Origin of the sequence: Anaerovibrio lipolyticus (assembly GCF_021531495.1) — a bacterium.
GTDB lineage: Bacteria > Bacillota > Negativicutes > Selenomonadales > Selenomonadaceae > Anaerovibrio.
On record NZ_JADYTY010000014.1, the window covers coordinates 1 to 55,976 of the forward strand.

Here is a 55,976-nt window from a genome sequence, read left to right on the forward strand (position 1 = left end):
TGCCTGAGCCTATATCTGGAAAACGTGGACGGCCTAAAAAATATGGAGACAAGCTTTCTCTTGATTCCATCAATGATTTTCATGGTGAGGGAAAAGAAGAAGCATTTTTTTATCCGCTGAAATTGTATAAACTTAGTTGGCCTATTGAAACCAATTACTATGAGCATAAAACATTCTGGTCTATCGATAAATATATGGTGCGCAAACATATCAGGATTGAACGTCTCTTAAACATGATAAATATTGCTCATAGTATGACAAAAATACTGCCGTATATAGATAATATGTTTTATGAATATAGGCATATGAGTGCACAGGAATTTAGACATAAGTTAAATGAGCTGATAAACAAGGAAATATTTTTTGGCAGTTTGGCTGATTATGCCCAAACTGCCAAAAATTCCGATATCATCATGGAGTTCTTGGCAGCTATGGGCCGGAATCAGGGTTATGCAGCATAAAAGTTGTAAAGTGCTGTCTCTTTAACAATTCCACATAAAAACTCAAAATCCTGCCTGATCGCAATTATTATTCCACTAATGCAAAAGGCATGGCAATTTTTCAATTACCATGCCCCAATAGCACATACATATTTTGCTTAAAAAATTATGATTTTTTACGATATTTTTGGTTTTTGCTATTCGGTTTATCTGGAATGGTACGTTCAATCAAATTCTGCTCCAAGGCAGGGTTAAGATAGTTCTTACGGAATGTAGGTCTGTGAGAAAGCCCTAATCTTGCCATTATTTCTGCAGCCGAAAGGGTATCCTCACCAATGACACTTATAATTCTATCTATCTGGTTTTTATCTTGGTCGGTGACTTGGTCGCTATCTTGATCGGTGCTGCGACCAACAACTGCAACCTCATTTAAGCTATCCCGAATGATTTCCATCATAAGCTCCACAAAACCGGAACTGTCTGCCTTTCTATCTGCAATCCCCAGAGCATCGTAATATTCCTTCTGCCGAGATTGGATTAATTCTTCAATAGGGAGCCAAAAGAACATTTCCTTCCATTTGCCTAAAAGCAGACTATGCCACATCCGTCCCATGCGGCCGTTACCATCCGCAAATGGGTGGATAAACTCAAACTCATAGTGGAAAACAGCACTTTTAACAAGAGGATGAATCTTAGATGCCTTATACCATGCAAAAAGATTATGAATATGTTCTGGCACAAATTCCGCCGGAGGAGCCATGTGAACCAAGGTCTTACCAGCAAAAATACCTACTCCCCTAGAGCGGAATCTGCCGTTTTCTGGCACCAATCCCTGCATCATCAGCTTATGAGCTTTGAGCAAGTCCTTAACTGATAATGGATTCAAACGGAGCATTAACTCGTATGCCTCATATGCATTCTGTACTTCTTTAATTTCGTTAGGATTACCTAGAACCCGCTTGCCCTCCAAAATAGCCGTTACCTGCTCCAATGATAAGGAATTATGTTCAATGGCTAGAGAGGAGTGAATCGTGCGAATACGATTACCACGTCGCAAATGAGGACTTATAGTTCCTTCCTGCAAAACAGTAATCCTGCCTACCTGTTCACTGATTTCGGCAATCAGATATGTAATTTTATCCGTCATATGAAACGGAGGTGTGTAATTGCTCATCAAGCTATCTCCATCTAAAAATTTCCATTCCCTCTGAAAAAGTAAAATTTAATTTTTATATGGAAATTCTGAACCAGTCCTCCATTATATTCCCCCCGGGGCCGTTGACAAGGCCACCGGTTTTACTTTTCATTTTCTTCAAGACAGCCCGATAGATGCCATCCTCCACACTTTCTGGCACCAATGACTCCCAATTTTGTGGATCATAGCTTCTCTGGTTCACATTATTGTCTGGACGGCCTGTTACCTCCAGCTCGCAGAGGAACTGTACCTGCTCCTTATCTGGCCGCAAGTAATAATGCTCCAAATAATATTTAGCAGGATAGCTATACTTTGTATCTGCCCCATCCGCTATAGGCTCCAAACGAATCCATACATCAACGATATACTCATCACGGCTATTAGGACAAAGAATCCATTTGGCACTTTTTTTATCCATATAGTAAACGAAGCTATCATCGGCCATGAGTTTAAAATATCTATCTGCTATCTGATTATTTTCCTCCTCTTGCTCATAAGCCGGCTGAGCATGGTTAAATTTGTCTGCCAACCTATTATAGGATGCTGTATTATTTCGCTCTCCAGCAGCGGCACTGCCTGCCACCATCAGCAAGCAAATCAGCATAATACTGAATACCTTTGACATAATCTCACTCCTCTTCTTTTTTACCATATCTGGTCTAAAAATACCTTTACAATGGATTCTTATCCGGTGTACCTGCCTTACGGGGATAGGCCTTAGGGGTGTTCTTCAACTTTTGGATATAAAGCACCGCTCTTTTATCTTCTAAAGATGGCAAATGAACAGGCACCGCCCGGCAATCCTTACCACCTAATAGCTTTACAGCCCGCTGTCCCTCCTGAGACTCCTGAGCATATTTCATTCCCTTGAGAGCTACAAAATAGCCACCAACCCTTACGAAAGGCATACAATATTCCGCCAATACCTGCAAACGAGCTACCGCCCTTGATACAGCCACATCAAATTTCTCTCGCAGAGCTTTATTTCTCGCCCCTTCCTCGGCTCGTGCATGAATACATTGTACCTCAGAAAGTTCTAAACTATCTACTACCTCCTGCAAGAATTTGATTCTTTTATTCAGGGAATCCAGCAAAGTCAGTTTCAAATCCGGCCGAAATATTTTCAAGGGAATACCGGGAAATCCTGCCCCTGTCCCTACATCAATAACAGAGGCTCCCTCGGGGAAAACCTTTTCATCCAAACAGCTAAGGGAATCTATCATGTGCTTGATAGCTACTTCCTTAGGCTCTGTAATAGCCGTCAGATTAATTTTTTCATTCCATTCCAGCAGCAGCTCATAGTAAAGAGTAAACTGCTCCACCATTCTTTCTGTAAGACAAAGGCCATAGGCCTCTGCTGCCTCCTGAAGATAATCCCGAAACTCCATCAGCTCTCCCCCTTCTGTCGTCTTTGCTGCTCCAAATAAATCATTAACACAGATATATCTGCTGGAGATACGCCGGAAATACGGCCTGCCTGTCCCAAGGAAATTGGCCGGATATCCTTTAGCTTTTCTCTGGCCTCATCCCTTAGATTAGGCACATTATCATAATCCAACTCCTCCGGTATGGACTTACTTTCCAGCTTTTCCATTCTAGCAACCTGCTCTAACTGCTTCTGGATATAGCCATCATAGGTAATGGTTATTTCTACCTGCTTTTTCACCTCATCTGCCAAAATAGGCAAGGCGAAAACCGGCTGAATGGCATCGTAGCTTACATCAGGCCGCCGCAGCAAATCATACAGGCTCTGACTGTTCTTAATTTCTGCAATGCCTGCCTCAGATAGCTTGGCCAGCATATCCTGACTAGGATTAATAATAGTATTTTTCAAAAGCTCCAAGGCCTCATCAATAGCCTGCTTCTTAGCCTGAAATCTTTCCCATCTATCATCCTGTACCAAACCCAGCTGACGGCCGATAGGTGTCAATCTCATATCTGCATTATCCTGCCGCAGCAGCAGACGATACTCCGCCCGGGAGGTCATAATTCTATAAGGCTCACTGGTGCCCTTGGTAACCAAATCATCAATTAATACCCCAATATAAGCCTGAGAACGTTTCAACACCAATGGCTTTTTTCCCTGCAGCTTCATAGCAGCATTAATGCCGGCAATCAAGCCCTGAGCCGCAGCTTCCTCATAGCCTGAGGTACCATTGGACTGGCCAGCAGAGAAAAATCCCTGAATATTTTTAAATTCCAAGGTAGGCTTTAGCTGTAAAGGATCAATGCAATCGTACTCTATAGCATAACCAGGCCGCATCATTTTGGCCTGCTCCAACCCTGGAATAGTGTGCAGGAAGTCTATCTGCACATCCATAGGCAGACTGGTGGACATACCCTGAACATAAACCTCATTGGTATGCAATCCCTCTGGCTCCAAAAACAGCTGATGCCGCTCTTTATCTGGGAATCTTACCAGCTTGGTTTCAATGGAAGGACAGTATCTAGGCCCTACGCCCTTAATAAGACCATTAGCCATAGGAGCTCTATCTATATTATCCATAATAATCTTATGAGTAGCAGCATTGGTATAGGTAAGATAGCATGGCACCTGCTCTCTTGTTTCAGTGTCACTCATAAAGGAGAAATTTCGTGCCTCCTCATCCCCTGGCTGAATCTGCATTTTGCTATAATCAAGGGAGCGGCTATCTACTCTGGCTGGTGTACCGGTTTTAAAACGCATCAGCTTTATGCCAGCCTGTAGCAGGGATTCCGAAAATTTCTCTGCGGAACGCTGGCCATTTGGCCCTCCCACATGGGTATGCTGGCCAATAATAATAGAACCCTTAAGATAGGTGCCCGTAGCCATTATAGCCGCCCGGCAGGTGTAGTACTCATCATTTTCGGTACGGACAGCCTTCACACAACCATCCTCCACAATCAGCTCATCAATCAGCAGCTGCTTGACATCAAGATTATCCTGATTCTCGCAAACTTCTTTCATGCGGAACTGATAATGCTTTTTGTCTGCCTGAGCTCTTAGAGCATGAACTGCCGGCCCCTTGCCTGTATTCAGCATTCTAAACTGGATACAGGTTTCATCTGCATTAATACCCATCTGACCACCAAGAGCATCCAGCTCCCTAACCAAATGTCCCTTGCCTGGGCCTCCTACAGAAGGATTGCAGGGCATCATAGCAATATTGTCCATGCTTAGAGTAGCCAGCATGGTATTACAGCCCAATCTGGCTGCTGCCAGAGCAGCCTCCACCCCGGCATGACCGGCACCAATAACTATTACATCATAGCTGCCAGCAATAAATATATCATCTTTCATTACAATATCTCCAGTATTTCTACAGCCAATTTATTTACCTATGCAAAAACGGCTGAAAATCTCGTCAATAATATCCTCATCTAAAGTTTCCCCTGTAATCTCCCCCAGCTTTTCCCAGGCAGACCGCAGATCTATTACTACAAAATCCTCACTCATGCCACTCATAAGAGTCATGTGGGTTTGATCCAGCAGTACCATAGCCTGCCTCAGAATATCTGCCTGTCTGGCATCATTTACCATTACAGATTCACGGCAGTTGATTTTGCCAGCAAAAACCAGATTTTTTATGGCCTCCTCCAGCTCCTTCAAGCCTTGGCCCTGCTTGGCAGAAAGATTAATAACTTGGTAGACATCTTCAACCTCTTTTTTAGCTGCCTCCTGGCGGATTTCCTCTGCTGTAAGAATATTTTCCTCCAGCGACCTATCTACCTTGTTATTAATAATAATAATCTTACCGCTGCACTGGCTCAGGAGATGCCATATCGGATCATCGGCTTCCGTCAAAGGCTGGCTGCCATCTATTACCGCCAATACCAGCTCCGCCTCACGAGCATAGCTGTATGCCTTTTCCACCCCGATTTTTTCCACCAGATTATCCGTATCCCGAATACCGGCTGTATCAGCCAGCTTCAAGGGAATACCCCCAATATTCATATATTCTTCAATACTGTCCCTGGTAGTACCTGGCACATCCGTAACAATAGCCCGCTCCTGTCCCAGCATGAGATTCAATAGGCTGGATTTGCCTGCGTTTGGCCTGCCAATAATAGCTGTTTGCAAACCATCCCGCAGAATCTGGCCTGTTTCAGCGGAAGCCAACAAATCCTCTACAGCTCCATGAAGCTGCTCCACCTTCATTTCTGCCTCCTCCAGAGCTACATCCTCAATATCATCCTCTGGAAAATCTATGGATGCCTCCAAATGAGCAATTACCCCTAAAATCTCCTGCCGCATTTCTCCAATGCGCTCTGACAGCTTTCCTTGGAGATTATTAGCAGCAGCCTCTCTGGCCATAGTAGTTCTAGCCTGAATCATATCCATTACAGACTGAGCCTGTGTCAAATCCAGCCGTCCATTCAAGAAAGCCCGCTTGGTAAATTCCCCTGGCTCTGCTGGCTTGGCTCCTAGCCTATAGGTCATCGCCAAAAGCTCCTTCAAAACCACAGGTCCCCCATGACATTGCAGCTCCACTACATCCTCACAGGTATAGGAATGAGGCGCCTTCATAACAATACAAATAGCCTCATCCAGAAAATCTCCATTTTCCTTATATATATAGCCAAAAACTGCCCTTCTGGCCTCATAGTCTGATATTTTGCCTCCTGCTGCCGGCTTAAAGCATTCCTGAGCAATGTCCACAGCCTTTTCTCCGCTTAGGCGTACAATGCCGATGCCACCTTGTCCTACAGGAGTTGCTATGGCACTTATGGTATATTCCTGCTGCATACTATCTTCCTCACATACTATCTACTACACAAAAAAAGAGCCGCCTCAATCAGATTATACCATTACGCAACAATATCGCAATAGATAATTAGATTGCAGACAGCCCTTTCACAGCTATCAGCTATAGAATTAATCTTCTTCCTGCTCTACAGGGGCAAAGAAAAAATCCCTGTCCCGACGCTCGCGACGGCCTCCCCGCTTCAGCTCAATAACCACCTTGCGGTAAGGCTCCTCACCGGAGCTATAAGTAGAAATCCGATAGTTATTCTGCAGAGCCATGTGAATAATCTTCCGTTCATGACGGTTCATAGGCTCCAACACAATTCTCTCACCTGTGCGGCGTACCTTGTCAGCCAGGCGCATAGCCAGACGACGGAGGGTATCCTCACGGCGGCTTCTATAGTTTTCAATATCCAGAATAATACGAACCTTGTCCTCTACAAGGCCCTTATTGGCAGCCAGATTTGCCAGATACTGAAGGGAATCCAGAGTCTGACCATGCTTGCCTATGAGAATGCCAAGGTTTTCACCAATCAGGTTCATAACCACTCCATCCTTGGTATCCATAGGATCAATCCTTACCTCCAGCTTCATGGCCTCAAAAATGCTAGCTAGGAACTCCTCTGCCTTTTCAGCTGGAGTCAGCTCCCGCAGCCGGGCCAAAATTCTAGCTGGTTTATTGCCAATCAGTCCCAGAAAGCCCTTGGATGGCTCCTCCAGAACCTCAAATTCCACCATATTTTCTGCAACCTGAAGCTCCTCCAGGGCAGCTCTTTTGGCATCATCAATTGTTTTGCCAGTCTTTTCAATCTCTACAGCCATCAATCTTACCTCGCCTTATTTTTTTCCGTTATCAGCATTTTCTACATTGGCTGCCTGAGACTTTTCGCCTCTAAACATATACCACTGCTGAATAATCTGGCAAATATTCATGGTTACCCAGTAAACCACCAGACCAGAAGGGAAACTCAAGGAAATCCAACCGATGAACAATGGCATCATATAGCTCATCAGCTTCATCTGCTGGTTGTCACCGCCATTATTGGTCATGGTCTGCTTCTGCTGAATATAGGTAGTCAGGGCAGACAGAACAGGCAGTACATAGGTAGGATCTGTTTCAGACAAGCTGGTCAACCACAGGAAATTAGGATCTCCTGTATAGTTATATCCATAGAGAGTATAATATACTCCCATGAGAATAGGCATCTGAATCAGTAATGGCAGACAGCCGGCCAGAGGATTTACTCCGGATTCCTTATACAATTCTGCCATCTTCTGCTGCAAAAGCTGAGGATTATTTTTATAATCCTTCTGAAGCTTCTTCAATGCAGGCTGCAGCTCCTGCATTGCCTTCATAGAACGAACCTGCTTAGCGGTTAATGGATAAAGCAATACCTTAACCAAAATAGTCATTAAAATAATGGCAATACCATAGTTGGCAATGCCCGCCATAGCTGTAATGTCATAAAACCCTTCGAAAATGAAGCGGAAAACACTAGTCAATGGCTCAAAGAGGTTCATCATAAATTCCAAAACAACACGTCCTTCGTTGGTGACAACAGACCTATTGCCTGCTGTTCAGTGTTTCTACACTACGGCACAGGATCATACCCGCCCTCATGGAAGGGATGACAACGCATAATACGCTTGAAGGCCAACCAGCCCCCCCTGCCTGCTCCGTACTTTTTAATAGCTTCCACCGCATACTCCGAGCAGGTGGGAATATAACGGCAGCATGGTGGTTTCAAGGGCGAAATATACCTGCGATATACCTCTATCAGGAAAAGCAACACTCTTTTCAACTGAAATCATCCCTTCAATACCTTCGCTTTTCTACCTAAATTGAGAAAAGCCTTTTCGATAACATCGTACTTTTCGGTGGTAGCTGCCTTGCGGCCAACCAGCAACAGAGTATAACCCTCTTTAATCTTAAACTGGTTTAGCCTGTAGCATTCACGCATAAGACGTTTGACTCTGTTACGCGTAACTGCATTGCCAAGCTTTTTGCCTGCGGCAAAGCCTACCCTGTCCTCCAGCCCGCTTGCTGTAAAGACATACATTACCAGATACCTGTTAGCATAAGATTTTCCGAAGCGGTGAATCTTCTGAAAATCGCTTTTGCGGCGCAGAATACGACCCTTCGGCAAATTGTACATGACAAAAACTCCATTTCAGCAATCCCTCAGGCAGCCATTAGATAAATTTACCAACAGCTGCCCTAGAGAAGAAACTTTCACAATAATAAAAATAGGTCACCGAGGTGACCTAATATTATGCTGAAATCTTCTTTCTGCCTCTCGCGCGGCGACGAGCCAATACCTGACGGCCACCCTTAGTCTTCATGCGCTCACGGAAACCATGAGTCTTCTTCTTCCAATGATTGTTAGGCTGAAAAGTCTGCTTCAAAGTAGTGCACCTCCTTATATATTTACGGGCAAATCACCCGGTCAAACCCAATTCAAACATTATACATTGAATCTAAACTACCAAAAATTATAGACTAAGCCACCCCCTGTGTCAAGGATTTTTCCCTTACCATTGTGGATAAATCTAAAATACCGTAGGATAAATTTTGCAGCTTTCCTTATTTTTACACATTTTTCTGTTGATAACTCCTCGTGTTTTTGATAGAATATTATAGGTCTTTTATGAGACTTATTCACAACCTGTGAATATAATTCATGACAAATATAATAATGAAAGAAAGGTGCAATTTTTACTGGCTCCTTTCTTCTTTTTCCCATTTATCCACAAATTTATTCACAGTTGTGGATAAATTTATTTATCAGTGGATAATTTTTTTGTGAGGTCGTTAACATATGGTAGAAAAACAGCTGGAAGAATTTTGGCAGGCTGCTTTGGTGGAGGTAGCCATCAATCTTGCTCCCGGAGCAATTGACAGATGGCTAAAGCCCCTGACGCCTGTGTCCTTTGAAAATAATACTTTGACTCTTAGCACGGACAATTCGGTGATTGTCAAATTTTTTGAGGATAAATACAAGGATTTTACCCTTGATGCCTGCCGTGAAGCCTGCCATAAGCTGGATTTTATGCAGAATCTTGAGGGGGATATTAACATTCAGATTGAATATCATCCCGTAGAGACGCCACCTCCTCCAACTCATGTCCACCATGACGAGGTACATGAGGACAGTCCCCAGGGACATTTGGATTTTGATACTCCACAGCCAGAATTTACTGGCCGCTCGGAAACCTTTTCCAAGGTGGCTCCTGGAGATGCATCATCCCTGAATCCAAAATATGTTTTTGACAATTTTGTTACTGGTAATTTTAACCGTATTGCCCATGCGGCAGCTCTGGCTGTAGCCAAGGAGCCAGGCAAAACCTACAATCCACTTTTTATGTATGGTGGCGTTGGCTTGGGCAAAACTCATTTGATGCATGCCATTGGCCATGAGGTTCTCAAAAACGATCCTACCAAAAGAGTTCTTTATATTACCTGTGAAAAATTCACCAATGAGCTGATTAATGCCATTCGTGATAACTCCACTGAAGCTTTCCGTCAGAAATATCGCCACATTGATTTACTTATGGTAGATGATGTACAGTTTTTGACTAAAAAAATTCAGACACAGGAAGAATTCTTCCACACATTCAATGCCCTTTATCAATCCAACAAGGCCATTGTCCTGTCCTCAGATCGTCCACCTCATGAGATTCAAACCTTGGAGGAACGTCTCAAATCCCGTTTCGCCAGCGGACTTTTGGCAGATATTCAGGCGCCAGATTTGGAAACCCGTATCGCTATTCTAAAGAAAAAGGCTATGCTGGAGCATCTGGATGTACCTCAGGAGGCTTTGATTTATATTGCCGGCCGCATTGATAACAATATTCGAGAGCTGGAGGGAGCCCTGACCAGAGTTGTTGCCTATGCTTCCTTAAACGGCAGCCGGATTACTACTGAACTGGTGGCAGAATCTCTAAAAAATATTTTCCCTGATAATACTACCAAGGAAATCACCTTGGAAATAATCAGAGAAGTAGTTGTTACCCACTTCAAGATTAGCATTGAAGATTTGAATTCCGGTAAGCGCAATAAGAGTCTGGCCCTGCCACGACAGATTGCCATGTATCTCTGCCGAGAGCTGACAGATACTTCCCTGCCTCAGATTGGCGAATTCTTTGGGGGCCGGGATCATACCACTGTCCTCCATGCCTATAAAAAAATAGCCAAGGACAGAACCTCCAATATTCAATTAGATAAAACCGTTCAGGAGCTTATTAAGAGCATCGAAAAGATGTAAGTTTCACTATCTACACAACCATGTGGATAACAGGTGATTTTTCCTGTATACGGATTGTGTATAAAATTAGGGGAAGGATTATCCTGTGCATAATGTGGATAACCTTCCCTCTTTTAATAAAATTCATTAACAGCTTATACACAAGAACCTTGTGATAACTATCAGTTTTAGCATAGCTTATCCACTTTTCCACAGCCCCTACTAATACGGCTACTAAAACTTAAAAAAAATAAACGAGTAATAATAACTAAAGGATGTGCATATCATGAAATTTAAATGTAAAAAAACCGATATAGTCCAGGCTTTATCCATTGTAATGAAGGCAGTATCTCCAAAGCCTCAAACTCCAATCCTCTCTGGTATCTACATTAAGGCAGAAAACAATCAGATTGTTCTTCAAGCTACAGATTATCAGCTGGGCATTATTTGCAATATCCCTGCAGAAGTGAATATTGCAGGAAGTGCAGTTCTTGCTGGACGGTATGCTCAGGAGATTATTCGTCGTCTGCCTGGTGAGGAAGTTGACATTGAATACAGCGCTGAGGAAAAGATGATTTACATCAAATCCAATCGTTCCCGTTTCTCCATTCTTAGTATGGAAGCAGAGGATTATCCTACTGTAACTAAATTTGAGGGACAGCACAATTTCCAGATTTCTGATGTTACCCTGAGGGATTTGATTGTTTATACCAGCTTTGCCTGCTCTGCTGATGAAGCTCGTCCTGTATTTACTGGCTGTCTCATGGATTTGCAGGAGGAAAAGGTAACTATGGTAGCTACCAATACCCATCGTATGGCTATCAAATCTGACAGACTGGAGGATTTCCACGGCAATCAGAGAATGATTATTCCTGGCAAGCTGCTAAATGAGCTTTCCAAGGTATTGCAGTCCGATATGCCAAGAACTGTCAACATTAGCTGCAGCAATACCCAGATTTCCTTTGAGGTGGATAATGTTTATATTTCCTCTCGTCTTATTGATGGCAAATATCCTGATTATGCCAGAGCTGTGCCTTTGGATTTCAAGACTAATATAACCATGCAGACTGAGGAAATCAGAGGTATTATTGATCGCGTAGCTCTTATTTCCCGTACTAATGACTACAATGTAGTTACCTTGGAATTTTCCAATGGCATGGTAAAGATTTCCTCTATGAATCCAGAAATTGGTAATGGTGAGGAATATGGTACAGCTGTAATTGATGGTGAGGACATTAGAATTGCCTTTAATGCAGATTATCTAAATGATGCCTTGAAGCTTATAAAGGAGCAGGAATTTACCCTGTCCATGAATGGTCCTCTTAGCTCTGCAGCTATTAGAACCGCCAGTGATCCATATTTCACCTATATTGTTACCCCTGTAAGAAGCTAAAGGCTAAGGAGAAAGTTTATGGAAAAGATTACAATTCATACAGAAAATATTCAGTTGGATCAGCTGTTAAAATGGGCCGGTATTGTGGAATCCGGCGGTCAGGTGAAGCTGATGTTGGAAGACGAAATCATCAAGGTAAATGGCAATATTGAAACAGCTCGCCGCCGTCGTCTCCATGAGGGGGATATTGTAGAAATAGAAGGTATAGGCTCCTGGCAGGTAGCTGTAGAGCAGAGCGAGGCATAAATTATGAGGGTGAACAGCCTGAAGCTGGTGAACTATCGAAACTATCAGGAACTGGAGCTGGCTTTTCAGCCAGCTCTTAACATCTTTATAGGTTGTAACGCCCAAGGCAAGACTAATATTCTGGAGGCTGTGTATTATGCAGCCTGCGGCAGTTCTTTTCGTGGCAATAGTGATGGGGAGCTGATTAAATGGAATGCTGACGGTGGCAGTATTTCCCTTGGATTCAGCCGGCTGGAGGTAGCAAATCAGCTGGATTTTGCCTTTCGTCGGGACAAGCGCCGGACTATTGTTTATAATGGACAGAAAATTCCTTTGCGGGAGCTTATAGGAGCCTTTAATGTGGTGCTTTTTGCCCCAGATGATTTACTTTTAATAAAGGGAGCTCCCGCTGGGCGACGAAAATTCCTGGATATGGAGATTTCTCAAGCTAGTCCTGCCTATTATCGTGAGCTTATTACCTATAACAGATTGTTGCAGCAGCGCAATTCTCTTTTAAAGGAAATTCGTGAGGGAAAAAGCAAGGCTGGTATGCTGGAATTTTGGAATCCCCAGCTGGCAGCCAGTGCTGCCAAAATAACCGCCAAACGATTGGAAGCAGTGCAAAAATTCAATATGCTGGCTAATTTGATGCAGCGTCGGATTTCTGGCAATGAGGAAAATCTCAGCCTTAGCTATCAGATTAAGGGCATGGAAAATGGCCAGCTAGCGGAAAATATGGAAATATGGTATAATGAAATGCTACATGGTTTAAATAACGAGGAAATTTATCGAGGAGTTACCTGTGTAGGTCCCCATAGAGATGATATTATTGTTTCCGTTAATGGCATAAATCTGAAAAGCTTTGGCTCTCAGGGACAACAGCGTACTGCTGTATTATCCATGAAGCTTTCAGAGCTGGAGTTTATTCGTTCCGAAACGGGAGAGTATCCGGTTCTTCTGCTGGATGATGTGATGAGTGAGCTGGATGCTGGCAGGCGGCAGCAGCTTTTGAACTTTATTGAGCGGGAAGGAATCCAGACTTTGATAACGGCTACAGACGAAGCATATTTTCAGCAGGCCCCTCTCAAAACCTATTTCCAGGTGGAGGCAGGCCAGGTCAAGGTAGTAAATAAGGTGTGATAGAATGGCTGAATCCAATTCCCGCAGTAATGGCCTGTTGGAACGGGTAGGAAATATCTTTCCTGAAATGCTGAAAAGCATGAAGTTGGGCAATGAATTTAAGCGGCGCATGGTTATTTATAATTGGCAGGAGATTGTAGGCAGGGATATTGCTGCCCATGCCAAGCCAGTAAAGCTGGAATTTAAGAGGCTGTTTATTCGTACTACTCATCCTGCCTGGGCGGAGCAGTTGAAATATATGGAGTACCAGCTTAAGGCCAAAATAAATAAATATGCTGGTGAGAAGCTTGTACAGGAGCTGGTTTTTACCAATTTACAGCCACCACAGGTTCAGGCTGTTGCTCATGTAGAGTCTAAAAAGCCGGATGTGGGCAGGGAGCTGCAAAAAATCAGGCTATCTCAGCAGGAGCTGGCGGAGCTGCACAGAGATTGCAGTCATGTAGCAAACAAGGATCTAGCTGCCAGCTTTGAAAAGCTGGGGCAGAACTTCCTTCGTTTGAGAAAATATCGCCAGCAAATCGGCTGGCAGCTGTGCCAGCAGGAAAATTGCCAATCTCAGTGTCCACCGGGAGAAAAATATTGTCAAAGCTGTCAGAGAAAGCTGCGTCAGGCCAGAGAACTGCGGTTGCAGAAGCTGCTTTATGATATGCCCTGGTGTAAATATGGTGATATTATTCAGGAAGAAAACTGTACGGAGCAGGAATTTAAGGCTATCCGCAGCAATCTTATTCAGCGGTTGGCAGCCAGAGTAAGCTATGGTGATACCACCAGTGTGGATGCTATTACCTTGGTTATGCTTTATCGCTCCATTCCACCGGAACAGCTAAATGAGCAGGTTATTCAAAAGACCTTGTATGCCCTGCGCTATGATTTGCGCTATGTGCCAGGTATGACAGGGAAGAAGGATAAGCAGCCAAAGGAGAAGGAAAAGTGATACCTGTATTTATTGGCGGCAATATGTCCATAGACAGCAATACTCTTGTGGGGATTGTTGACTATAGCTATTTTGCTCAGGGAGAAAATAAAGTACTTCTGGAAAAGCTGGCTCAGGAAAAAAGATTGGTAAATCTGGCAGCAGAAAGCAGTCCAAGAGCCTTGGTAATTACTACAGATAAGGCCTATATTTCGGCCATTGCCCCTTTAACTTTAAAAAAACGTACAGATCGTATGGGTAAGGGAATATATGAATTTTATAGTGTGGAGGAAAGCTAGAATATGTCCATGGAAAATACAGAAAATTTAGATGTAAAGCCAGAGGAAAACAAGGAGCAGGTAGCCTTGGATTTTGGCAATATGGCACCTGATGAAATTCAGGAGTTGAAGGAGGAGCCAGATACTACCGGCGTAAGAATTAATCTGGAAGATGTGGGCAACGAGGTATCTGCTGTAGATGGTGAATACGGTGCCGATCAGATTCAGGTTCTGGAGGGACTGGAGGCTGTCCGCAAGCGTCCTGGTATGTACATTGGCAGCACTTCAGAGCGTGGCCTCCACCATTTGGTATATGAGGTAGTAGACAACTCTATTGATGAGGCTTTGGCAGGCTATTGTACTGATGTTAATGTTACCATTCATCAGGATAACAGCATTACCGTTACTGATAATGGCCGTGGTATTCCTGTAGATATTCATGAAACTGGCAAGCCAGCTGTAGAGGTAGTATTAACTGTGCTTCATGCCGGCGGTAAATTTGGCGGTGATGGCTACAAGGTTTCTGGTGGTCTGCATGGTGTAGGTGTCTCTGTTGTAAATGCCCTTAGTGAATATATGGATGTAAAGGTAAAGCGTGACGGCAAGATTCATGCCATTTCCTTTAAACGGGGCGTAACCACTTCTCCTATGAAGATTATTGGTGATACAGAGGAAACTGGTACTAGTGTACACTTCCTGCCTGATAAGGAAATTTTTACTGTTACTGAATATAGCTTTGATACCTTGAAGCATCGTCTCCGGGAGCTGGCTTTTCTGAACAAGGAGATTACTATCCATCTTCATGATGAGCGCAGCGGCAAAAATGAAACTTTCCATTACGATGGAGGTATTCGTTCTTTTGTCCAGCATCTCAACAAGAAGAAGGAAGTTCTGAATCCAGAGCCTATTTATTTTAATGGCACCAAGGATGATATTGTGGTGGAGATTGCCCTTCAGTACAATGACAGCTATCAGGAAAATATTTATAGCTTTGTTAATAATATTAACACTGAGGAGGGCGGTACTCATCTGGCAGGTTTTAAGATTGCCCTGACCAGAGCTGGGAACGATTATGCCCGCAAGAATAATATTATCAAGAATAATCAGGGAAATCTCAGTGGTGAGGATATTCGTGAGGGCTTGACCTGTGTTATCAGCTTGAAGATTCGTGAGCCTCAGTTTGAGGGCCAGACCAAAACCAAGCTGGGTAACTCTGAGGTGCGAGGCATTGTAGATTCCATTGTTTCTGAGGGCCTTAATGAGTATTTTGAGGAACATCCTGACATTACCAAGAAGATTCTGGACAAGGCTGTTATGGCTTCCAGAGCCAGAGAGGCTGCCCGCAAGGCTAGAGAGCTGACTCGCCGTAAGAATGCCTTGGAGGTAAGCAGCCTGCCAGGTAAGCTGGCAGATTGCTCGGTTAAGGATCCAGAGCATTGCGAGATTTTCATCGTAGAGGGTGATTCCGCAGGTGGTTCTGCTAAGCAGGGCCGGGATCGTCGTTTCCAGGCTATTTTGCCAATCCGAGGCAAGATTCTCAATGTAGAAAAGGCTCGGCTGGATAAAATCTATGCCAACGCAGAAATCCGTACTATGATTACTGCTTTCGGCAGCGGTATCAGTGATGAATTTGATTTATCCAAGCTGCGTTACAACAAGATTGTTATTATGACAGATGCGGATGTGGATGGTGCTCATATTAGAACCCTGCTTCTGACCTTCTTCTATCGCTATATGAAGCCATTGGTAGAGCATGGCCATGTTTATATTGCTCAGCCACCTCTCTATCAGATTCGCAAAGGCAAGAAGCATTGGTACACCTATAGCGATGATGAGCTAAGCAGCAAGCTGGATGAGGTAGGCAGAGATGGTGCTACTATTCAGCGCTACAAAGGTCTTGGTGAGATGAATCCAGAGCAGCTGTGGGATACTACTATGAACCCAGAGGGCAGAACTATGCTGCAGGTAAGCATGGAGGATGCTGAAGCTGCTGATGAGCTCTTTACCATCCTTATGGGTGACAAGGTAGAGCCACGCCGTCAGTTTATTGAGGAGCATGCCAAGCTGGTTCGCAATCTGGATATTTAAGTTTTAACATATTGCTGTTTTGTTTTAGAAAACTTTGATTTTTAGACTTTTTTCAGAAATCAATGGTATATTTAAAGCATGGGTAGTTAGAAGTTGAAATTTAAGGAGAAATGATATTATGAACACGCTAAAGACTACTGTTCTCATGGCTTTGCTTATGGGTATTATGATAGCCGTAGGCGGAGCTTTCGGAGGCCGCGGGGGAGCTATGCTGATGCTGATTATATCCCTGGGCTTCAATTTTGTAACCTACTGGTTTAGTGACAGCATTGTGCTGAAGATGTATGATGCCAGAGAGGTAGATGGAAATAGTGCACCGGAGCTGTATGGCTTGGTAGAAAGACTGGCAGCCAATGCAGAGCTGCCTATGCCAAGGGTATATATTGTTAACAGTGGTGCCCCTAATGCTTTTGCAACAGGACGTAATCCATCCCATGCAGCTGTGGCTGTTACCACTGGTTTGATGAATACCCTGGATTATGAGGAAATCGGCGGTGTACTGGCTCATGAGCTTTCTCATGTAAAGCATCGGGATACTCTTATTTCCTGTGTGGCTGCTGCTATGGCAGGTGTTATTTCTACCATTGCTAATATTGCTCAGTGGGCGGCTATCTTTGGTGTAGGTCGTTCTGATGATGATGATAATGGCGGCTTCCTGGGCATGATTGTGACCATTGTTATTGCCCCTATTGCTGCGGCCTTGATTCAGATGGCTATATCCCGTTCCAGAGAATATGATGCAGATAAGGCTGGCGGCCAAATCTGTGGTAATCCAAATGCCTTGGCTAATGCCTTGGAAAAGATAGAGTATTATTCCCTGCACGGTCCAACCTTGGCAAATAGTACCACTTCTACGGCTCATATGTGCATTATCAATCCTTTGGCTGGCAGCAAGCAGACTTTTATAAATCTGTTTAGCACTCATCCACCAACACAGGAGAGAATTGCCAGACTGCGGCAGCAGGCCCTGGCTATGGGAAAATAAAATAAAATAAAATAAAATAAAATAAAAAACTGGAAGCGACGGCTTCCAGTTTTTTGATGGATTTTTACTTTTTAGATATATAGTTTAGCTTCTGAATGGTTTCTGCGGTAGCATTCACTGACAGTCCCATAATCGCCATAAGTTGATTAAAGGCAGTATCGATATCAGTGGTGTTCTTGATAATATAATCTGCGGATTTCCAGAAATTAAATTCGTTGTTGGATTCTGCATATTCAAGATGGTATTTCATATCTGTATTGTTAAGACCTAGACGCAGCATTCTATCCACAAGACTGACATAATCTGTCATAAGGTACACAGTTTTGAGATTTGCAGTCATGAGTTTAGCCAGCTGCTTGACACCATTTTGATCAAGAAGGGTTACACTGACTCGGTTGCTCTTGATGGAATCCAGCATATCCTGTTTTTTTATGCCGTAATAATCTCCCTTATAAGCTACCTTGACCATCCAATCCCCTTGGGCAAAGGCAGATTTACTAACAAAGTTAACCAGCCGCTTGTCTTTTTTTAGGCGCATAGCATCACTGGTGCTATAAACGGGAATATAATGAACACCTAAGTCCATGAGTTTGGAAATCAAAGTATTTTTGCCGGAAGCATATGGTCCTACCAATGCAAATATTTGGTTTGCCATAGGAATCACCTGCCTTACATAAATTTACGTTGCAAAGTATATATTTTATTTTAACACAGATTGAGGTAAATTTGAACAGAAAAAATTTGAAATACAAAAGGAGCGACAACCGATCGTCGCTCCTTTTGCATCAACCTCATCTGCCACCTGTACAAAACTCAGGAGAGTATGTACAACGCGTTGTCCCCACAACGCTTCACCCAAAATTATGTTATCATATTTTTTACATTTGTGCAAGTTGTTTTTGTATATAAATATAGATAATTTTTTGTCATTTTTGTGACAATTACAAATAGTGCAATTGGTTACAGCAGATATAGCAGATAAAATAGGTATATATATATATAATTTTAAATTTTTTTGTGCAGGTAAAAGGATATTTTTACTTTATAGCGAATATAAAAAAGCATAATAATTTTTGGAGGGATTTGTCATGATTCACGGCATTATTGATATAGGCTCTAATACAATTCGCATGGCCATATATGATATTAAGGGACAGCAAATAGATTTTTTGATGAAGAAAAAACATATGGTAGGTCTGGCCGCATATCTGGAAAATAATGTCATGAGTCAGGCAGGCATTGACAAGGTATGTGAGGTACTTTTTGAATTCAAGGCTTTTTTGGAGATTTTTCATATTACCAATGTTGATGCCTTTACTACAGCTGCTTTGCGCAATTGCAAAAACAGCCAGGAGGCAGTGGCAGAGATTATCCGCCGTACAGGAATACATGTGGAGGTTATTTCTGGGGATATGGAGGCCCAATATGATTTTGTAGGAGCTGTTCACAGTATTAAGGAGCAGGATGGAGTGTTGGCAGATATTGGGGGGGCTAGTACAGAGCTGGTAGCCTTTCAAAATGGTCAGATTGTAGATAAAATAAGCCTGCCTATGGGTTCCTTGGATTTTCGTACCAAGTATTGCAGCTCTGTATTGCCTAATGAATTTGAGGTTAGGCTTATGGAGAAACAGGCTAAGAAAATTCTGGCAGGGGCGGAGGCTTTTGCTTCTATTAGGTGTAGAATGTTGCTGGGCATTGGGGGTACCTTTAAGGGGACTTGCGCTCTTTATAATGGCATTTATAATTGTGAAAGAAAAAATTTGGTTATGGAAGCAGGGGCTTTAGAGAAAATGATACAGCATTTTTCTCAGTTGGAGGAGATTGGCTATGAGGATGCTGTGTTGCTGATGAAGCAGGTACCTGATAGAATTAATACTATAGTGCCAGGCATGGTTATTGCCAAGGTTTTGACAGAGCATTTTCAGTGTCAGCAGATTACCTACAGTGATTCCGGGGTAAGAGAGGGATTTATTTATACTCATTTGGTTAAATGAAGGTATAGAATTTAGGAGGAAGAATATGAAAGCGGCAATTATTTACGATTCAAGAACTAATACTACAGAAAAAGCAGCTGGCTTTATTGCTGAGGGCTTGAAGAAGACAGGAGATATTGAGGTAAAGTGCTTTAATATTGACAATGTGGATTTTGATTATGTAGCAGGTGTGGATATGGCTATATTTGGTTCTCCAACCTATATGGCTTCTGTAACTGGCAAAATGAAAAATTGGCTGGAGCTTAATGTAAGAAAATTGGGATTGGCAGGCAAGTTGGGGGGAGCTTTTGCCACAGAGCAGTATATTCACGGTGGAGCAGAGAATGCCATTAAGGAAATGCTGGTATTTATGATGGTTATGGGGATGCTGGTTTATTCTGGAGGGAATTCTTATGGCAAGCCGGTGATTCATTTGGGGCCTGTGGGGATGAGCCAGAATATTGAGGACTTTAGGGAGTTGTTTGTAACTTACGGAGAACGCATGGGGAAGCAGTTGCTGCGAAAGGGATAAATTTATGGTTTATACCAGCATTTATAAATCAATCTTGGGAAATATTACATTGGCTTCAGATGAAATTGGCATTACAGGTTTGTGGTTTGAGGGGCAGAAATATTTTGCTCACTCTCTGCCTAGCAAGATAATTAGTGGTGACAATGCAAGTATATCTAAGGCAAAAAAATGGCTGGATATTTATTTTGCTGGACAGCAACCGGATTTTATGCCTCCGCTTCATATGATGGGAACACCCTTTAGACAAAAGGTGTGGCAGATTTTGTTGGACATTCCATATGGTAAAACAATAACATATGGGGAAATTGCAAGAATATTGGCCAAGGAGCAAGGTGATTGCCCTATGTCTGCACAGGCTGTGGGAAATGCTGTTGGCCATAATGAGATTTCGATTGTAATACCTTGTCATAGAGTAGTGGGAGCGAAGGGAAATTTGGTAGGGTATGCAGGTGGGATTGAGAGAAAGATTGCTTTGCTGAAGCTGGAGCAGGTAGATATGAGCAAGTTGTATATGCCTAAGTTTTCGAAATACAGCCTGCGGTCATAACGACTTTTGCTCTGTCCGACTTAATGGCCCTATCTGATAGTTTATCCTGACGCACCAGTACCGCTTGTCGCTGAGCCAATTCACAGAGACCGTAACGATAGAGAGTGACACCGGGGCCACTTTTGCTACGCAAAAGCAGGAGTCTCCCGACGCAAAAGTGTCATGCCCCTCCGGCTGTTGCCGAATTATCAAGGCTTATCGATACTATCAATCCCAATAATTCTGCTATCTTCGTAGAAAATATGTCATTCCAAATTGTGCCAAAGCAGAAAGGCGCAATGAATACGCTAATAAGCGATATGGGAGTAAAATTAATGCAGGAAATCTCTTTAAAATGGCGGCAGCATTCTGTCCGTAGTATTTTCTTTTTAGCTGGTCTTGCTAGTGCTACTTGGGCTCCTATGGTGCCTATTGTGAAGCAGCGATTAGGTATAACTGATGATATTATGGGGATGCTGCTTTTGTGCATAGGCATTGGTTCCACGTGTTCAATGCCACTTACCGGAGCGATGGCTAAGAAATATGGCTGCCGCAAGGTGATTACAGTAGTCAGTATTTTGATGACAGGTATTCTTTTCGGCCTTAGTCAGGCAAATTCTGTTTATCTGGTAGCAGCCTTTTTGTTGCTATTTGGCAGTGCTATTGGCATGCTAGATGTAACCATGAATATTAATGCCGTGCTGGTGGAGAAAATCAGTCCCCGCAGTATTATGTCCAATTATCATGGTATGTGGAGCACTGGTTGTTTCGTAGGAGCCGGCCTTTTTGCCCTGTGTCTCTCCAATGGTCTTTCTGTTACAAATGCCACCTGTATTTCTCTACTTATAATGGCGGCTATTATTGCTATATTCTCAGGGAAGCTGTTGGAATATGGTGATGATAGCAACTCAGAAGAAAAAGCTCATTTGATAGCCATTCCCCAAGGGGTAGTTGTTTTCTTCAGTATCGTTACAGGCATTTCTTTCCTGGTAGAGGGTGCGGTTATGGACTGGAGCGGTATCTTTATTACAGAAGTACACAATATGGATATTGCCTTGGCTGGCACAGGCTATTCCATCTACTCCGCAGCCATGCTGCTGTGCCGTTTTGGCGGGGATGCGGCAGTGCGACGTTTAGGCCGTAAGACTGTAGCTCTGGGCGGTATGGTTATTAGCTGTCTAGGCTTTTTGCTATTAATATTATCCCCTTGGGAAGAGGGCACCTTTGCCTCCTTCTTTATTATGGGGATCGGCTTGGCCAATGTAGTACCAGTGGTATTTTCCATTATGGGTAAGCAGAAGGATATGCCATCCGCTCAGGCCATTGCCGCAGTAAGCACTGTAGGTTATATGGGTGTCTTAGGCGGCCCGGCAGCAATCGGCTTTATCTCCAACGCCACTAGCCTCAACATAGCCTTCGGGATTATTGCCATCTTGATTGTTATACAGACGCTGATTACAAGGTATGTATTTCAAAAAATGAATTAAATAACTGGTTTCCACATAAAAATCTCTGCATAAATTTTGCAGGGATTTTTATTATTCTTGTTTAAGGAGAAAATGGGATTAAGTTTGCTATATGTTTCCCTTTTTGTTACAATATTTGTAGAAATGGAGGCGTACTTATGCTTTTTAATATTATTAAAACAACAATGGCATATCTGGAAAGTATGCCCAAAAAAGATAGGAAAAAAATAGGCCAGTTTTTTACCAGTGCAAACACAGCTCAGTATATGGCTTCCTTGTTCAAAATTCCTAACAAGGAGCACATTACCATTTTAGACCCTGGTACAGGTACGGGAATTTTGTCTGCTGCATTGGTAGAAAGGGTGCTAAAACACAATGAGAATATTTTCGTAGAGTTGACTTGCTATGAAGTAGATGAAAATGTTTTGCCTGTTTTGCAGGAGAATCTGCACCATATGAAAAGTATTTATGGTGATAGATTAGATATTATTCTCAAACAGGAAGATTACATATTATCTCAGGCAGATGATTTTAACCATGATATTTTTGAAGCTAGGGAAGCAAAAAAATGGGATATTGTAATTTCTAATCCTCCCTATATGAAAATTGAGAAAAAACATCCTGCCTCCATGGCTATGTTTAAGGTAGTGCACGGTTCTCCAAATCTATATTTTTTATTCATGTCTATGGCTTTATTTAATTTAAGACCGGATGGTGAGATGGTTTTTATTGTGCCTAGAAGTTGGACTTCAGGAGCCTATTTCAAGGCTTTTCGAGAATATTTATTATCTCATGGAAAATTAGAATATATACATCTTTTTGCCAGCAGGGACAAGGTTTTTAAGGAAGAACAGGTTTTGCAGGAAACCATGATTGTTAAAATAAAGAAAACCTGTGAAGCAGTTAAACAGGTAATAATAGCTTCTTCGGAATCTAGTCATGACTTTTCCCATGTTGAAAGGATAAAACAGGCATATAATCAAATTGTTGTGGGCAAGGATAAATATGTTCTTTTGCCTGTTAATCAGGAGCAGGTATCTGTAATAAATATGGTTAATACGTATGATAAAAATATGCCAGATTATGGCTATAAAATGAAAACTGGCATTGTGGTAGATTTTAGACAAAAATATGCTCTCAGGGATAAATGTGATAAAAATACAATCCCCCTTTTCTACAGTCAGAATATTCAAAATGGCAGGGTTAATCACAATCCATCTGGTAAGGAATATGATTGGATGGTGACAGATTATGCAGGCTTGATTCAGGAAAATAAGGATTATGTTTTTTTGAAGCGTTTTACCGCTAAAGAGGAGAAGCGGAGATTACAATGTGGTATTTATTGTTCGGAACAATTTAAGAAATATCCCTATATAGGTACTCATAATAAAATAAATTTTATCGAGCGTACAGATAAGACGCCATTTTCCAAGCAGGAAATATACGGAATATATGCTTTGTTTAACACTACTATATATGATACATATTATCGTATTCTCAATGGCAGCACTCAGGTAAATAGTACAGAGCTGAATAATATGCCAGTACCGCCTATGGAAATAATTTCTAAAATAGGTGAGAAGCTAATGGATAATGGAAATTTAGATACCAAAAATTGTGATAGGATTGTTATGGAGATTGCCTATGGAAAAGAAAATTCAGGATGCTAGAAATATTCTTCAGCAAATAGGAATGCCTCTCTCACAGCAGAATGATATTTGCGTATATACATTATTGTCCTTGGCTGGCATCACAGATGATAGTAATTGGGAAGAGGCAGATAATCAATGGATTGGTATCCATGATATTCTGATGTTTATAAGGGACAAATATGGCAGGGATTATGCTGAAAATACCAGAGAAACCATAAGAAAAAATTGTCTCCACCAGTTTCGGGATGGAGCTGTGGTGGAGGACAATGGTAAAGCTACTAATAGTCCCTTATATAAATACAGATTAACAGAAGAATTTTGCAATTTAATCAAATATTATGGTACTGCTGCTTGGGATTTGCAATTAGGTAGTTATATTCATGAGCATGGAACCTTGGTTGATAAGTACAGCAGTAAAAAGGCGATGGAAAAATTGCCAGTGAATATTAATGGCGCTGATTTTCATTTTAGTCCCGGCAAGCATAATCAATTGCAAAAGGCCATCATTGAGGAATTTGCACCTCGCTTTGCACCAAATAGTATGTGTCTATATGTTGGCGATACTGTGGATAGGGATTTATATAAAGATGTTGATATGCTGAATAAATTAGGCTTCAGTATTACGAATCATGATAAAATGCCTGATGTGGTTTTGTATAGGCCAGATGTTGAATGGTTGTATTTTATAGAGGCTGTAACCAGTGTAGGACCTATGAGCTCAAAAAGAATCTTAGAGTTAAAGGAGATGACTCAAAAGGTTAATGTGGGCAAGGTATATATTACAGCATTTTTGAACATAGATACCTATCGGAAATTTGTGAAGGAAATTGCTTGGGAAACTGAAGTATGGCTTGCGGAGATGCCAGAGCATATGATACATATGAATGGGGATAAATTCATGGGGCCAAGATAGATATTATCTGGCAAGAAAAAATTAAGTATAAAAAAATGAGGTTGCCACTTTTCTTGTAGTAAAGCGATAACCTCATTTTTTATTTTGCAATTTAATTCCAGTAATCTAATTTTTCCGTAATGCCAATACTGGAGGCTTTAAAGACAGGATTTTTGCCAGCGTTGCGTTGCTGCTCGTAGTCCTTGAGGCAGGCCATAGCACGACCGCCCAGAATTACGATTACAGGCAGGTTAATAATAGCCATACAGCCCATCAATACATCAGCAGTATCCCACAACAGGCCCATGCTGGAACCGGAGCCAATGAAAATCAGCAGGCAGGCCAGCAGGCGATAGCAGGTCATAAACAGCTTGCCTGGCACAGCCTCATTAATATAGGCCAAGCAGTTATCTACATAGTAGAGGTTGCCCAAAAGAGTAGTAAAGGCAAATAACAGCATGGAAACAGTCAAGAAGATACCAGCACCATTGCCCAGAGTAGCATCCAGAGCCGCCTGAACATAAGGGGCACCAGCCATTTCCGCAGTAGGCTCTACACCGGAGCTCATGCACAGGAAGGCAGTAGCTGTACAGATAAGCAGAGTGTCAATAAATACAGAGAACATCTGCACAAGGCCCTGCTTAACAGGATGAGAAACATCAGCAGAGGCAGCGGCATTTGGAGCGGAACCTACACCAGCCTCATTGGAATAAAGACCTCGCTTGATACCAAGCATAACACAGGAGCCGGTGAAACCACCGAAGATAGCCTCAAAATCAAAGGCTTCTGCAAAGATTGTTTCAAAAACATGAGGCAGCAGGCCGATATTCAGCAGGGTAACCACACCAGCTACCAGCACATAAATCATGCCCATGAAAGGCACCAGAGTGGAGGTAATACGGATAATACGCCGACCGCCGCCAAAGATGCACCAGCCAACCATTATAGCCAGAATACCGCCGATTACCCAAGGGGTAGATTGTGCATCATAGAAGCCAAAGCCAGAGAAGGTGGACTGGAGGTTGTAGGCACACAGCATATTAAAGCCTACACCATAGGTGAGAATCAGGGAAAGTGCAAAAATCACCGCAATAAATCTGTTCTTTAGGGCACTTTCAATGTAGTAGGCTGGGCCACCATAGCTGCTATGAGGGCCACGCTTTTTGTAAATCTGTGCCAGAGTGCTTTCCACAAAAGCAGAGCCTCCACCAACAATAGCAGCCAGCCACATCCAGAACATGGAACCAAAGCCGCCTAGACACAGAGCAGTAGATACACCGATAATATTACCAGTACCTACCCGGGAGGCTGTGGAAACCATAAGAGCCTGGAAGGAGGAAACGCTGTTCTTGTCAGCCTTTTTCTCCGTAATAACCCGCAGGGTTTCCCCTAAAAGACGCAGCTGAATAAATCTGGTGCGGAAGGTGTAGTATAGGCCAACACCTATCAGCATGATAATCAGCAGCTTGCCATACATAAAATTAGATATGGCACCAATCAATTCTGCATACATTTCGAAATCTCCTTTTCTATACGTTATATATACAGATATATTATAATGGCATATAAGAAATAAAACAAGATTATAGATATAGGCAAAAATTTTATGCTTATACTAGCATAGGAGGCACAGTAATCTTCTTTACAGAATTAAGCAGGAAAAGATTGGCAAGTGAAATAAATACTGTACTAAAAGGGCTAAATTTGCTATTTTAGGGGATTTCATGGTATAATTAGAGGCTGAATATTGTTTATTATTTGATTGAGGTGAGAGTGTGGAATTTGGTAATGGTAGGATTTTACCGGTAAATCTGGAACAGGAAATGCGTAATTCCTATATTGATTACGCCATGAGCGTTATTGTTTCCAGAGCTTTGCCAGATGTCCGTGATGGCTTGAAGCCAGTTCATAGAAGAATATTATATGCTATGCAGGAGGCAGGTATGACCTCCGGCAAGCCTTACAAGAAATCAGCCCGTATCGTAGGCGAAGTTCTTGGTAAATATCATCCTCATGGTGATAGCTCTGTTTATGATGCTATTGTGCGTATGGCTCAGGATTTCTCCATGCGTTATATGCTGGCTGATGGCCACGGCAACTTTGGTTCTGTGGATGGCGATCCTCCAGCAGCTATGCGTTACACTGAGGTGCGTATGGCCAAAATTGCAGAGCTGATGCTGCAGGATATTGATAAGGACACTGTGGATTTTGTACCAAACTACGATGAATCCCTGAAGGAGCCTTCTGTACTGCCATCCAAGTTCCCAGAGCTTCTGGTTAACGGTACATCAGGTATTGCGGTAGGTATGGCTACCAATATCCCTCCTCATAATATGAGTGAGGTTATTGATGGTGTTTTGATGCTTATTGACAATCCTGATGCTTCCGTAGAGGAGCTGATGACTGTTATTAAGGGACCAGATTTCCCTACTGGCGGTTTGATTATGGGCACCACTGGCATTCGGGATGCTTATACCACTGGTCGTGGCTCTGTTAAGATGCGGGCCAAGGCACATATTGAAACCATGTCCAATGGCAAGCCAAGAATCGTAGTTACTGAGCTGCCTTATCAGGTGAACAAGGCAAGACTGATAGAGAAGATTGCAGAGCTGGCTAGAGACAAGCAGATTGAGGGCATTACTGACCTGCGGGATGAATCTGACCGCAAGGGTATGAGCATTGTTATTGAGCTGCGCAAGGACATTAACCCTGATATTATGCTGAATCAGCTGTACAAGCATACTCAGCTGCAGGATACCTTTGGCGTAATTATGCTGGCCTTGGTGGATAACCAGCCACGCATTTTGACTTTGAAGCAGGTATTGCATTATTACATCCAGCATCAGGAGGATGTTATTACCAGAAGAACCAGATATGAGCTGTCCAAGGCAGAGGCTAGAGCTCATATTTTGGAGGGTTTGACCATTGCTCTGGATCATCTGGATGCAGTAATTACCACTATTCGTGAGTCCCAGACTGCTGATATTGCCCGCAATGCTTTGATGGATGGCTTCAAGCTGTCTGAGAAACAGGCCCAGGCTATCCTTGATTTGCGTCTCCAGCGTCTTACCGGTTTGGAGCGGGAAAAGATTGAGGAGGAGTATCAGGAAGTTCTGAAGAAAATTGAGTGGCTGAAGTCTGTACTGGCTGATGAAAGCAAGATTATGACCATTATAAAGGAAGAGCTGACTGCGGTTAAGGAGAAATATGGTGATGCCCGCCGCACTACCATTACCTATGATATGTCCGAAATGAGCGAGGAAGATCTTATTGCTGACGAGGATGTGGTACTGACTATCAGCCACAACAACTATATCAAGCGCATGAAGCTGGATACCTATAACAAGCAGAACCGTGGCGGTCAGGGTATTCTGGGTATGTCCACCAAGGAAGGGGACTTTGTGGAGAATATTCTTATTACCACTACCCATCATACTATCCTGTTCTTTACCAGCCGTGGCCGGGTACACTATCTCAAGGCATATCAGATTGCTGAAGCCAGCCGCCAGGCTAGGGGTACAGCTCTGATTAACCTTTTGAAGCTGGACAAGGGAGAGAAGATTACTGCTGTATTGCAGGTACGGGAGTACAATCCTGCCAAATTCCTCTTTATGGCTACTCGCAAGGGTATTGTCAAGAAGGTTCAGCTGTCCGAGTTCAATACTACCCGCAAGCTGGGCGTTATTGCTCTGAAGCTGGATGATGATGACGAGCTGATTGGTGTTAAGCAGACTGATGGCCAGAAGCAGATTGTTATCGGTACTCGCAATGGTTATGCCATTATCTTTGATGAGGAGGAAGTACGCTCCATGGGACGTATTGCTAGAGGTGTCAAGGGTATCAAGCTGCGGGATGGCGATGAGGTTGTAGGCATGGATACCATCAAGCGGGATTCTGAGATTCTGACAGTAACTGCTGGTGGCTATGGCAAGCGTACCAAGGTAGAGGAATATACTACTCATCATCGTGGCGCTATGGGTGTTATTAACCTGAGAGTTACCGAGAAAACCGGTGAGGTTATTGGCTTGAAGGTAGTTCGTGATGGTCAGGAGCTGATGCTTATCAGCACCAATGGAATTATTATCCGCACAGGTCTGGATAAGATTTCTGTTATTGGCCGTGCCTCTCAGGGAGTTATCATTATGAAAACTGCTGAGGATGATAAGGTAGCTTCTATGGCTATTCTTACCCAGAAGGCTGAATAAAAATCGAGTTTATACACAGAGAAGATCTTGATTTTCTCTGTGTATTTTTTTGCAAAAAAATTCCCCTTCAGGGAGAAGAAATTATCTTCTTTCCTGAAAGGGAATAGTTAATGTTTTAATTTGAGGTTTTGCCAGTTGTTGGCAGGCTCATGCTAGGCGCTGGAGCTGGTTCTACAGCTTCTGGCAGATTCTGCTCACTGTTTTCCCTTGGTTCCTTATCTGGAATCTTGCTGCCCCTGGTATCTTCCTCATCTCGATATGGATCGGAGAGGTCTTCTTTGTCCTCGGTGTACTTTTCTTTGGAGCTGCTATGTTTTTTGTCCTTGCTCTGGGCGGAGTCTATATCCTCATTATAGCGATCCAGTCCCAGCTTGTGCATGGTAGCCTCATCCATAGGAATTTCCTGGGCATCATCCGGTACGGAGTTTTCATATTCCAGCATTTCCCGCTGAGTAGCACTGCGCAGATCAGGACTGATTTTTACATCCAGAGTGTTGGCTACCGTAGCCCGCAGCTTGGACAAATCAGGAATCCAGTAGCTGACACCACCAATATACATAGGACGTCCTGGCAGCATTTCTGTCTGGAGGCCATTGCTTTGTGCTTCCTTTAGGGCAGCCATAAATTCAATCATCTGTTTTACAGAAAGGTCTGTATTGATGGAATCTACAACCTGACCGATAATAGCTGGAATGCGAGGAATAATCGATGGTGAAGTAAGCTTATCCATAACAGCCTTCATGAATTTCTGCTGTCTGGTGATACGGCCAATATCTCCCTCTTCATCTCGGTATCTTACGTAGGTAATGGCAGTGTTGCCATCCATATGCTGCTGGCCGGGATAAAGATTAATGACCAAGCCACCATTATCATCCCAAGGATCCTCATAATACATACGCTTTTCTACGTTAATATCTATACCGCCAATGGCATCAATGATTTTGGTAAAGGCATTAACATTAATAATAACGTAATGCTCCATTTCCACTCCAAGCAAATCCTCAATTGTGCTTTGGGTAAGTCTGTGACCGCCGTAGGCGTAGGTAGCATTGATTTTGTCAAAGCCATGTCCCTTGATTTTCACACGGGTATCTCTAGGTACAGAAAGGATGGCAGCCTTGTGTTTCTTGGCATCCAGTGTAGCAATCATCAGGGTATCGGAACGGCCTACATCCCCTTCCCGCTCATCTACACCCATTAGCATAACCACGGTTTTATCCGGGGAGGCCATACGGGCAGCTTTATTTTCTGTAGGCTTGTCATCAAATAGACTGGAGGAAGCAAAGAGAGCTCCAGCTACAGCTGCTAGGGCAAAGGCGCCAAGCAGTAAGACAATAGGCAGCCAGGAGTTTTTTTTCTTCTTTTGATGCCGCTCCCGTCGGGAACGATAGATAGGCTGTTTTTCATCATATTGTTTTTTTGGCAATATATTTCATCTCACTTTTTTAGAATAAGCAAGCTGTCGCAGCTATTTTATGCCTTTGCTCTTGTAAAAGCAGGCTATGCCCTATCGACAAGCATACTACACTACATTATACAACCTTTTGTGAAAATTTGCTTGAAGAAATAGAGAAAATCCAGAGGCAAGAAAAAAATAATATTTATACACAGAACAGGGGATAAATAGATATTATACAGGGAAATTTGTGGATAAAGTGGAATAATAGAGGAAAAGTTATCCACAGGTGTGGATAATATTGGGGATAATTCAAGATATTGTAGCTATATTAATAGAATAACACAATATCTTGATATGAAAATCAGAGATAAAAAAATATCCCTGTGGATACCTGTGAATAAGTAGTGAATATCTTTGGTGAACAAATGAGTAAGTATTGGTAATATTAGCGAAAAAAAACAGCTGTCCCAGAGATTTTCTCTGTAAACAGCTGCTGTTATCCACTGCTGTGGATAAGTTATTCACCATTATAAATAAGTTCTACGTTGTTATTATTAAAGAAGTCAATATATTTTTGAGTTGGTTTTTTGTCCATAATGACAGAATCAAAATCCTTTAGGGCATTGTAAGAAACCAAGGATGGAGAATCCAGCTTTGAGGTATCCATCATTAAATAATGCTTGCCAGGCTTGGTAGCCAAAAGATACTGAATCTCACAATCTAAAGGGGAAGCACTGGTGGCGCCATTTTCGATGGAAACACCAATGGTGGACATAAAGAATTTGGAAATATTATACATGCTAAGGCTGCGGGCTACGCTAGGGCCAACAAAAGCCTTGCTAGGGGGATAAAGGGTGCCGCCAGTGGCAATAATGTTGAACTTCTCTGTTTCTACGGCTGCGTTAATGGCATTAATATTGGCGGTAACTACAGTGACGTTCTTTTTCTTTTCGATATATGGCAGCATCAATGCTGTGGTGGTGCCAATATCAATATAGATAACATCCTCGTCATTTACCAAATCTGCCGCCAGCTGGGCAATCTTCATTTTCTCGTCAATATTAGTAGTATTCATAACCCAGTTATGGCCTGGCCTGTTTTCAGGTTCAGGTTCCTTGGTATCGTTTAGGACAATACCGCCATAAACTTTTTTAATGCTGCCATTTTTGTCCATCTCAGCAATATCTCGGCGAATGGTGTTCTTGGAAACATTGAAATACTCGCATAAATAGTCAATGGACAAGCTGTGCATATCCATGAGAAGTTCTTCAATTTTGCGGATACGATTAACTTTCATTTACTCACCTGTTCATAATAAATGCTTCTTTTTGTAATGTTTTGGGTAACTTATATATAATTATACCCAAAAAATATACAAAATACAAGAATCTTTCCCGCAAAAATAGAATTTTGTAGATATTCTTGTTTTATTAAAAAATTTGTGTCAAAATGGGAAAAATGTCGGTAAAAATCAAAAAAATTTTACTGACAATTTTTTTAAAATTCTGCTATACTATTAATACCATTTGTGGGTAGAAATGTTAAACACTGCCTGGCAAATGGTTTTATTTTTCTGTAAGAAAGGTGCGATAATATGTATAAAAAACTCATGGTAATCTACCTTGGTATTCTGGCGGCTATGGCTCCCCTGGCCACAGATATGTATCTGCCCTCCCTGCCTGAGCTGCAGGCTGATTTTGGCAGCAGTACGGCTTTGATTCAGCTAACCTTGACTATGACTACTTTAGGTATGGCAGCAGGACAGATTTTTGCTGGGCCAATTAGTGATTTGCGAGGCCGCAAGGTACCTGAGTACAAAATGTTGTTTGCTTCTATTGCAATGCAAATTTTAGGTAGTATACTGTTATTGGGCACCTTTGCTTTTGCAGATAATTTCTGGCTGGTACTGCTTTTCCTGGCTATTAGCGTTATGCCTATTCCAATTATTGGTGCCGTAAGCTTTTCTCTGGCTCTCAACGGTCAGGGACGGAATGCAGGCAGTGCTTCCGCTTTGTTGGGATTCTTCTCCATGTTTTTGGGAGCTTTGATGATGCCTGTAGCAGGTTATATTGGCACAGATACTGGTATACCTATGGCAGTAATTATGCTGTGTGGGTTCCTGCTGGCTATGCTTTGCTATTGGACTATGATTCAGCCTGAGCATCAAAGGTAAATTTGTCTTAGTTATCCACATAATTCTTGTGTATAAGTCAGTGGAAATGTGGATAACTATTATATATATGTAGATAATTTACATATGAGTTGTGAAAAAATAATGGCGTGTTGTTGAAAAATGGAGGTTTTAGAATGAGTTTTAAGGAAATTGCACCAGAAAATTTCGAGGAAAGTGTTTTCAAGGTAATTGGTAAGGATTGGCTGCTGCTGGCTGGCACCAAGGATGGTAAAACCAATGCCATGACTGCTTCCTGGGGCGGCATGGGGATTATGTGGGGCAAGCCTGTAGCCTTTGTATTTATTCGTCCTCAGCGGTATACCAAGGAATTTGTGGATAATAGCCAGGGCATGACCATTTCTGTTTTGGAGGATCCAGATCACAAGGTAATGAGTTACTTTGGCAGGGTTTCCGGCCGTGATGAGGATAAGATTGCCAAGAGTGGCCTTACTAAGGTAGAGGAGAATGGGCAGGTTTACTTTGAGGAAGCAAGAATTGCTATGGTTTGCCGCAAGCTTTATGCTCAGGAAATGAAGCCTGAATGTTTCTTTGATAAGGAAAGTGATGCTAAATGGTATCCTAATAAGGATTACCACACTATGTATGTTATGGAGATTGAAAAGCTGCTGGTAAAGGAGTAATGATATGTATGATTCCGTTAGAAGTCTGCTGGAACTGGTACAGGAAGCTGTTTCTCCTTGGCATACAGTACAGGCAGTCAGAAAAAGACTAAGCAAGGCAGACTTTCAGCCTTTGAAATTGGGAGAAAAATGGCAGCTGGAGTCAGGGAAAAGTTATTATTTGGAAGCCTTTGGTTCCACGGTTTTAGCCTTTAACATAGGCTGTAATGGCTATACAGAGGCCAATAATCTACGGATAGCTGCCTCTCATACAGATTTTCCGGGCCTTAGAATCAAGCCTCATGCCAGCGTTATCAAGGATGGCTATGGGGTGCTGAATATTGAGTCCTATGGGGGATTGATTCTGGCCAGCTGGCAGGATAGGCCCCTGTCCATTGCCGGGAAGATTACCTTGAAGGGCCAGGATGCTTTTCATCCTCAGGTAAGGCTGGTGGATTTTGCCAAGCCTCTTTTGACTATTCCTGAGCTGGCTATTCATATGAACCGCAAGGTAAATGAAGGAGTACCCCTCAAAAAGCAAAAGGAAATGTTACCTTTAATGGCGGTGCTGGGCAAGGATGGGGATAAAAATTTCTTTGACCATTGGCTGGCAAAAGAATTGGGCTGTGAGCCAGAGGAGATTCTTGCCTATGAACTGAATCTTTATCCCTACGAGGCTGGCTGTCAGCTGGGCTTGGCTGGAGAACTGGTTTCGGCTCCTCGCTTGGATAATATTACCTCAGTGGAGGCTTGTTTACAGGGGATTGTTGCTTCCTCTGACGAGGCTCAGGAGCTATCTGGTATTCGTTTGGCAGCTTTTTTTGATAATGAGGAAATCGGCAGCCGCACCAAGCAGGGAGCCGGCTCAGGCATCCTGCTAGAGGTGCTGGAGCGGATTTATTTGGCTCTTGGCTATGACAGGGAGGCTATGTGGCAGGCTGTTAGCGGTGGCTTTATGTTGTCTGTGGATGTGGCTCATGCTCTGCATCCGAATTATGGGGAAAAATATGATCCTTATACCAGACCTGTACTAAATGGCGGTGTAACTTTGAAGCAAGCTGCTTCTCAGTCCTATGCTGGAGATGCTCAGGCAGTGGCCATAATTAAGGCTCTTTGCCAGCAGGAAGGTATTCCTTGTCAGATGTTTGTGAATCATGCTGACCAGCCTGGTGGCTCTACTCTAGGCTCTATTGCTTCTGCTTTAGTGCCTATGCGAACTATGGATGTAGGCGTGGCTATGCTGTCCATGCATTCTGCAAGGGAAACTATGGGGGCTGCTGATCAGCAGGCTCTTAATGAGTTAATTAGCAAATTCTATACAGTATAATTTTCTTTACATATTATGAGAGATAGGAAAATTACCTGAGCTGGGTATTTTTTCTGTCTCTTATTTTGTGCGCAGATATTGGGGGATAATATATATTCAAATTTTTAGTGAAATATTGATATTCTTAATGAGTATGTTTTGGATATGTTTTTATACTCATTGTCCTGCTTGAAAGGAGTAAGTTCCATATAAATCGGAATTGTATACATAAAACTATACTATTGTCAGTAAATATCAGATAATTCTCATGATATATGAGTATGTTTTGCCTTTAAAGAAATTATACATGGTAAACTTTTGGTTATTTTTTTAAAAAAATCATAAAATACCCTTGACATACTCATAAAGGTGTAGTATTATATAACCATCGACAGGGACATAGCACAGAGCGAAAGACAGAATCGGTTAGTCGGAAGCTCAACACCCCTCGCTATGAAACTTCGATATACCCCTTTTACGCGACATTCCCCTGTGTCGCAAACCCCTCTCTTTTAATAGATACTTCTTCTTTTACCTAAAAGAGGAAAAAGGCTGTGAAAACGTCGCCTATCGTTTTTACAGCTTTTTTCTTTGCCTAAATTTATTTTAGCTGTTTTGTACAGTTGGGTGGATGTAGGGAAAATTGTAAAGTAGAGCCAAAGACTTATTTGCATAACGGCATACATATACTCTTTACTGAGGCATGGCATATACCCTTACAGGCACGCTCGCGCTATATTGATGTGCCTTCTATTTTGTGTATTCATTGCGTCTTTCTGCTTTGGCACTATTCGTAATTTTGACGTATTTACTGAAATGGAACAGCAGATGATAGTACCCTAAGAAAACCCTTGCTAAGCCTCGGTGCTTAATGAGTTCAAGCCGTAAGGCGCAGAAGGAATTTAGCATCCCTCGGGTAGTTAAGCTAGAGGAAATCCCTAAGGATATTTATATGTAAAACAAAATTGGCAGGCTAGAGATAATTCTAACCTGCCAATTTTTATGGAAATTTTCACTTAGCTAAGCAGCAGTGCATCAGAGTTCAGCTCACTGCCAGCAGCTTTTTCAAACATAGCCAAAAGGTCTTTGATGGTAAGATGCTTCTTTTCCTCGCCCTTAACATCAATCAGGATTTTGCCATCATGAAGCATAATCAGGCGATTGCCACAGGCCAAGGCATCCTTCATATTATGGGTAATCATCAAGGTAGTAAGGTTGCGCTTGTGGACAATATCCGTAGTCAGGGATAATACCTGGGCAGCAGTCTTAGGATCAAGAGCAGCAGTATGCTCATCCAAAAGCAGCAGCTTTGGTTCCACCAGAGTAGCCATCAGCAAAGTAAGAGCCTGACGCTGACCACCAGACAGCAGGCCTACCTTGGATTCCAATCTATCTTCCAAGCCCAGATTCAAGGTTTTTAGCTGTTCCCGGAAAAACTCTCTCTGAGCCACAGGGGCACTCCAGCGAAGGGTAGGAGTTTTGCCACGACGGGCAGCAATAGCCATATTCTCCTCAATCTGCATATTGGCAGCAGTACCCATCATAGGATCCTGGAATACACGGCCAATGTATTTGGCTCTTTTGTGCTCAGGCCATTTGGTAATATCCTGACCATCAATAACAATTTTGCCTCTATCTACTGGAAAGGTACCAGCAATGGAGTTCATCAGAGTAGATTTACCAGCACCGTTACCGCCAATAACTGTAACGAAGTCACCTGGCTCCAAGTGAAGGGTAACTCCCTTTAGAGCCTTTTTTTCGGTAATAGTACCTGGGTTAAATGTTTTGGCAATATCTTCAATTCTCAGCATTAGTCCTTCGCCGCCTTTCTCTTATTTAATTTCGCTTGGAACAGAGGCATGGACAAAGCGGCTGCTACCAGAATAGCTGTAAAGAGCTTCAAATCATTTGGTGGCATACCCATCTGCAAAACAATGGCAATAACAGCACGATAAGCAATGGAGCCAAGAATAACAGACAGCAGGCAGTTCTTGAAACTGCGGGTGCCAAAGAGCACCTCGCCGATAATAACAGAAGCCAAGCCGATAACAATGGTGCCAACACCCATACCTACATCGGCAAAGCCGTTGGCCTGGGCTACCAAAGCGCCGGACAGGGCTACCAAAGCATTGGAAATCAAAAGGCCCAGGATAACAGTAATATCAGTATTGACGCCGTTGGCCCGAATCATATGAGGATTGCAGCCAGTAGCACGAATAGCAGCACCGATTTCTGTACCAAAGAAAAGATAACAGCCTACAGCAGTAATAATAACAGCAATTAGACCAATAACCAAAATCATTTGGGACAGCTCCAGGCCAGGAATGGCATAGAGAGAAAATACGGTATCAACCTGCAACAGAGAAATATTTGCCTTGCCCATAATCCGCAGGTTGACGGAATACAGGGCAATCATGGTCAGAATACCCGCCAAAAGAGCAGGTATTTTTAGCTTGGTGCACAGAATACCGGTAATAATACCGCCCAGCATACCTGCAAAGGCAGCAGCCATCATGGCAGGAATAGGACTCCAGCCCGCTACTAGACAGGCAGCCGCAGTAGCTGCACCTAGAGGGAAACTGCCCTCTACAGTCAAATCAGCAATATCAAGCACCCTAAAGGTAATGTATACACCTATAGCCAGCAGGGACCACAAAAGTCCCTGAGATATAGTAGGAATTATCAGATCCAAAGTCAATTCTCCATTCTAAAAAACAGCTCCAGGCTGCTTTGCCGGGAAATAAATCAGCGGCAGGGGCGCCCGGAGCAAATATTTTCTTACTTATAAATATTACTCTACTACGTCGGCATCCTTCAGCAGATCATCGCTAAGGGTAATGCCTAACTTAGCAGCATCAGTCTTGTTAAACATAGCCTTGAGAACCTTGGCAAACTGAATTGGCATATTGGCAGGCTTGGATTTTCCCTCCAGAATATCAGCAGCCATATGGCCGGACTGCTTGCCCAGCTCATAGTAATCAATACCATAGGTAGCCAGACCGCCGTTCTTTACCATATTTGGCTCACCGCAGATAACTGGCTTCTTGGCAGCATCGGTAACAGATACCAAAGTAGGAATTGCAGAAGCAATTACATTGTCAGTTGGCTCCCAGAAAATATCAACCTTGCCCACCAGACTCTGAGCAGCCTGCTGAATATCATTTACATTGGAAATGGTAGCAGACTCAACTTTCAGGCCCTTGGACTCAGCATATTCCTTCATAGCTTTGAACTGAATCTCAGAATTGGCCTCGCTGGAGGTATAGATACAGCCAATGGTCTTAGCATTTGGTGCAATCTTCAGCAGCAGATCAATCTGCTCCTTGATAGGATTCATATCGCTGGTACCAGTCAGATTGCCGCCTGGCTCATTATTGCTTTTAATCAGCTTGGCACCTTCATAGTCAGTAATAGCAGAAGCTACAATAGGAATATCCTTGGTAAGATTGGCTACAGTCTGAGCTGCAGGTGTAGCAATGGCATAAATCAAATCAACCTTGTCATTAACAAAACGCTGACCGATATTCTGCAGATTGGACTGGTCGGCCTGAGCATTTTGCTGGTCAATTATCAGATTCTTGCCCTCCTCAAAGCCACGCTCCTTAAGACCATCTACAAAGCCCTTGTTGGCAGCATCCAGAGCATTGTGCTCTACCAGCTGAACAATGCCTACCTTGTACTGCTTGTCGCCAGAGTTGTCAGCCGCCTTGTTAGAGCCGCAGCCAGCTAACAGGCCAAAGGACATAATAGCAGCGGCGCAGAGAGCAGCTGCCTTTATTTTCTTACCGAAAATCATTAAAACCACCCCTTAAACATTATAGAAAAACTTAAATAGTATTATACATTATTAAAAGACAAAAATCCATAATTATATTTACCTTTTAATAGGTTAAAGTAAAATTAAATAAAAACTGTTGAAATAAGTATGTATTTAGCAATGACAAAGGGATAGCCAACTAGCAGCTATCCCTCTGTCTATAGTGTATGTTGTGTGGATATCTATTTCTTTTCTCCAGGAATGTCCATTATAGCCTCTGGACCTCTCTGGCCTGTACGAATGCGGACAGCATCGGTCAGCTCGGTAACGAAGATTTTGCCATCACCGTAGTTGCCAGTGCGGAGAGCCTTTTCGGCCGCATCCAATACAGTATCAACAGGAATCTCGCAGACAACGGTTTCCAATTTGATTTTTGGAACCAGATTTACATCATATTTTTTGCCACGATAGACCTCTTCATGGCCTTTCTGCAGGCCACAGCCAAAGACCTGGCTGACAGTCATACCCAGCACACCAATATCATTTAATGCTTCCATCAGCTCATCCAGCTTGTTGGAGCGGGTGATAATCTCAATTTTGGTCATCTTCATTATATTGTGCCTCCCTTGGCATTAACCTTCATGACAGTATTGGCCAGCATTTCGCTGGAATCCTCAAAGCTGCCCATAATAGTACCGCCTACAACGGAGCGGCCATAGCCACGCTCGCCATGTTCCACGATATCCAAGCCAGCCAGTTCCTCGGACTCATCAGCACGCACATCACAGATAGCGCTGACAATCTTGAAGAGGATGAAAGTACCTACAATAGCCAATGCATAGGCTACAACAGTGGAAATAACCTGAGCTACAAACAAATCAGTTTCCCCATAGAAAAGACCGTTGGCACCAGCTGGGTTTACACCAGTGGTAGCCCAAAGACCGGTGGCCAGAGAACCCCAGGTACCGCCTATACCGTGAATACCAAAGGCATCAAGGGAATCATCATAGCCCAGCTTGTCCTTAAGAACGGCTACGGCAAAGTAGCAGATACCGCCGCCTATCAGACCAATGATAATGGCAGGTAATGGCTCTACAAAACCAGCAGCTGGAGTAATAGCTACCAGACCTGCAATACAACCGGAAACAGCACCCAGAACAGTTGGCTTGCCGTTAAACTTCCACTCCATGAGTACCCAGGAAACAGTAGCAGCGGCAGCAGCAGCCTGAGATACTACAAAGGCACTGGCAGCCAGTGCATTAGCACCAAGGGCACTGCCGGCATTGAAGCCGAACCAGCCAAACCACAGAATCGAAGCACCTAGAACAGTCATTGGCAGGTTATGAGGCAGCATGGCGGTTCTGCCATAGCCACTGCGCTTGCCAAGTAGAATACAAAGAGTCAAACCAGAAACACCAGAGAGAATATGGATAACCAGGCCACCAGCAAAGTCCAAAGCACCCAGCTCGGCCAGGAAGCCACCGCCCCATACCCAATGAGCCATCGGGTTATAAATTAATACAGCCCACAGCAGCATGAGAATGGCAAAGGCCTTGAACTTCATTCTCTCAGCAAAGGCACCAGTAATCAGGGCTGGAGTCAATGCAGCAAACATACACTGGAAGGCTACAAAGGCCAGCTCTGGAATAGTACCACCCTCCAGAATCTTCATGCCAATGCCGGTTAGGCCGACCTTGCTGAAATCACCAATAAAGCCATTTACATCAGGGCCAAAGGCCATAGTGTAACCAATAACGATAAACTCTACAGAAATCATGGCCAGAATGAACATGCTCTGCATAATAGTGGTCAGTACGTTTTTGCTTCTAACCATGCCACCGTAGAACAGGGCAAGGCCAGGTGTCATAAAGAATACCAGGGCCGCGCTAATCAGGACCCAGGCAGTATCGCCAGTATCAATCATGTTAATCAAATCCTTTCTCCACACATACACAACTACTTAAATAATAGATAAAAACGGCTTTGCCTTAACAAAAAATGCCGTCCCATAGCTATTTGTCTAAATAACCATAAGACGACATTGTCTCGGCAGATGAAATTGTGATATATATATCATTCGCCCGGAAAACAGAAAAGTCCCGAAAAACCTGATTGGCTTTCCGGGACTCCATTGTCCGTTTGATGTAATTTATTATAGTCACATGGCTTGGGAATGTCAATAGACAAAGGTATTGTATACGTGGATACAATAGAAAGATGGTGAAAGGGATATTTATTTTTCTTGCCAAAGTAGGTATAATATCATTGTTATGTTATTGACAGAATACTATTTTCTTGACCTTTGGAGGAAAATGTGTTATCATGCAAAACATACAGGAAAACAATGTTTTTAGGAGTTGAAGCCTGTGATTGATTTATCCCATATTGAGAAAATCTATGACAGTCCCTCTGGCCCGGTAAAGGCTATTAAGGATATCAGCCTCCATATTAATAAGGGAGAAATTTATGGTATCATTGGTCTTAGCGGTGCTGGCAAATCCACCTTGGTACGGTGTATCAATCTTTTGGAGCGCCCTACCAGTGGTGTGGTAACAGTGGATGGTCAGGATATAACAGCCATGAGCGAGAGCCAGCTTAGGCAGGCCCGCAAAAGTATTGGTATGATTTTTCAGCATTTTAATCTGCTGTCCTCGGCAACGGTATATGACAATGTTGCCTTTCCTTTGCGGTTGGTTAATGCCCCCAAGGAAAAGATTCACAAGAAGGTTATGGAGCTTTTGGAGCTGGTAGGTCTTGCTAATAAGGCAGATCAATATCCATCCCAGCTATCTGGTGGTCAGAAGCAGCGGGTAGGTATTGCTAGAGCTTTGGCCAGTGAGCCAAAGATTCTGCTGTGCGATGAGGCTACCTCAGCCTTGGATCCACAGACCACCAAGTCTATTCTGCAGCTTATCAAGGATATTAATGCTAAGTTGAAACTTACTGTAGTGGTTATTACCCATGAAATGCAGGTTATCAAGGATATTTGCGATAAGGTAGCTGTTATTGACAAGGGCGTTATTGCGGAAAAGGGCAGAGTGCTGGACGTATTTACCAATCCCCAGCAGCCTATTACCAAGGAATTTATCAGTGTGCTGCTCAGTAATGATTTGCCAGTAGGCTTTCGGGAGCGGGAAGTTAAGGCAGAGCCATTCCCAGATAGTCTGCTGTTAATTCGTCTAACCTTTATTGGAGAATCTGCCAATGAACCAGTTATCAGCAAGTTGATTAAGAATTTCGACCTGGAGGTTGGCATTCTCTTCGGCAGTCTGGATGATATCAAGGATGTGCCTTTTGGCCGTTTGATTATCAGTTTGGATGGCAGCCAGGAGGAAATTGACAAGGCTATGTCCTATGTAGAAAAACAAGAACTGAAAGTGGAGGTGATTGGCTATGTCAGCAGACATGATTCCACTCATCACTAAGGCTATGGGAGAAACCGTTTATATGGTGGCTCTGTCTATGGTGATAGCCTCTATAATCGGTGTTCCTCTTGGGGTGTTGCTGCACACCACCGCCAAAAATCAGATTTTGGAATGTGCGGTAATTAACAAGGTATTAGGTGCAGTAGTAAATGCTGTTCGTTCTATTCCTTTCGTTATATTAATGGTAGCAATTATACCTTTGACTCGTCTGTTGGTAGGCAGTTCTATTGGTACAACGGCTGCTATGGTGCCATTGGTACTAGCCTCTGTGCCTTTCATCGGACGTCAGGTAGAAACCTCTCTCAGAGAGATTCCAGAGGGAATTGTGGAGGCAGCACAGGCTATGGGTGCCACCCCTATGCAGATTATTACCAAGGTGCTTTTGCCAGAGGCTATGCCTAATATTGTGGCTCAGCTCACAACTGTTGTTATCAGTCTGGTAGGTGAATCTGCTATGGCTGGTGCCATTGGCGGCGGTGGCCTGGGTGATTTGGCTATTCGCTATGGTTATCAGCGCTTCCGCCCTGATATTATGATTGCCACTGTAGTAGTGCTGATTATCATGGTGCAGGTTGTGCAGTTTGCTGGTAATGCTTTGGCCAAGAAACTGGATAAGCGATAAGTTTTTTATGACAAATGGTGCAACATAAATGCATTTATTTGTCCAACATAAAAAAGGAGGAATATATATTATGAAGAAAGTATTAGCAGTTTTGGCAGCAATGGCTGTAGCTGTTCTGGCTTTGGCTGGCTGCGGCGGCACTGATGATAAGAAGGCTGCCACTGAAACCAAGGTACTGAAGGTAGGTGCTACCGCAGTTCCTCATGCTGAGATTCTGGAGCAGATTAAGGATGATCTGAAGGCAGAGGGCATTGATTTGCAGGTTGTTGAGTTCAATGACTATGTACAGCCAAACCTTGCTCTTAACGACAAGGAGTTGGATGCCAACTACTTCCAGCACGCTCCATATCTGGAGAACTTCATAAAGGAGCATCCAGAGGTAAAGCTGGCTAACGCTGCCGGTATTCATATTGAGCCAATGGGCATCTATTCTCACAAGGTAAAGAGCCTGAATGAGGTTAAGGATGGCGCTACTGTAGCTATTCCTAATGATCCTACCAATGGCGGCCGTGCTTTGATTCTTTTGAGCAAGGCTGGTCTTATTACCCTGAAGGATAACAACGATATTGCTGCAACTGTAAATGATATTACAGCTAATCCAAAGAACTTAAAGTTCCAGGAGCTGGAGGCTGCTCAGGTGCCACGTTCCATTGATGATGTAGATCTGGCTGTTATCAACAGCAATTTCGCTATGCAGGTACCTTTGAATCCAGTAAAGGATTCCCTGTATATTGAGGATGCTACTTCTCCATATGTAAACATCGTAGCTGTTCGTCAGGGTGATGAGGAGCGTCCAGAGATTAAGGCATTAATCAAGGCTCTCCAGTCCGAGAAGGTTAAGAAGTTCATCGAGGAGAAATACCAGGGTGCTGTTGTAGCAACCTTCTAATTTCATAGTAATTGTAGAACTGTCTCATTGGTCAAAATGCGGCAGTTCTATTTTTTTGAGATTGTTAGAGTTACATTTTAAGATATTTTGCTGGTGGTAATTGATGTAAATAATTTGTACAACAAATTTCATTACGCTATAACAAATTGTTCAGTTGACAGACAGTTTTTACCCATAATAAGCATTATTAGAAGGAGTCCTTGCAATTTACAAGAAAAATCTATTTTTTCTTATTATTTTTGTTGACTTCTTAAATGTGTTAGGGTATTATAAACATATCAATGAAATTTTGTTGCGATTGGATTTTTATAATGTGCAATCGGAGGAAAATTCAAATATGAGGTACCGGTAAAGCATAGGCATTATTGATTATTCGTGTATTTCCGCTGTATCTCATAGTGAAGCACAGCTTCTGTGTGTATTATAGAAAATGGGGGATTGTTATGGTAAAGGACAAGGCTACGGTTGTCGTTGTAGGCGGCGGAGCTACAGGTGTTGGTATCCTGCGCGACCTGTCCATGCGCGGTATCGACGCACTTTTGATCGAGAAACTTGATATGGTCAATGGTGCTAGCTCTCGTTATCATGGTCTTTTGCACAGTGGTGCAAGATACGCTGTAAAAGATCAGGAAGCAGCAAAAGAGTGTATTAAGGAGAACACTATTCTGCGCCGTATCGGTAAGTCCTGTGTAGAGGCTACTACTGGTATGTTTGTTCAGGTTGAGGGTGATGATCCTGACTTTGTTGATCCTTGGCTCAAGGGATGCGCTGAAAGCGGCATTTCCACTCGTGAGCTCAGCAAGGAGGAGGCTCTTCGTTTGGAGCCAAATCTGTCTCGCAAGCTGAAGGTTGCTTATGAGGTTCCAGATGGAGCTATTGATGGTTTCCGTATGTCCTGGCAGAATCTGCAGTCTGCAGCTCGTTATGGCGGTCGTTACAAGACCTATACTGAGCTGATTAAGGTAAACATTGAAAATGCTACTGTAAAGAGCATTACCGTTCGTGACAATGTTACCAAGGAAGAGTATGACATTGAGTGCGAGATTTTGGTAAATGCAGCTGGTCCTTGGGCTGGCAAGGTTGCAGAACTGGCTGGTTTGGAATGTAATGTAAGCCCATCCAAGGGTACTTTGATTGCTTTTAATCAGCGTATTACCAACCATGTTGTAAACCGTCTCCGTAAGCCATCCAATGGCGATATTTTCGTGCCACATGGTTCTATTACCATTCTTGGTACTTCCTCCATAACTATTCCAGATCCAGAGGATACCTCCACTTCTTGGGAAGAGGTTGAAGAACTGATGAAGACCGGTGTTGGCGTATTTGAGCATCTTCGGGATTATCGTATCCTCCGCGTATTTGCTGGTTCCCGTCCTCTGTATGTACCAAAGGGTGCTGAGGGCGGCCGTAATGCATCCCGTGGCTTTGTTACCATCGACCATGAGAAGGAAGATGGTCTGAAGGGCATGATGACTATTTGTGGTGGTAAGTTCACTACCTATCGTCTCATGGCTGAGAAGTTCTGTGATGTTTTGGCTCCAAAACTTCACAATACTGCTAAGTGCCGTACTGCTGAGGAGGATTTGGTTCCAGAGGTTTCAGAGGCAGAGAAGAAGGCTGCTCGTCAGTACTTCCCATCTTATGGTGTAAATTTGGCTGCTACTCGTCTGGGCGTAGAGAAGTTTGGCGATGTTGTTAAGACTTTGAAGGAACAGCCTGAGACTAGAGAGGTTCTTTGCGAGTGCGAGAATGTTACTATGGCAGAGATTCAGCGCATTGCAGCTGAGCCTACCAGCCATTGCGTAGCAGATGTAAGAAGAAGAACCCGTCTGGGTATGGGTACCTGTCAGGGTAACTACTGTGCTATTCGTAGTGCTGCTGTTGCCAACAAGCTCTTCAAGAATAAGTTTGAAGGCTGCAGCGATTCACTTTCCGATATGAAGAACTTCCTCCAGGCAAGATGGAAGGGTATTACTCCTGTAATGGCAGGCAAGACCCTCCGGGAAGCAGAAATGACAAGAGGCATGTACGAGCTGTTGTTTAACGTAAATGGGGGTAGACGAGGATGAGCAAATCTGATGTAGTTATTATCGGCAATGGCGTAGCTGGCTTGATGGCTGCGTTGGTAAGTGCTGATGAAGGAAAAAAGGTGACTCTGCTGTCCTACGGTGCTGGTACTTTTCCATTGAACAGCGGTGTGATTGATATACTGGGTTATGATGAGCAGGGCAAGGCTGTAAATAGTCCAATTACTGGTATTGACCAGGTGCCTGATTCTCACCCATATAAGAAAATTGGCATGGCTGCTATTGAGGATGCTATTAAGTACTTCAAAAAGACTGTAGCAGATGAGGGTTTTGCTTACACTGGTTCCCTCAAGGAGCAGCAGTGGCTGATTACCGGTATCGGTACTTTGAAGCCAACCTGCCTGCTGCCTGAGTCCTTGCAGGGTTCCAGATGCTTTGATGCCAGCGAGATTGTTATTGTAGGCGTTAAGGGCTTAAAGGATTTCTATGTAGATATGGTTAAGGAGAATCTGGCCAAGGAGCTGGGTGCTGACAAGAAGTATACAACTATCACTGTTGACACCTATATTACTGGCCGCGATTTGACTACCCGTGATGTAGCTAAGTGGGTAGAGAGCGATAAGGGCTATGGCGAGTTCCTGGCACAGATTAAGGGCCAGGCTGGTGCTGGCAAGGCTGTTATTGTTCCTCAGATTCTTGGCACCAAGGGTGACTATGTTGTATATAAAAAGCTGTCCAAGGATCTTGGCTGCACTGTAGTAGAGACTACTGGCATGCCTCCATCCGTAAACGGCATCCGTCTCCGTGATGTGCTCCTGAGTGCATTGAAGAAGAAGGGCATTCGTGTGGTTGAGAATGCCAAGGCCGAAAAGGCTATTGTAAAGGGTGATAAGGTTACTGCTATTGAGGCTGGCGGCGAGGTTCGTACCCAGACCTATGAGGCAGACAAGTTCATCCTGGCTACTGGTGGCTTCTACAGCGGTGGTATCACTATGCGTGACTTTGGCGAATACAAGGAAATGGTATTCGGACTGCCTGTTGAGGGTGACTGTGTAGAGGAGAGATGGGTAAATAAGCAGCTCTTCTCTGATAAGAAGCAGGCATTCTCTATGGCTGGTGTACGAGTAGATGACTCCCTCCGTGCTGTGGATGAGTCTGGCAATGTTGTTCTGAAGAATGTATATGTTGTCGGCCGCAACCTGAGTGGCTATGATTTCTGCTTTGAGCATTCCGGCAATGGCGTAGCTTTGACTTCCGCGTACAAGGCTGCCAAGGCGTAATGGAAAGGGGTATTATATTATGGAGTTAGAAGAAAGAGCTAGAGATTCGGCGGACAACTGTATTGCCTGCACATCCTGTATTGTAGCATGCCCAGTTACCAAGGCCAATCCTGAATACAAGGGACCAAAGTTGGTAGGTCCTGCTCATAGCCGTATGCATTTCTCCGATCCAAGCGACTATGAGGACACCTTGATGTTGTGTTCCAACTGTAAGAATTGTGATATTACCTGCCCTAATGGTGTATCTGTTTCTACTCTGAATATGTTGGAGAGAGGCAGATATCTGAAGGCACATCCAGAGGCTCACAAGCCTGAGGATAAGATGCTGAGTCATGGCTTTGAGATGGCTGATATGCTGAATAAGATTCCTTTCGGCAAGTCTCTGGCTAATCTGGGCATGAGCATTGGCGAGGCTTTAGGCGTAATGGGAGCTATGGGGATGGCTCCAGAGCGCAAGACTCCTCGTTATGCTTCTGTATATTTCCGTGATCTGTTTAAGACTATCAAGCAGCCTTCCTCTGACAAGAAGGTTCTGTTCTTCCCAGGCTGTTACATTGATACCAATGAGCCTTGGGTAGGTACTGCTTTCGTTCAGGTAATGAACGAAAATGGTTATGAGGTTCTCATGGATAACCGTTTTGTATGCTGTGGTTCTCCACTGGTTGTAGGCGGCTATCTGGATGAGGCACGTCAGCATGCAGACACCAATGTAGCTATCATTCAGGAATATGCTCAGAAGGGCATTCCTGTAGTAGCATGCTGTACTTCCTGCTCTCTGATGCTGAAGAACGAGTATACCGAACTATTCGCTCAGTCTGAGATGAAGGAAGCAGCTAAGAATGTATGGGATGCTTTTGAGTTCCTGACTATGCTGGCTGAAGAAGGCAAGCTGAAGAAGGTAAACATCAAGAGCGATCATAAGTTTATCTATCATGCACCATGCCATCTGCGGGCACAGGGTATGGGACTGCCTGCCTTTGACTTGTTGAAGGCTGCAGGTCTGAATGTTGTTAATGCTGATGCTGGCTGCTGCGGTATGTCCGGCAGCTATGGCTTCCATAAGGACAACTATGAGACTTCCATGAAGATAGGCCAGGCTTTGTTTGATGCTATCAATGCTGATAATTATCACAAGGTAATCTGCGATTGCGGTACTTGCCGTATGCAGATTCAGCATGGTACAGATGTCAAGGCTGTACATCCAATAGAAATTTTAGCAAAGGCTTATAAAAAAGCTTAACAAAATTTCAGTTGTGTGTTATAATAACAAATGTGGAGTGAACGATACCAAATCTGATGGGGTTGTGAAGCGTTTTTGCTTCCAGATAGGGGTATCATTCATAAATAAAACGAAATGCTTTTTGAGAGGGGCGTTTCAGTAAAAAGTAATTATTATTTACTATTCAAGAGGGGGATTTTCAAAATGGCAAAAAAGTATGTAATGGCGTTAGACGCAGGTACCACCTCCAACAGAGCAATCATCTTTGATGAGAACTCCAAGATTGTAGGCGTTGCACAGAAGGAGTTTACTCAGTACTTCCCTCAGCCTGGTTGGGTTGAGCATGATGCAGATGAGATCTGGAGCACCATGTGTGAAGTAATGAAGGGTGCTTTGGAGCAGAGTGGTCTGGAGGCTAGCGACATCGCTGCCATGGGTATCACCAACCAGCGTGAGACCGCTGTAGTTTGGGATAAGAATACTGGTCGTCCAGTATATAACGCAATTGTTTGGCAGTCCCGTCAGACCGCTGACATTGCAAATGGCCTGAAGGCTAAGGGACTCACTGGGGAGTTCAAAGACAAGACTGGTTTGACCATCGATGCTTACTTCTCCGGTACCAAGATTACTTGGATTCTCGACCATGTTGAGGGCACCAAGGCTCGCGCAGAGGCTGGAGATTTGATTTTCGGTACTATTGATACCTGGCTGATCTGGAAGTTGACCGGTGGTAAGGCTCATGTAACTGATTATTCCAACGCTTCCCGTACTTTGATGTACAACATCAAGGAGTTGAAGTGGGATGACGCTCTCCTGGGCTATCTGGGAGTTCCTAAGTCCATGCTGCCAGAGGTTCGTCCTTCTTCCAGCGTATATGGCTATGCTGATCCAGCTATTCTGGGTGCTCCAATCCCTGTTGCAGGTGCTGCAGGTGACCAGCAGGCTGCCCTCTTTGGTCAGAACTGCTTCAACCCAGGCGAGGCTAAGAACACCTATGGTACTGGCTGCTTCATGCTGATGAATACCGGTACTGACATCTATGATTCCAAGAATGGTCTGGTAACTACTATTGCTTGGGGCTTGGATGGCAAGGTTGAGTATGCTCTTGAGGGTTCCATCTTCGTAGCAGGTTCTGCTATTCAGTGGCTCCGTGATGGCGCTCGCATGGTAGACTCTGCACCTGATTCCGAGTGGGTTGCTAAGAAGGTTCGTGACACCGGCGGTGTATATCTGGTTCCTGCATTCGTAGGTCTGGGTGCTCCATATTGGGATTCTAATGCTCGTGGTATGATTATTGGTATTACCCGTGGTACTACCAAGGCTCATATCGTTCGTGCAACTCTGGAGTCTCTGGCATATCAGACTAAGGATGTTCTGGGTGCTATGGAAGCTGATTCCGGCATTAAGCTGGCTGCCCTGAAGGTAGACGGCGGTGCTGTTGCTAACAACCTGATGATGCAGTTCCAGGCTGATATTCTGGGTGTACCTGTAGATCGTCCTCAGATTATCGAGACTACTGCTCTGGGTGCTGCTTATCTGGCAGGTCTTGCTGTAGGCGTATGGAACAGCAAGGAAGAGCTGAAGACCGCTTGGAAGCTTGATGTTCGCTTCGAGCCTGTAATGGCTAAGGAAGAGGCTGACAAGCTCTACAAGGGCTGGAGAAAGGCTGTTAAGCACGCTATGCATTGGCTGGATGACGAGGAGTAATCCTTACTGTATAGACAATAAAGTTGTGGGTTAAATAATAGGATTCACTATTCGCTGCCGGCGGTCTAAGCTGGCAGCGGATATGAATTCGGATATGTGTAGGGAACATATCCGGCATAGAAATTTTTCATATGTTATACGAAAGAGGGATGTAAAATGGATAATCTGTTAGGCGAGTTCATGGGAACTATGGTTCTGATGGTTTTCGGTGTTGGCGTTAACGCCAACTTGAACCTGGCAAAGTCCTACGCAAAGGGCGCTGGTTGGATTTGTACTGCATGGGGTTGGGGTCTCGCAGTACTCTTAGGTGTTTACACTTCTGTTGCACTGGGTGCACCACAGGCTGATATTAACCCTTCCGTTACTATTGCTAAGACTTACCTCGGTATCTACACTCCTGCACAGTTTGTTGCAACCGCTCTGGTTCAGACTGCAGGCGGTATCGTAGGTTCCATCATTGTTTATTTCTGCTTCCTTGGTCATTGGAGCGAGACTGAAGGTGGCAAGGTAGGTATCTTCTCTACCGGTTCTGCTACTGGCGGCTGTGTAAATGGTTTCATCTCCGAGTTTATTGCAACCTTCTTCCTGATGTTCTGCATCATGATGATCTTTGCTACTCCTAATGGTCCATTGCCTGCTGGCTTCGGTCCTTATGCTGTAGGTCTGCTCATCGTTGCAATCGGCCTGTCCTTGGGTGGATGCTCCGGTTATGCTATGAACATGGCTCGTGACCTTGGCCCTCGTATTGCTTTCGCAATCCTGCCTATTCCTAACAAGGGTGACGGCAACTGGGGTTATGCTTGGGTTCCATGTATTGCTCCTATGTTCGGTGCTCTCGCAGCTGCAATCGTAGCTGTTGCACTGGGTACTCCAGGTTGGGGCTGATTAGTGTTAGTCACTGATTAACTAATTAAAAATGCATCCCTATCTGCTTGCAGATGGGGATGTTTTTTTTGATATTATTTCGGAAAGTAATTTTCCTAGATAATATCAAAATATGGTATAATACCCTTGTAGTTAATCTAGTATTTGTGGGGGGACACAAGCATGAAGGGAAACAAATTTAGAATTTTGGGCATTGCCATAATCGTAGCAATTCTGGCAGTGGCCTATCAGGCATATTCTACATCTGTAGAAGAAGATTTTAATAATATCTCTCGTACAGAAACCTATCGTATGGGAGATCATTATACTGGTCAGTATCATCGTCCTGGCTGTCCAAAGCTAAAGCAGACCTATGGTGGTGGGAAGCGCTTTGAAAGTGCCACTGCAGCAGAACTTGAGGGCTATGCAGCCTGCAAGCGCTGTGATGCTGCTGGTCCAGATGAACCCGCGAAATAAAAATAAAGGGGCTGTGGTGACAGCCTCTTTTTGTTATAGATAATGAAAGAAAGATGGTGCTTATATGGCTATAAAGGCCCCAACGCCACCAACTCCCCCTACGGCTCCAGTGGTGCCGGGGGCTGAATCTCATACAGAGGCTGGTCAGCCAGTTGTAAATAATACATCGGATAATGGCAAGGAATTTGGAGTTCATGTTACTATCAGCAATCCACAGCAAAATCAAACTAGCTCACCTAGTCAGCAGAGCACTTCTCAGCAAGGTGTAGGAAGTACCCAGGGCCAGTCTCAGCAGGAGACTGGGCAGTCGGCAGAAAATGATGCAGCTCAACAGGCTCGTCAAGATATGGTACAGCAGGCCTTGGGCATGAAAGATGGGAAGGCTGACCAGCAGGATACGCAGGCGACGGTACAACAGAATACCCCAGATGGAAATTGGCCTTTGCCGGGAGGTCATATGTCAAGTATGTCCTTTTTGCCACTTTTGATTGTATTTATAGCAGCTTTTATTACTTTTATGCTGCGCAATCTTAGTAAAAAGCCAAGGCTAAAATCTCAACCTCCTGTGAAGTCACAAGAAAAAAGAGCCGTGAAAACCAGGTTGCAGGAGAAAACAACGGAGGATAAGGATAAAAAATCTAAGGGCAGTCATTTTGAAATGAGAATTTAGGATAAAATTTTTATCCCATGCTAACGGGTGCTAAGACTCCCTCTTCTTAGGAGGGAGTTAAGCACCCGTAAAGCTCTGGATTTATTCGACTAAATTCAGTGGGAGTCTAAAGCTCCCACTGAATAAGTCTCATTTTACAAATTGAAAAATATCAAGTATAATAGATTCGATATAGATAAAATGGCGAAGCCATAATTTGTGGGGGCGAACACTTTGTTAGATATTAAATTTGTCAGAGAAAATCTTGATGCAGTTCAGACTATGCTGAACAATCGTCAGAATAAACTTTCCTTGGATGGCTTTAAGGAGCTGGAGGAAAAGCGCCGTGAGATTATCAGCCAGGTTGAGGTGCTGAAGAATCAGAGAAATACTGTTTCCAAGCAGGTTGGCCAGATGAAAAAGAACGGTGAGAATACAGATGCTATTTTTGCTGAGATGCGTCAGGTAGGCGAGAAGATTGATGCCTATGATGCAGAATTAAAGCAGGTAGAGAACGATCTCCGGGATATTATGCTGAGCATTCCTAATATGCCAAAGGAGGATGTTCCTATTGGTGTAGATGAGAATGACAACCCAGAGGTTCGCCGTTTTATGGAGCCTACCAAATTTGACTTTGAGCCAAAGGCTCATTGGGATTTGGGTGATGCTCTGGGCATTTTGGACGCTGAGCGTGCTGCCAAGGTTACTGGTGCCAGATTTACCTTCTACAAGGGCTTGGGTGCTCGCTTGGAGAGAGCCTTGATTAATTTTATGATGGATCTGCATTCCAACAAGCATGGTTATACCGAGATGCTGGCTCCTTGCATGGTAAATACTGCCAGCATGTATGGTACTGGCCAGCTGCCAAAGTTTGCTGAGGATATGTTCAAGGTGGAGGGTACTGATTATTATATGGTACCTACTGCTGAGGTTCCTACAACTAACTATCATCGTGAGGAGATTCTGGATGGCAGTCAGCTGCCAGAGTATTATTGCGCCTATACTGCTTGCTATCGCGCTGAGGCTGGCAGCGCTGGCCGTGATACCCGTGGCCTGATTCGTCAGCATCAGTTCAATAAGGTAGAGCTGATTAAGTTTGTTAAGCCAGAGGATTCCTGGGATGAATTGGAAAAGATGGTAGAGGATGCTCAGGATGTATTGAAGGTTCTGGAGCTGCCACACCGTGTTATTACTCTCTGTACTGGCGATATGGGCTTTACCTCTGCTAAGACCTATGATATTGAGGTATGGATGCCAGCTCAGAATACCTATCGTGAGATTTCTTCCTGCTCCAACTGTCAGGATTTCCAGGCTCGTCGTGCCAATATTAAGTTCCGTCGTGAGCAGAAGGGCAAGCCAGAGTTCGTACATACTCTGAATGGTTCCGGCTTGGCTGTAGGCCGTACCTTTGCAGCTATTCTGGAGAACTATCAGCAGGCAGATGGCTCTGTTGTTATTCCAAAGGCATTGGTACCTTATATGGGCGGCATTGAGGTTATTAAGCCTCAGGAGCTGTAATAAATATATATATATGTAAGTAAAGAGGCTTGCGCTATAGAGCGGAGCCTCTTTGTTGTTGAAATTATCTTTGTTTGAATTTTTTGCGTCTGATAGAAGTAATAGAGAGGGGAATTTATATGCCAAAGCGTGCAGTATGGGCCGAAATAGATTTGAAGGCTCTGGAAAATAATATCCGAAACATAAAATCATGTATCAAAAACAAGGCAAAATGGTGTGCAGTGGTAAAGGCAGATGCCTATGGTCATGGGGCTGTAGCTGTGGCCAGAAAGGCTGTGGAGCAGGGGGCGGATTATTTGGCCGTAGCTGTTATTAGTGAGGCTATTTCCCTGCGACAGGCTGGCTTTACTACCCCTATTTTAATTTTGGGAACTACTCCTGTGGAAGCCTCTGCTGATTTGGTAGCCTACGATATTACCCAGGCTGTGTATACGGTAGAGCAGGCTAAGGCTATATCTGCCGAGGCGGTAAGACAGGGAAAAACTGCTAAAATACATATGGCAGTGGATACAGGTATGAGCCGTATTGGTGTAAGACCAGAGCAGGCTGGAGATTTGGCTCAGGCTTTGTCTGTTATGCCGGGAATAGAGCTGGAGGGAATGTTCTCCCATTTTGCTTTGGCAGATGCCAAGGATAAAAGCTTTGCCTATCAGCAGTTAGAGGCCTTTAAGCTGGCTATTAGCAAGGTTGAGGCAAAGGGAGTTAATATACCTATTAAGCATATTGCTAATTCTGCTGCCATTCTGGAAATGCCAGAGGCTCATTTTGATATGGTAAGGGCGGGGATTATTCTCTATGGTCTGTGGCCATCTGATGAGGTGGAGCATGTTATTGAATTGCAGCCAATTATGGAACTAAAGGCGCAGATTGTTTATGTAAAGAATCTGCATCCTGGAGAATCCATTAGTTATGGCTGTACCTTTACAGCTCAGCGGGAAAGCAGAATCGGTACTTTGCCTATGGGTTATGCAGATGGGTATACCCGTATGTTTACTGGCAAGGCTCAGGTGGATTATCATGGGAAAAGGGCACCTATTGCAGGAAGAATCTGCATGGATCAGTGCATGGTTGATTTGACGGATATACCGGAGCTGCAGCAGGGAGATGTTGTAACCTTATATGGTTCAGCTAGTCTTACTATGGATGAGGCTGCCAGCTGGCTGGGGACTATTAACTATGAATTGCCATGTATGCTGAATGCCAGAGTGCCCCGGGTGTACATGGAATCAAAGCAATAAATGCACAAAATAGCTATTTAATGGATAGAAGGTCATGAAAAAACGCTCGATGGCATAGATGGAGATTCTATGCTGACGAGCGTTTTTGGGTGGTGGTTTTACTGTCTGCCGGGCAGAGGGGAGATATTTATTACGGGGTTGTTATTTATTATGCGTCATATCGTACAGGTAATGGGCTACATCGGCTACCCCGCCAAGGCTCTTGGTGGTATCAATAATGGCCTTGGTCTGGTCTTCGACAATAGCGGAGGTATTTTTGCTCCTGATCACGGTTTTTTCTACGGATTCATTGATGGCAGACATGAACTGCTGGATGTTTTCTACGGTTTCACTGGAGCTGGTGGCAAGCTTGCCGATTTCCTCTGCTACTACGCCAAAGCCGGCTCCTGCTGCACCGGCACGGGCCGCTTCAATGGAGGCATTCAGGCCCAGAAGTCTGGTCTGCTTGGCGATATTCTTGATAAGCTCGGTAAAGCCGTGGATTTTGCCTGTGATTTCCTCTACATTGCGAATTTCCTCGCTGAGCTCCCGCTGGTTTTTATCAACGTTGCTGGCGGAGGCGTCCAGGGCCTCCATAGCCCTCATGGCCTGATTGACGCTTTCGTTTACGTCCTCGGACATGCCCCGCAGCTTCTGGAAGCGGTAGCGCTCGTATCCCATGTCAGAGAGCTTCTTGGCAAAAAGGTAGAAGGCATCTGCTGTTTTTTGCAGCTTTTCCTTGGAAATGCGGTTTGCCTTTTTGGCGGCTGTCAGGTAATCATCAGGATTGAGGCCCAGCTCCTCGGCATAGCGACGGAATTTTGCCTCATCAATATCGGAGGTGATGGCCTGGCCACCGAGAATAGAACCGATCTGACGTCCCTGCAGCATGATTGGCACGCCAAAGTCCATCAGCCCTGCATGGCATTCGTATACGGCAGGCCTGCCGGTCTGGGCAGCCTGTGCACCGCCTTCCCGGTCGCATTTCATGCAGCGCTCGTTGCCTTTGGTACAGCCCCGGTTGTAATTCATGCAGAAATCAGTAAAGTTGGTAGGCCTGGTAACAGGATTTCCCTCCAAGTCTACAGTAATAGCGGCAATGCCGGCTATTTCCGCAAAGGTGTCCTGAAACTCCTGCAGGAAATCCAAATCAAATAAATCTCGTAAGGTTACATTATCAAGTTCGTTGTTTGCCATACATATCACCTGGTTTATCCTTTCCACTTCAGCATCAGTGTATTATAACTATTTCCAGTTTAAATTATTCTATAAAAGTTTCCAATTTCCTGTTAGATTTGAAAGAATTTACAAAAAATTTATTATTGGAGCTATCCGGATAATTTCCTGTCCAATTCATAACGGCTGGGAATCTACAAGAGCTTCACCATTAGGTGGCAGGAAATTGCCTGGGAATAAGCCGGTATTTTTGCCAGAATAAGGGGCTGGGAAAAATTTTAGAAAAAATTAGTAAAAAGTGTTGACAGGTTATTGATTTTAGTGTAATATATACATCGTTGTCGCTGAGATGTGACAAATGTGAAAAGTTCACTGAACATCTGATAAATGATTCACTGAGCTGGCCACAAAAAATATTTCAAAAAAGTTCTTGACAAAATGAACGCTTTGAGATATTATATAAAAGCTGACTCACACAGCGGCTTTACAAAAAGCTTGCAGAGCTTTTATGAGTCGTTGATGAAGGAGAGGCAGTGTTCCTTGAAAACTAAACAATGCAAATAGGAAATCATGCACACATGATTTCAAGCCAGATGTTGGAATCACATTAAGTGATTATTTTATACAAGATTTGTGCAAAACAAACCTTAATTCTTTTATAAGAATAATTCAAATAACAAGAGCCAATCGGTTCTTCAATAAATTTATTGGAGAGTTTGATCCTGGCTCAGGACGAACGCTGGCGGCGTGCTTAACACATGCAAGTCGAACGGGCTGA

At 43.6% G+C, this 55,976-nt stretch carries 51 protein-coding genes, 1 rRNA gene and 1 pseudogene; 32 read left to right on the plus strand and 21 right to left on the minus strand.

Annotation, left to right across the window (positions count from 1 at the left end):
* Window positions 1–461 (plus strand): annotated as a pseudogene (locus I6E26_RS06330) (hypothetical protein); the annotation flags it as partial.
* Window positions 462–606: 145 nt separating this feature from the next.
* Here I6E26_RS06330 and I6E26_RS06335 read toward each other — a convergent pair.
* From I6E26_RS06335 to rpmH, 10 genes are all read right to left on the minus strand, one after another.
* The gene (locus I6E26_RS06335) at window positions 607–1,614 is read right to left on the minus strand and encodes a Fic family protein (protein ID WP_235321010.1); all 1,008 of its coding nucleotides are present in this window, start codon (window positions 1,612–1,614) and stop codon (window positions 607–609) included.
* 55 nt (window positions 1,615–1,669) lie between these two features.
* Window positions 1,670–2,260, minus strand: coding sequence for a hypothetical protein (locus I6E26_RS06340; protein ID WP_235321011.1), 591 nt, complete (start codon window positions 2,258–2,260; stop codon window positions 1,670–1,672).
* Between the two features lie 46 nt (window positions 2,261–2,306).
* Window positions 2,307–3,023 carry a 16S rRNA (guanine(527)-N(7))-methyltransferase RsmG gene (rsmG, locus tag I6E26_RS06345; RefSeq protein WP_235321012.1) on the minus strand — a complete coding sequence of 239 codons (717 nt, stop codon included), beginning with the start codon at window positions 3,021–3,023 and terminating at the stop codon, window positions 2,307–2,309.
* Window positions 3,023–4,903 carry a tRNA uridine-5-carboxymethylaminomethyl(34) synthesis enzyme MnmG gene (gene mnmG / locus I6E26_RS06350; protein WP_328228029.1) on the minus strand — a complete coding sequence of 627 codons (1,881 nt, stop codon included), beginning with the start codon at window positions 4,901–4,903 and terminating at the stop codon, window positions 3,023–3,025. The genes rsmG and mnmG overlap by 1 nt, the downstream gene beginning before the upstream one ends.
* Window positions 4,904–4,945: 42 nt before the next feature.
* Window positions 4,946–6,361, minus strand: a complete 1,416-nt coding sequence (mnmE, locus tag I6E26_RS06355; protein WP_235321014.1) for a tRNA uridine-5-carboxymethylaminomethyl(34) synthesis GTPase MnmE — start codon at window positions 6,359–6,361, stop codon at window positions 4,946–4,948.
* Window positions 6,362–6,490: 129 nt separating this feature from the next.
* Complete coding sequence (gene jag / locus I6E26_RS06360; protein WP_235321015.1) at window positions 6,491–7,183, minus strand: RNA-binding cell elongation regulator Jag/EloR; 693 nt, start codon at window positions 7,181–7,183, stop codon at window positions 6,491–6,493.
* A 15-nt stretch (window positions 7,184–7,198) separates the two neighbouring features.
* A complete protein-coding gene (locus I6E26_RS06365) occupies window positions 7,199–7,885 on the minus strand; it encodes a YidC/Oxa1 family membrane protein insertase (RefSeq protein WP_235321055.1) in 687 nt (228 codons plus the stop codon).
* Between the two features lie 68 nt (window positions 7,886–7,953).
* Window positions 7,954–8,163 (minus strand): membrane protein insertion efficiency factor YidD, encoded by a 210-nt coding sequence (gene yidD, locus I6E26_RS06370; protein ID WP_235321016.1) that lies wholly within the window; start codon window positions 8,161–8,163, stop codon window positions 7,954–7,956.
* Between the two features lie 6 nt (window positions 8,164–8,169).
* Window positions 8,170–8,517 (minus strand): ribonuclease P protein component, encoded by a 348-nt coding sequence (gene rnpA / locus I6E26_RS06375; RefSeq protein WP_235321017.1) that lies wholly within the window; start codon window positions 8,515–8,517, stop codon window positions 8,170–8,172.
* A gap of 115 nt (window positions 8,518–8,632) precedes the next feature.
* A complete protein-coding gene (gene rpmH, locus I6E26_RS06380) occupies window positions 8,633–8,767 on the minus strand; it encodes a 50S ribosomal protein L34 (RefSeq protein ID WP_235321018.1) in 135 nt (44 codons plus the stop codon).
* Window positions 8,768–9,180: 413 nt separating this feature from the next.
* Between rpmH and dnaA the strand changes: the two genes are divergently transcribed.
* From dnaA to htpX, 8 genes are all read left to right on the plus strand, one after another.
* On the plus strand, window positions 9,181–10,626 hold the full coding sequence (gene dnaA / locus I6E26_RS06385) for a chromosomal replication initiator protein DnaA (protein WP_235321019.1): 1,446 nt from the start codon (window positions 9,181–9,183) through the stop codon (window positions 10,624–10,626).
* Between the two features lie 265 nt (window positions 10,627–10,891).
* Window positions 10,892–11,998, plus strand: a complete 1,107-nt coding sequence (gene dnaN, locus I6E26_RS06390; RefSeq protein ID WP_235321020.1) for a DNA polymerase III subunit beta — start codon at window positions 10,892–10,894, stop codon at window positions 11,996–11,998.
* Window positions 11,999–12,016: 18 nt separating this feature from the next.
* On the plus strand, window positions 12,017–12,244 hold the full coding sequence (locus I6E26_RS06395; protein ID WP_235321021.1) for an RNA-binding S4 domain-containing protein: 228 nt from the start codon (window positions 12,017–12,019) through the stop codon (window positions 12,242–12,244).
* 3 nt (window positions 12,245–12,247) lie between these two features.
* The gene (gene recF, locus I6E26_RS06400; RefSeq protein WP_235321022.1) at window positions 12,248–13,363 is read left to right on the plus strand and encodes a DNA replication/repair protein RecF; all 1,116 of its coding nucleotides are present in this window, start codon (window positions 12,248–12,250) and stop codon (window positions 13,361–13,363) included.
* 4 nt (window positions 13,364–13,367) lie between these two features.
* Complete coding sequence (locus tag I6E26_RS06405) at window positions 13,368–14,297, plus strand: DUF721 domain-containing protein (protein ID WP_235321023.1); 930 nt, start codon at window positions 13,368–13,370, stop codon at window positions 14,295–14,297.
* Window positions 14,294–14,575 (plus strand): extracellular matrix regulator RemB, encoded by a 282-nt coding sequence (gene remB, locus I6E26_RS06410; RefSeq protein ID WP_235321024.1) that lies wholly within the window; start codon window positions 14,294–14,296, stop codon window positions 14,573–14,575. Before I6E26_RS06405 ends, remB begins: the two co-directional genes overlap by 4 nt.
* A gap of 9 nt (window positions 14,576–14,584) precedes the next feature.
* The gene (gene gyrB / locus I6E26_RS06415) at window positions 14,585–16,642 is read left to right on the plus strand and encodes a DNA topoisomerase (ATP-hydrolyzing) subunit B (RefSeq protein ID WP_419179912.1); all 2,058 of its coding nucleotides are present in this window, start codon (window positions 14,585–14,587) and stop codon (window positions 16,640–16,642) included.
* A gap of 118 nt (window positions 16,643–16,760) precedes the next feature.
* A complete protein-coding gene (gene htpX, locus I6E26_RS06420; protein ID WP_235321025.1) occupies window positions 16,761–17,627 on the plus strand; it encodes a zinc metalloprotease HtpX in 867 nt (288 codons plus the stop codon).
* Between the two features lie 64 nt (window positions 17,628–17,691).
* Here the strand turns inward: htpX and I6E26_RS06425 are convergent, their stop codons facing one another.
* Complete coding sequence (locus tag I6E26_RS06425) at window positions 17,692–18,282, minus strand: guanylate kinase (protein WP_235321026.1); 591 nt, start codon at window positions 18,280–18,282, stop codon at window positions 17,692–17,694.
* Window positions 18,283–18,715: 433 nt separating this feature from the next.
* Between I6E26_RS06425 and I6E26_RS06430 the strand changes: the two genes are divergently transcribed.
* From I6E26_RS06430 to I6E26_RS06440, 3 genes are read left to right on the plus strand one after another with little or no spacing between them, the layout of a single operon-like run.
* The gene (locus I6E26_RS06430; protein ID WP_235321027.1) at window positions 18,716–19,621 is read left to right on the plus strand and encodes a Ppx/GppA phosphatase family protein; all 906 of its coding nucleotides are present in this window, start codon (window positions 18,716–18,718) and stop codon (window positions 19,619–19,621) included.
* A gap of 25 nt (window positions 19,622–19,646) precedes the next feature.
* Complete coding sequence (locus I6E26_RS06435; RefSeq protein ID WP_235321028.1) at window positions 19,647–20,132, plus strand: flavodoxin family protein; 486 nt, start codon at window positions 19,647–19,649, stop codon at window positions 20,130–20,132.
* Window positions 20,133–20,136: 4 nt separating this feature from the next.
* Window positions 20,137–20,679: a methylated-DNA--[protein]-cysteine S-methyltransferase gene (locus I6E26_RS06440; RefSeq protein ID WP_235321029.1), complete on the plus strand. Its 543-nt coding sequence runs from the start codon at window positions 20,137–20,139 to the stop codon at window positions 20,677–20,679.
* Here I6E26_RS06440 and I6E26_RS06445 read toward each other — a convergent pair.
* Window positions 20,648–20,812: a hypothetical protein gene (locus tag I6E26_RS06445; protein ID WP_235321030.1), complete on the minus strand. Its 165-nt coding sequence runs from the start codon at window positions 20,810–20,812 to the stop codon at window positions 20,648–20,650. The genes I6E26_RS06440 and I6E26_RS06445 overlap by 32 nt on opposite strands.
* A gap of 145 nt (window positions 20,813–20,957) precedes the next feature.
* On the opposite strand from I6E26_RS06445, the gene I6E26_RS06450 reads away from it, so the two are divergent.
* The 3 genes from I6E26_RS06450 to I6E26_RS06460 all read left to right on the plus strand — a co-directional run bounded on the left by I6E26_RS06450 (window position 20,958) and on the right by I6E26_RS06460 (window position 24,689).
* Window positions 20,958–22,145 (plus strand): MFS transporter, encoded by a 1,188-nt coding sequence (locus tag I6E26_RS06450; protein WP_235321031.1) that lies wholly within the window; start codon window positions 20,958–20,960, stop codon window positions 22,143–22,145.
* A 137-nt stretch (window positions 22,146–22,282) separates the two neighbouring features.
* Entirely contained in the window at window positions 22,283–23,794 is a 1,512-nt protein-coding gene (locus tag I6E26_RS06455) for an Eco57I restriction-modification methylase domain-containing protein (protein ID WP_235321032.1), read from the plus strand.
* Entirely contained in the window at window positions 23,769–24,689 is a 921-nt protein-coding gene (locus tag I6E26_RS06460; RefSeq protein WP_235321033.1) for a BsuBI/PstI family type II restriction endonuclease, read from the plus strand. Before I6E26_RS06455 ends, I6E26_RS06460 begins: the two co-directional genes overlap by 26 nt.
* Before the next feature lie 91 nt (window positions 24,690–24,780).
* Here the strand turns inward: I6E26_RS06460 and I6E26_RS06465 are convergent, their stop codons facing one another.
* Window positions 24,781–26,181, minus strand: coding sequence for an alanine/glycine:cation symporter family protein (locus I6E26_RS06465; RefSeq protein WP_235321034.1), 1,401 nt, complete (start codon window positions 26,179–26,181; stop codon window positions 24,781–24,783).
* Window positions 26,182–26,443: 262 nt separating this feature from the next.
* Here I6E26_RS06465 and gyrA point away from each other — a divergent pair, with 262 nt between their 5' ends.
* Window positions 26,444–28,873, plus strand: coding sequence for a DNA gyrase subunit A (gyrA, locus tag I6E26_RS06470; RefSeq protein ID WP_328228027.1), 2,430 nt, complete (start codon window positions 26,444–26,446; stop codon window positions 28,871–28,873).
* A gap of 115 nt (window positions 28,874–28,988) precedes the next feature.
* Here the strand turns inward: gyrA and I6E26_RS06475 are convergent, their stop codons facing one another.
* Both I6E26_RS06475 and I6E26_RS06480 read right to left on the minus strand, forming a co-directional pair.
* Entirely contained in the window at window positions 28,989–30,299 is a 1,311-nt protein-coding gene (locus I6E26_RS06475; RefSeq protein WP_419179910.1) for an LCP family protein, read from the minus strand.
* Window positions 30,300–30,789: 490 nt separating this feature from the next.
* On the minus strand, window positions 30,790–31,569 hold the full coding sequence (locus tag I6E26_RS06480) for a DeoR/GlpR family DNA-binding transcription regulator (RefSeq protein WP_235321035.1): 780 nt from the start codon (window positions 31,567–31,569) through the stop codon (window positions 30,790–30,792).
* A 297-nt stretch (window positions 31,570–31,866) separates the two neighbouring features.
* Here I6E26_RS06480 and I6E26_RS06485 point away from each other — a divergent pair, with 297 nt between their 5' ends.
* From I6E26_RS06485 to I6E26_RS06495, 3 genes are all read left to right on the plus strand, one after another.
* Window positions 31,867–32,445, plus strand: a complete 579-nt coding sequence (locus I6E26_RS06485; protein ID WP_235321036.1) for an MFS transporter — start codon at window positions 31,867–31,869, stop codon at window positions 32,443–32,445.
* A gap of 134 nt (window positions 32,446–32,579) precedes the next feature.
* Window positions 32,580–33,086, plus strand: coding sequence for a flavin reductase family protein (locus I6E26_RS06490; RefSeq protein ID WP_235321037.1), 507 nt, complete (start codon window positions 32,580–32,582; stop codon window positions 33,084–33,086).
* Between the two features lie 4 nt (window positions 33,087–33,090).
* A complete protein-coding gene (locus I6E26_RS06495) occupies window positions 33,091–34,392 on the plus strand; it encodes a M18 family aminopeptidase (protein ID WP_235321038.1) in 1,302 nt (433 codons plus the stop codon).
* Between the two features lie 995 nt (window positions 34,393–35,387).
* Here I6E26_RS06495 and I6E26_RS06500 read toward each other — a convergent pair.
* From I6E26_RS06500 to I6E26_RS06520, 5 genes are all read right to left on the minus strand, one after another.
* Window positions 35,388–36,182 carry an ABC transporter ATP-binding protein gene (locus tag I6E26_RS06500; protein WP_235321039.1) on the minus strand — a complete coding sequence of 265 codons (795 nt, stop codon included), beginning with the start codon at window positions 36,180–36,182 and terminating at the stop codon, window positions 35,388–35,390.
* Window positions 36,182–37,063, minus strand: a complete 882-nt coding sequence (locus tag I6E26_RS06505; RefSeq protein ID WP_235321040.1) for an ABC transporter permease — start codon at window positions 37,061–37,063, stop codon at window positions 36,182–36,184. The genes I6E26_RS06500 and I6E26_RS06505 overlap by 1 nt, the downstream gene beginning before the upstream one ends.
* A 99-nt stretch (window positions 37,064–37,162) precedes the next feature.
* Window positions 37,163–38,167, minus strand: coding sequence for an ABC transporter substrate-binding protein (locus I6E26_RS06510; protein WP_235321041.1), 1,005 nt, complete (start codon window positions 38,165–38,167; stop codon window positions 37,163–37,165).
* A gap of 203 nt (window positions 38,168–38,370) precedes the next feature.
* Window positions 38,371–38,739 carry a P-II family nitrogen regulator gene (locus I6E26_RS06515; RefSeq protein ID WP_419179911.1) on the minus strand — a complete coding sequence of 123 codons (369 nt, stop codon included), beginning with the start codon at window positions 38,737–38,739 and terminating at the stop codon, window positions 38,371–38,373.
* Window positions 38,739–40,052: an ammonium transporter gene (locus I6E26_RS06520; RefSeq protein ID WP_268824834.1), complete on the minus strand. Its 1,314-nt coding sequence runs from the start codon at window positions 40,050–40,052 to the stop codon at window positions 38,739–38,741. Before I6E26_RS06520 ends, I6E26_RS06515 begins: the two co-directional genes overlap by 1 nt.
* Before the next feature lie 442 nt (window positions 40,053–40,494).
* Between I6E26_RS06520 and I6E26_RS06525 the strand changes: the two genes are divergently transcribed.
* From I6E26_RS06525 to alr, 12 genes are all read left to right on the plus strand, one after another.
* Window positions 40,495–41,553, plus strand: a complete 1,059-nt coding sequence (locus tag I6E26_RS06525; protein ID WP_235321042.1) for a methionine ABC transporter ATP-binding protein — start codon at window positions 40,495–40,497, stop codon at window positions 41,551–41,553.
* Complete coding sequence (locus I6E26_RS06530) at window positions 41,522–42,175, plus strand: methionine ABC transporter permease (protein ID WP_235321043.1); 654 nt, start codon at window positions 41,522–41,524, stop codon at window positions 42,173–42,175. Before I6E26_RS06525 ends, I6E26_RS06530 begins: the two co-directional genes overlap by 32 nt.
* A 70-nt stretch (window positions 42,176–42,245) precedes the next feature.
* The gene (locus I6E26_RS06535) at window positions 42,246–43,064 is read left to right on the plus strand and encodes a MetQ/NlpA family ABC transporter substrate-binding protein (RefSeq protein ID WP_235321044.1); all 819 of its coding nucleotides are present in this window, start codon (window positions 42,246–42,248) and stop codon (window positions 43,062–43,064) included.
* Between the two features lie 443 nt (window positions 43,065–43,507).
* On the plus strand, window positions 43,508–45,133 hold the full coding sequence (glpA, locus tag I6E26_RS06540; RefSeq protein WP_235321045.1) for an anaerobic glycerol-3-phosphate dehydrogenase subunit GlpA: 1,626 nt from the start codon (window positions 43,508–43,510) through the stop codon (window positions 45,131–45,133).
* The gene (gene glpB / locus I6E26_RS06545) at window positions 45,130–46,371 is read left to right on the plus strand and encodes an anaerobic glycerol-3-phosphate dehydrogenase subunit GlpB (protein WP_235321046.1); all 1,242 of its coding nucleotides are present in this window, start codon (window positions 45,130–45,132) and stop codon (window positions 46,369–46,371) included. Before glpA ends, glpB begins: the two co-directional genes overlap by 4 nt.
* Window positions 46,372–46,390: 19 nt before the next feature.
* Window positions 46,391–47,611, plus strand: a complete 1,221-nt coding sequence (locus I6E26_RS06550) for an anaerobic glycerol-3-phosphate dehydrogenase subunit C (protein WP_235321047.1) — start codon at window positions 46,391–46,393, stop codon at window positions 47,609–47,611.
* Between the two features lie 183 nt (window positions 47,612–47,794).
* Window positions 47,795–49,297, plus strand: a complete 1,503-nt coding sequence (gene glpK / locus I6E26_RS06555) for a glycerol kinase GlpK (RefSeq protein WP_235321048.1) — start codon at window positions 47,795–47,797, stop codon at window positions 49,295–49,297.
* A 156-nt stretch (window positions 49,298–49,453) separates the two neighbouring features.
* Window positions 49,454–50,182, plus strand: a complete 729-nt coding sequence (locus I6E26_RS06560) for an MIP/aquaporin family protein (protein WP_235321049.1) — start codon at window positions 49,454–49,456, stop codon at window positions 50,180–50,182.
* A gap of 162 nt (window positions 50,183–50,344) precedes the next feature.
* Window positions 50,345–50,638, plus strand: coding sequence for an Ada metal-binding domain-containing protein (locus I6E26_RS06565; protein WP_235321050.1), 294 nt, complete (start codon window positions 50,345–50,347; stop codon window positions 50,636–50,638).
* Between the two features lie 64 nt (window positions 50,639–50,702).
* Window positions 50,703–51,308: a hypothetical protein gene (locus I6E26_RS06570; protein ID WP_235321051.1), complete on the plus strand. Its 606-nt coding sequence runs from the start codon at window positions 50,703–50,705 to the stop codon at window positions 51,306–51,308.
* 213 nt (window positions 51,309–51,521) lie between these two features.
* On the plus strand, window positions 51,522–52,805 hold the full coding sequence (gene serS / locus I6E26_RS06575; protein ID WP_235321052.1) for a serine--tRNA ligase: 1,284 nt from the start codon (window positions 51,522–51,524) through the stop codon (window positions 52,803–52,805).
* 119 nt (window positions 52,806–52,924) lie between these two features.
* Window positions 52,925–54,043, plus strand: a complete 1,119-nt coding sequence (gene alr / locus I6E26_RS06580) for an alanine racemase (RefSeq protein ID WP_235321053.1) — start codon at window positions 52,925–52,927, stop codon at window positions 54,041–54,043.
* 141 nt (window positions 54,044–54,184) lie between these two features.
* Here the strand turns inward: alr and I6E26_RS06585 are convergent, their stop codons facing one another.
* Window positions 54,185–55,219: a PocR ligand-binding domain-containing protein gene (locus tag I6E26_RS06585; protein ID WP_235321054.1), complete on the minus strand. Its 1,035-nt coding sequence runs from the start codon at window positions 55,217–55,219 to the stop codon at window positions 54,185–54,187.
* 683 nt (window positions 55,220–55,902) lie between these two features.
* Between I6E26_RS06585 and I6E26_RS06590 the strand changes: the two genes are divergently transcribed.
* Window positions 55,903–55,976, plus strand: a 16S ribosomal RNA gene (locus I6E26_RS06590); the annotation flags it as partial.

Excerpts from the sequence above, each read along its gene's own strand:
- glpK (WP_235321048.1), top strand. The coding sequence starts at position 47,795 with ATGGCAAAAAAGTATGTAATGGCGTTAGACGCAGGTACCACCTCCAAC.
- I6E26_RS06405 (WP_235321023.1), top strand. The coding sequence starts at position 13,368 with ATGGCTGAATCCAATTCCCGCAGTAATGGCCTGTTGGAACGGGTAGGA.
- I6E26_RS06535 (WP_235321044.1), top strand. The coding sequence starts at position 42,246 with ATGAAGAAAGTATTAGCAGTTTTGGCAGCAATGGCTGTAGCTGTTCTG.
- I6E26_RS06585 (WP_235321054.1), bottom strand. The coding sequence starts at position 55,219 with ATGGCAAACAACGAACTTGATAATGTAACCTTACGAGATTTATTTGAT.
- I6E26_RS06395 (WP_235321021.1), top strand. The coding sequence starts at position 12,017 with ATGGAAAAGATTACAATTCATACAGAAAATATTCAGTTGGATCAGCTG.
- I6E26_RS06550 (WP_235321047.1), top strand. The coding sequence starts at position 46,391 with ATGGAGTTAGAAGAAAGAGCTAGAGATTCGGCGGACAACTGTATTGCC.
- glpB (WP_235321046.1), top strand. The coding sequence starts at position 45,130 with ATGAGCAAATCTGATGTAGTTATTATCGGCAATGGCGTAGCTGGCTTG.
- recF (WP_235321022.1), top strand. The coding sequence starts at position 12,248 with ATGAGGGTGAACAGCCTGAAGCTGGTGAACTATCGAAACTATCAGGAA.
- htpX (WP_235321025.1), top strand. The coding sequence starts at position 16,761 with ATGAACACGCTAAAGACTACTGTTCTCATGGCTTTGCTTATGGGTATT.
- I6E26_RS06340 (WP_235321011.1), bottom strand. The coding sequence starts at position 2,260 with ATGTCAAAGGTATTCAGTATTATGCTGATTTGCTTGCTGATGGTGGCA.
- I6E26_RS06485 (WP_235321036.1), top strand. The coding sequence starts at position 31,867 with ATGTATAAAAAACTCATGGTAATCTACCTTGGTATTCTGGCGGCTATG.
- glpA (WP_235321045.1), top strand. The coding sequence starts at position 43,508 with ATGGTAAAGGACAAGGCTACGGTTGTCGTTGTAGGCGGCGGAGCTACA.
- gyrB (WP_419179912.1), top strand. The coding sequence starts at position 14,585 with ATGGAAAATACAGAAAATTTAGATGTAAAGCCAGAGGAAAACAAGGAG.
- dnaA (WP_235321019.1), top strand. The coding sequence starts at position 9,181 with ATGGTAGAAAAACAGCTGGAAGAATTTTGGCAGGCTGCTTTGGTGGAG.
- alr (WP_235321053.1), top strand. The coding sequence starts at position 52,925 with ATGCCAAAGCGTGCAGTATGGGCCGAAATAGATTTGAAGGCTCTGGAA.
- I6E26_RS06460 (WP_235321033.1), top strand. The coding sequence starts at position 23,769 with ATGGAAAAGAAAATTCAGGATGCTAGAAATATTCTTCAGCAAATAGGA.
- I6E26_RS06565 (WP_235321050.1), top strand. The coding sequence starts at position 50,345 with ATGAAGGGAAACAAATTTAGAATTTTGGGCATTGCCATAATCGTAGCA.
- I6E26_RS06500 (WP_235321039.1), bottom strand. The coding sequence starts at position 36,182 with ATGCTGAGAATTGAAGATATTGCCAAAACATTTAACCCAGGTACTATT.
- I6E26_RS06435 (WP_235321028.1), top strand. The coding sequence starts at position 19,647 with ATGAAAGCGGCAATTATTTACGATTCAAGAACTAATACTACAGAAAAA.
- I6E26_RS06425 (WP_235321026.1), bottom strand. The coding sequence starts at position 18,282 with ATGGCAAACCAAATATTTGCATTGGTAGGACCATATGCTTCCGGCAAA.
- I6E26_RS06480 (WP_235321035.1), bottom strand. The coding sequence starts at position 31,569 with ATGAAAGTTAATCGTATCCGCAAAATTGAAGAACTTCTCATGGATATG.
- I6E26_RS06570 (WP_235321051.1), top strand. The coding sequence starts at position 50,703 with ATGGCTATAAAGGCCCCAACGCCACCAACTCCCCCTACGGCTCCAGTG.
- I6E26_RS06465 (WP_235321034.1), bottom strand. The coding sequence starts at position 26,181 with ATGTATGCAGAATTGATTGGTGCCATATCTAATTTTATGTATGGCAAG.
- I6E26_RS06515 (WP_419179911.1), bottom strand. The coding sequence starts at position 38,739 with ATGAAGATGACCAAAATTGAGATTATCACCCGCTCCAACAAGCTGGAT.
- I6E26_RS06430 (WP_235321027.1), top strand. The coding sequence starts at position 18,716 with ATGATTCACGGCATTATTGATATAGGCTCTAATACAATTCGCATGGCC.
- I6E26_RS06490 (WP_235321037.1), top strand. The coding sequence starts at position 32,580 with ATGAGTTTTAAGGAAATTGCACCAGAAAATTTCGAGGAAAGTGTTTTC.
- rnpA (WP_235321017.1), bottom strand. The coding sequence starts at position 8,517 with ATGTACAATTTGCCGAAGGGTCGTATTCTGCGCCGCAAAAGCGATTTT.
- mnmE (WP_235321014.1), bottom strand. The coding sequence starts at position 6,361 with ATGCAGCAGGAATATACCATAAGTGCCATAGCAACTCCTGTAGGACAA.
- I6E26_RS06335 (WP_235321010.1), bottom strand. The coding sequence starts at position 1,614 with ATGAGCAATTACACACCTCCGTTTCATATGACGGATAAAATTACATAT.
- I6E26_RS06530 (WP_235321043.1), top strand. The coding sequence starts at position 41,522 with ATGTCAGCAGACATGATTCCACTCATCACTAAGGCTATGGGAGAAACC.
- jag (WP_235321015.1), bottom strand. The coding sequence starts at position 7,183 with ATGGCTGTAGAGATTGAAAAGACTGGCAAAACAATTGATGATGCCAAA.
- I6E26_RS06450 (WP_235321031.1), top strand. The coding sequence starts at position 20,958 with ATGAATACGCTAATAAGCGATATGGGAGTAAAATTAATGCAGGAAATC.
- I6E26_RS06440 (WP_235321029.1), top strand. The coding sequence starts at position 20,137 with ATGGTTTATACCAGCATTTATAAATCAATCTTGGGAAATATTACATTG.
- I6E26_RS06365 (WP_235321055.1), bottom strand. The coding sequence starts at position 7,885 with ATGATGAACCTCTTTGAGCCATTGACTAGTGTTTTCCGCTTCATTTTC.
- I6E26_RS06560 (WP_235321049.1), top strand. The coding sequence starts at position 49,454 with ATGGATAATCTGTTAGGCGAGTTCATGGGAACTATGGTTCTGATGGTT.
- rsmG (WP_235321012.1), bottom strand. The coding sequence starts at position 3,023 with ATGGAGTTTCGGGATTATCTTCAGGAGGCAGCAGAGGCCTATGGCCTT.
- I6E26_RS06520 (WP_268824834.1), bottom strand. The coding sequence starts at position 40,052 with ATGATTGATACTGGCGATACTGCCTGGGTCCTGATTAGCGCGGCCCTG.
- I6E26_RS06510 (WP_235321041.1), bottom strand. The coding sequence starts at position 38,167 with ATGATTTTCGGTAAGAAAATAAAGGCAGCTGCTCTCTGCGCCGCTGCT.
- dnaN (WP_235321020.1), top strand. The coding sequence starts at position 10,892 with ATGAAATTTAAATGTAAAAAAACCGATATAGTCCAGGCTTTATCCATT.
- I6E26_RS06455 (WP_235321032.1), top strand. The coding sequence starts at position 22,283 with ATGCTTTTTAATATTATTAAAACAACAATGGCATATCTGGAAAGTATG.
- I6E26_RS06495 (WP_235321038.1), top strand. The coding sequence starts at position 33,091 with ATGTATGATTCCGTTAGAAGTCTGCTGGAACTGGTACAGGAAGCTGTT.